The sequence below is a fragment of the Sphingobacterium puteale genome (assembly GCF_003627955.1).
Taxonomy (GTDB): domain Bacteria; phylum Bacteroidota; class Bacteroidia; order Sphingobacteriales; family Sphingobacteriaceae; genus Sphingobacterium; species Sphingobacterium puteale.
This window is the reverse complement of record NZ_RBWS01000010.1, coordinates 57,672-115,342: the sequence shown is the minus strand read 5'-3', so window position 1 is coordinate 115,342 and position 57,671 is coordinate 57,672. Positions and strand designations below refer to the sequence as shown.

At 42.6% G+C, this 57,671-nt stretch carries 42 protein-coding genes (2 of these 42 cut by a window edge); 11 read left to right on the top strand and 31 right to left on the bottom strand.

What is annotated here, in order from left to right; all coding sequences use genetic code 11:
• On the bottom strand, window positions 1-147 hold the 5' portion of the coding sequence (locus tag D7322_RS14475; protein WP_121124998.1) for an RNA polymerase sigma factor sigma-70 region 4 domain-containing protein. It extends 666 nt beyond the left edge of the window; 147 of the gene's 813 nt are visible here — the first part of the coding sequence; it begins with the start codon at window positions 145-147; the stop codon falls past the left edge of the window.
• A 2,232-nt stretch (window positions 148-2,379) separates the two neighbouring features.
• Here D7322_RS14475 and D7322_RS14470 point away from each other — a divergent pair.
• A complete protein-coding gene (locus tag D7322_RS14470; RefSeq protein WP_121124997.1) occupies window positions 2,380-2,883 on the top strand; it encodes a helix-turn-helix domain-containing protein in 504 nt (167 codons plus the stop codon).
• Between the two features lie 375 nt (window positions 2,884-3,258).
• Here the strand turns inward: D7322_RS14470 and D7322_RS14465 are convergent, their stop codons facing one another.
• The 13 genes from D7322_RS14465 to D7322_RS14405 form a co-directional block, all read right to left on the bottom strand.
• Window positions 3,259-4,722, bottom strand: a complete 1,464-nt coding sequence (locus tag D7322_RS14465; RefSeq protein WP_121124996.1) for a polysaccharide lyase 6 family protein — start codon at window positions 4,720-4,722, stop codon at window positions 3,259-3,261.
• Between the two features lie 27 nt (window positions 4,723-4,749).
• Window positions 4,750-5,517, bottom strand: a complete 768-nt coding sequence (locus D7322_RS14460) for a hypothetical protein (protein ID WP_121124995.1) — start codon at window positions 5,515-5,517, stop codon at window positions 4,750-4,752.
• 24 nt (window positions 5,518-5,541) lie between these two features.
• On the bottom strand, window positions 5,542-7,086 hold the full coding sequence (locus D7322_RS14455; protein ID WP_121124994.1) for a RagB/SusD family nutrient uptake outer membrane protein: 1,545 nt from the start codon (window positions 7,084-7,086) through the stop codon (window positions 5,542-5,544).
• Window positions 7,087-7,098: 12 nt separating this feature from the next.
• On the bottom strand, window positions 7,099-10,197 hold the full coding sequence (locus D7322_RS14450; RefSeq protein ID WP_121124993.1) for a SusC/RagA family TonB-linked outer membrane protein: 3,099 nt from the start codon (window positions 10,195-10,197) through the stop codon (window positions 7,099-7,101).
• Between the two features lie 273 nt (window positions 10,198-10,470).
• A complete protein-coding gene (locus tag D7322_RS14445) occupies window positions 10,471-12,606 on the bottom strand; it encodes a glycoside hydrolase family 31 protein (RefSeq protein WP_121124992.1) in 2,136 nt (711 codons plus the stop codon).
• A 5-nt stretch (window positions 12,607-12,611) separates the two neighbouring features.
• The gene (locus D7322_RS14440) at window positions 12,612-13,748 is read right to left on the bottom strand and encodes a glycoside hydrolase family 88/105 protein (protein WP_220700079.1); all 1,137 of its coding nucleotides are present in this window, start codon (window positions 13,746-13,748) and stop codon (window positions 12,612-12,614) included.
• 117 nt (window positions 13,749-13,865) lie between these two features.
• Complete coding sequence (locus D7322_RS14435; protein ID WP_121124991.1) at window positions 13,866-15,035, bottom strand: NRAMP family divalent metal transporter; 1,170 nt, start codon at window positions 15,033-15,035, stop codon at window positions 13,866-13,868.
• Entirely contained in the window at window positions 15,032-15,790 is a 759-nt protein-coding gene (locus D7322_RS14430; RefSeq protein WP_121124990.1) for a LamB/YcsF family protein, read from the bottom strand. The genes D7322_RS14435 and D7322_RS14430 overlap by 4 nt, the downstream gene beginning before the upstream one ends.
• Entirely contained in the window at window positions 15,756-16,739 is a 984-nt protein-coding gene (locus D7322_RS14425; protein WP_121124989.1) for a 5-oxoprolinase subunit C family protein, read from the bottom strand. The genes D7322_RS14430 and D7322_RS14425 overlap by 35 nt, the downstream gene beginning before the upstream one ends.
• A complete protein-coding gene (gene pxpB / locus D7322_RS14420) occupies window positions 16,729-17,454 on the bottom strand; it encodes a 5-oxoprolinase subunit PxpB (RefSeq protein ID WP_245971346.1) in 726 nt (241 codons plus the stop codon). The genes D7322_RS14425 and pxpB overlap by 11 nt, the downstream gene beginning before the upstream one ends.
• A gap of 89 nt (window positions 17,455-17,543) precedes the next feature.
• On the bottom strand, window positions 17,544-18,692 hold the full coding sequence (locus D7322_RS14415; protein WP_121124988.1) for a PD-(D/E)XK nuclease family transposase: 1,149 nt from the start codon (window positions 18,690-18,692) through the stop codon (window positions 17,544-17,546).
• Between the two features lie 459 nt (window positions 18,693-19,151).
• Window positions 19,152-22,367 carry a TonB-dependent receptor gene (locus D7322_RS14410; protein ID WP_121124987.1) on the bottom strand — a complete coding sequence of 1,072 codons (3,216 nt, stop codon included), beginning with the start codon at window positions 22,365-22,367 and terminating at the stop codon, window positions 19,152-19,154.
• Between the two features lie 360 nt (window positions 22,368-22,727).
• A complete protein-coding gene (locus D7322_RS14405) occupies window positions 22,728-24,257 on the bottom strand; it encodes a hypothetical protein (RefSeq protein ID WP_121124986.1) in 1,530 nt (509 codons plus the stop codon).
• Between the two features lie 397 nt (window positions 24,258-24,654).
• Here D7322_RS14405 and D7322_RS14400 point away from each other — a divergent pair, with 397 nt between their 5' ends.
• Entirely contained in the window at window positions 24,655-25,131 is a 477-nt protein-coding gene (locus D7322_RS14400; protein WP_121124985.1) for a hypothetical protein, read from the top strand.
• Window positions 25,132-25,208: 77 nt separating this feature from the next.
• Here the strand turns inward: D7322_RS14400 and D7322_RS14395 are convergent, their stop codons facing one another.
• The 4 genes from D7322_RS14395 to D7322_RS14380 all read right to left on the bottom strand — a co-directional run bounded on the left by D7322_RS14395 (window position 25,209) and on the right by D7322_RS14380 (window position 28,124).
• Window positions 25,209-26,021 (bottom strand): M48 family metallopeptidase, encoded by an 813-nt coding sequence (locus D7322_RS14395; protein WP_108637028.1) that lies wholly within the window; start codon window positions 26,019-26,021, stop codon window positions 25,209-25,211.
• 43 nt (window positions 26,022-26,064) lie between these two features.
• Window positions 26,065-26,715 (bottom strand): glycerol-3-phosphate 1-O-acyltransferase PlsY, encoded by a 651-nt coding sequence (gene plsY, locus D7322_RS14390; protein ID WP_108637029.1) that lies wholly within the window; start codon window positions 26,713-26,715, stop codon window positions 26,065-26,067.
• Window positions 26,716-26,731: 16 nt separating this feature from the next.
• Window positions 26,732-27,589, bottom strand: a complete 858-nt coding sequence (gene nadC / locus D7322_RS14385) for a carboxylating nicotinate-nucleotide diphosphorylase (RefSeq protein ID WP_121124984.1) — start codon at window positions 27,587-27,589, stop codon at window positions 26,732-26,734.
• A gap of 76 nt (window positions 27,590-27,665) precedes the next feature.
• Window positions 27,666-28,124 carry a DUF4783 domain-containing protein gene (locus D7322_RS14380; RefSeq protein ID WP_121124983.1) on the bottom strand — a complete coding sequence of 153 codons (459 nt, stop codon included), beginning with the start codon at window positions 28,122-28,124 and terminating at the stop codon, window positions 27,666-27,668.
• Between the two features lie 174 nt (window positions 28,125-28,298).
• Between D7322_RS14380 and gpmI the strand changes: the two genes are divergently transcribed.
• The 4 genes from gpmI to D7322_RS14360 all read left to right on the top strand — a co-directional run bounded on the left by gpmI (window position 28,299) and on the right by D7322_RS14360 (window position 33,368).
• On the top strand, window positions 28,299-29,831 hold the full coding sequence (gene gpmI, locus D7322_RS14375; protein WP_121124982.1) for a 2,3-bisphosphoglycerate-independent phosphoglycerate mutase: 1,533 nt from the start codon (window positions 28,299-28,301) through the stop codon (window positions 29,829-29,831).
• Window positions 29,812-30,402 carry a hypothetical protein gene (locus D7322_RS14370; protein ID WP_121124981.1) on the top strand — a complete coding sequence of 197 codons (591 nt, stop codon included), beginning with the start codon at window positions 29,812-29,814 and terminating at the stop codon, window positions 30,400-30,402. The genes gpmI and D7322_RS14370 overlap by 20 nt, the downstream gene beginning before the upstream one ends.
• 202 nt (window positions 30,403-30,604) lie before the next feature.
• Complete coding sequence (locus D7322_RS28465) at window positions 30,605-30,874, top strand: hypothetical protein (protein WP_183078709.1); 270 nt, start codon at window positions 30,605-30,607, stop codon at window positions 30,872-30,874.
• A gap of 196 nt (window positions 30,875-31,070) precedes the next feature.
• On the top strand, window positions 31,071-33,368 hold the full coding sequence (locus D7322_RS14360; protein ID WP_121124979.1) for a TonB-dependent receptor: 2,298 nt from the start codon (window positions 31,071-31,073) through the stop codon (window positions 33,366-33,368).
• 131 nt (window positions 33,369-33,499) lie between these two features.
• Here the strand turns inward: D7322_RS14360 and D7322_RS14355 are convergent, their stop codons facing one another.
• Both D7322_RS14355 and D7322_RS14350 read right to left on the bottom strand, forming a co-directional pair.
• On the bottom strand, window positions 33,500-34,054 hold the full coding sequence (locus D7322_RS14355) for a ferritin (RefSeq protein ID WP_121124978.1): 555 nt from the start codon (window positions 34,052-34,054) through the stop codon (window positions 33,500-33,502).
• Window positions 34,055-34,268: 214 nt separating this feature from the next.
• A complete protein-coding gene (locus D7322_RS14350) occupies window positions 34,269-34,919 on the bottom strand; it encodes a tetratricopeptide repeat protein (protein ID WP_121124977.1) in 651 nt (216 codons plus the stop codon).
• 346 nt (window positions 34,920-35,265) lie between these two features.
• On the opposite strand from D7322_RS14350, the gene lon reads away from it, so the two are divergent.
• Complete coding sequence (gene lon / locus D7322_RS14345) at window positions 35,266-37,743, top strand: endopeptidase La (RefSeq protein WP_121124976.1); 2,478 nt, start codon at window positions 35,266-35,268, stop codon at window positions 37,741-37,743.
• A 130-nt stretch (window positions 37,744-37,873) separates the two neighbouring features.
• Here the strand turns inward: lon and dctA are convergent, their stop codons facing one another.
• The 9 genes from dctA to D7322_RS14300 all read right to left on the bottom strand — a co-directional run bounded on the left by dctA (window position 37,874) and on the right by D7322_RS14300 (window position 51,846).
• Window positions 37,874-39,127, bottom strand: coding sequence for a C4-dicarboxylate transporter DctA (gene dctA / locus D7322_RS14340; protein WP_121124975.1), 1,254 nt, complete (start codon window positions 39,125-39,127; stop codon window positions 37,874-37,876).
• A 4-nt stretch (window positions 39,128-39,131) separates the two neighbouring features.
• Window positions 39,132-40,187, bottom strand: a complete 1,056-nt coding sequence (locus D7322_RS14335; RefSeq protein ID WP_121125105.1) for an alpha/beta hydrolase — start codon at window positions 40,185-40,187, stop codon at window positions 39,132-39,134.
• A 192-nt stretch (window positions 40,188-40,379) separates the two neighbouring features.
• Window positions 40,380-42,290 carry an amidophosphoribosyltransferase gene (locus D7322_RS14330; protein WP_121124974.1) on the bottom strand — a complete coding sequence of 637 codons (1,911 nt, stop codon included), beginning with the start codon at window positions 42,288-42,290 and terminating at the stop codon, window positions 40,380-40,382.
• Window positions 42,291-42,410: 120 nt separating this feature from the next.
• On the bottom strand, window positions 42,411-44,288 hold the full coding sequence (locus tag D7322_RS14325; RefSeq protein WP_121124973.1) for an Nramp family divalent metal transporter: 1,878 nt from the start codon (window positions 44,286-44,288) through the stop codon (window positions 42,411-42,413).
• 83 nt (window positions 44,289-44,371) lie between these two features.
• Window positions 44,372-44,974, bottom strand: a complete 603-nt coding sequence (locus D7322_RS14320; protein WP_121124972.1) for a 2'-5' RNA ligase family protein — start codon at window positions 44,972-44,974, stop codon at window positions 44,372-44,374.
• 122 nt (window positions 44,975-45,096) lie between these two features.
• On the bottom strand, window positions 45,097-47,049 hold the full coding sequence (locus tag D7322_RS14315) for a gamma-glutamyltransferase family protein (RefSeq protein WP_121125104.1): 1,953 nt from the start codon (window positions 47,047-47,049) through the stop codon (window positions 45,097-45,099).
• A 253-nt stretch (window positions 47,050-47,302) separates the two neighbouring features.
• Window positions 47,303-48,979, bottom strand: coding sequence for a sodium/sugar symporter (locus tag D7322_RS14310; protein ID WP_121124971.1), 1,677 nt, complete (start codon window positions 48,977-48,979; stop codon window positions 47,303-47,305).
• A 52-nt stretch (window positions 48,980-49,031) separates the two neighbouring features.
• A complete protein-coding gene (gene xylA / locus D7322_RS14305) occupies window positions 49,032-50,360 on the bottom strand; it encodes a xylose isomerase (RefSeq protein WP_121124970.1) in 1,329 nt (442 codons plus the stop codon).
• Between the two features lies 1 nt (window position 50,361).
• On the bottom strand, window positions 50,362-51,846 hold the full coding sequence (locus D7322_RS14300; protein ID WP_121124969.1) for a xylulokinase: 1,485 nt from the start codon (window positions 51,844-51,846) through the stop codon (window positions 50,362-50,364).
• Between the two features lie 123 nt (window positions 51,847-51,969).
• Between D7322_RS14300 and D7322_RS14295 the strand changes: the two genes are divergently transcribed.
• The 4 genes from D7322_RS14295 to D7322_RS14280 all read left to right on the top strand — a co-directional run bounded on the left by D7322_RS14295 (window position 51,970) and on the right by D7322_RS14280 (window position 55,218).
• Window positions 51,970-52,992 carry a LacI family DNA-binding transcriptional regulator gene (locus tag D7322_RS14295; protein WP_121124968.1) on the top strand — a complete coding sequence of 341 codons (1,023 nt, stop codon included), beginning with the start codon at window positions 51,970-51,972 and terminating at the stop codon, window positions 52,990-52,992.
• Window positions 52,993-53,020: 28 nt separating this feature from the next.
• Window positions 53,021-53,578 (top strand): hypothetical protein, encoded by a 558-nt coding sequence (locus tag D7322_RS14290; protein WP_121124967.1) that lies wholly within the window; start codon window positions 53,021-53,023, stop codon window positions 53,576-53,578.
• A gap of 1 nt (window position 53,579) precedes the next feature.
• Window positions 53,580-54,053 (top strand): hypothetical protein, encoded by a 474-nt coding sequence (locus tag D7322_RS14285; protein WP_121124966.1) that lies wholly within the window; start codon window positions 53,580-53,582, stop codon window positions 54,051-54,053.
• A gap of 142 nt (window positions 54,054-54,195) precedes the next feature.
• On the top strand, window positions 54,196-55,218 hold the full coding sequence (locus D7322_RS14280; RefSeq protein WP_121124965.1) for a WD40/YVTN/BNR-like repeat-containing protein: 1,023 nt from the start codon (window positions 54,196-54,198) through the stop codon (window positions 55,216-55,218).
• Window positions 55,219-55,302: 84 nt separating this feature from the next.
• Here D7322_RS14280 and D7322_RS14275 read toward each other — a convergent pair whose 3' ends face one another.
• On the bottom strand, window positions 55,303-57,378 hold the full coding sequence (locus D7322_RS14275; protein ID WP_121124964.1) for a Na+/H+ antiporter: 2,076 nt from the start codon (window positions 57,376-57,378) through the stop codon (window positions 55,303-55,305).
• An 86-nt stretch (window positions 57,379-57,464) separates the two neighbouring features.
• Window positions 57,465-57,671, bottom strand: partial view of a phosphoglucosamine mutase gene (glmM, locus tag D7322_RS14270; RefSeq protein ID WP_121124963.1) — the final stretch only. 1,176 nt of this gene lie beyond the right edge of the window; 207 of the gene's 1,383 nt are visible here — the last part of the coding sequence; its start codon lies off the right edge, out of view — the gene reads right to left on this strand; it ends in the stop codon at window positions 57,465-57,467.

The following is a 57,671-nucleotide window of genomic DNA, read 5'->3' as shown; positions in this document are numbered from 1 at the left end:
CGTACATTCATCATCGGTTGCACGGTGGGCACGAAAAAGGAAATGTTCATAGAATTTTTGGTAGAAAAATTTAAGTCCTTTTTCATGACCATTGTGCAAGTGTTCAATGGCAGTTTTAATGTCCTTGTTTAGTAAAAGTAGTTTCATAATTCGTTTTTATGGTTAGCAGACGAAAAATTACTTACCGCAGCTCCGGCGGAACTTGACGGATTTTATAGAAACCGAAGCCGGGTAAGTGCAAATTGTTATTCGGTTATAAAAACTTATTGGTATTGAGTTGGCGGTATTGGCGCGATGCGTTCCAGTTGTGTATCCCCCATATATCTTGAGATTATTAGCATAGGAAAAAGTGCTTGCATTTGTTTGGAACAAGTTGTGTACACTCTACTTTTTGGGGTCATTAACATCTCTTAGTGTCTGTAAACCAGAATTTTAAAGATTTTACACATCCTACATTTTGAGATCATTAGCATCGATCTCAACGAACAAAACAGGAGAAGAAAGTTGTGTATACCCCACATTTTGAGATCATTAACATCCTACCTCTCAATCTTGAAAAAGCAATTGACGCTGTGTATACCCTGCATTTTGAGATCGTTAACATCTAATTTTATTTATAAACATTAATTTTTTAGCTGTGTATACCCTGCATTTTGAGATCGTTAACATCACTAACTCCTAGTGCTTGAACGACCACCACGCTGTGTATACCCTGTATTTTGATACTATCAACATCTGACCGTTCACGAGGCACCGACTAAAGGCCGCTGTGTATGCCCTGCATTTTGAAATCGTTAACATCCCTACCTCCTAGTATCATAATAATAATCAATAACATAGCGTAGAATGTAACCCAACATTTTATTAAAAAGGGTATTCAGTGAGTCGCCATTGCGCTCACCCTACGGCATAACAAGATGCCTCAATATATAATTTTAAAAACTCTAATATCACCTAAATAAACAGTAGCCCATGTGCTAGTTGCATATATCCCCTACATTTTGAAATCATTAACATCAGCCCCTCAAAACAATTACAAAGCATTGATGTTGCTTATACCCTGCACCTATGAGGTCATCAACGACCGTGGTATCGCAAAACAAATATAATTGTCAATACCCCTACTTTTTGAGATCATCAACATCTTATACTCGCATTGGATCTATATTTTCAATGTTGTGTATACCCTACATTTCGAAATCATTAACATCACAAGCTGAAGAATTGTTGATTACTGTAAATTGTGTGTAGCCTTATTTTAAGATTATCAAAATCTAGGAATTTGACGGTTTCGTTCATGAGCGTGTGTATACCCTACATTTTGAGATCAACAACATCATATTGTTGACTACTACTCTGGCGGGCAGGTTGTGTATACCCTAAATTATGAGATCATTAACATCTCAAGAAGACTTACATAAAGTTCACCCTCATTGTGTATACCTACATTATGGGGTCATTAACATCCGGCCTAGTGAACATCATAAATCAAAATCATGTTATTTAACAGAAAGATCGGGAAAACCGTTGTTTATACCCTACTTTTTGAGGTCATCGACATCTCCTGTATACACCAGTAAAACAGCACAATAGTTGTGTATACCCTACATTTTGAGACAGTTAACATCGCATTTTAAAACGCCTGATATTCACTCGTGCTGTGTATACCCTGCATTTTGAGATCGTTAACATCTCTTTTCGCCAACTTTCAGTTCTTCCGCAGGCTGTGTATACCCAACATTGTGAGATTATAACATCCTCCCTCCTAGTATCGAAATAACAATCAAGAACATAGTGTAGCATGTAACCCAACATTTTTAAAAAAAGGGTATTTAGTGAGTCGCCATTGCGCTCACCCTACGGCATAACAAGATGCCTCCTATCATCATCAAACCGATCAGCTAAACAGTCGATCAGCCTATATTTTTATATTCTCCTTTTTCAATACCAATAAGTCAAAGAACACCCCTCACGCAAAATAATTACCTTATTTTTGCGCAAAAACAATTTTTCAATAAACTCAATAAAGAGTCTATTTCAACGATTCAAATAATTTTATTTTTTATTAATCCTATGCTTCGAATGGCAGTTACACGTCAATAATAGGGGTTATCAACATAGGATGCTAGATACGAGTCTATAAAATAGAAATCAATTTTATTCCGGTGACTTTGCGATATTTTTAATGCTTAATTTTCTCATTCATTAGATTTTAGTCGTACAACAATAGTTTAACACCTTACCTCCAAGGTTACCGCTGTCCTTCATATTTAGTTATCGGCTTTCGTTGAAACAAATATAAAAACAAATATTTATTTGCGCAAATAAAATACAAATATTATTATTTTAAAAATGCGCAAATAAGTTTTCCATTTGTATATGGGAGATATCAACGAGCATATACTGGAGGAAATTGGCGAGCAATTGCGCATTCGACGTGAAAAAATATACTACACCCTTAAAGATGTAGCCAATATGACGGGATTAACCACCAATACAATAGCAGCTGCTGAAAAAGGAAAAGGCGCCTCACTGAACAACTTTATCCTGATCTGTCGCGCTTTAAAAATTCAACCACATACCATATTCAAAAAAGAAATAGATTTAACACCACTCTACAATATTCCTCCTGAGTCAAAGCGTCGTATTGAACTGACGAAAGAACTGGATGATCTTGTTTACAATTCCAATTTTTTCGAAATCCCCCGTCGTGTTTCTGATATCATCCAACAGCTGAATGCCAACAAAGAGCAAAGCAATAAATTTTCTGTTTATCTCAGCAGCTACTGTCAGGAAGGTACACTGGAATACGAAAAACATGGAAATTATAAAGAATACCGAAAAAAGAATTCTCCAAAATCTGTCAAAAAGTATAGTAACTGATTGGTTTCGCACAGTAAGATTGCGATTCAGTCGCATGGAATATTCACTAAGCCCTATGACTGCTACAAACAAAGCAATGGAACTTTGATTTCCCCACGCGGAAAAATGAAACGAGCGGGTGTTTTTCTCATTTTCCCGGGTAACTGGACGAAAAACCCTCCCGACTAATTGGTGCAGTCGGGAGAGTTTTTCGTCCAGTCGACTGACTGTTTGATTTCCCCACGTGGAAAAACCAAACAGTCATCGGTTTGTTTCATACTTTTAGATGGGGAAAATGCAATGATGCAGCGCGGATTGACAAATCCATCCCGCAAAATCCACCAAGTTAAATTTCCTTGCACAAAGGAAAAAAGTGGGGAAAATGTCTAGGATCATTTAAGGATTAATGACCAAACTATTCCCTAATCCCGTCATAAATCCCGGACCGATATTCTGTGCTTTCAATAAATCCCGATGTTTGCTATCCAATTTCGGAGCTCCAGCATCTGCTGCGGCAGCAAAAGGATAATTACCAACAAAAGCACCCAACACCGGACTGGTACTGGTGGGCTCATAGATTCCGTCAGTTGTCAATGTATATTGTGGATTCTGACGTGTAAATCCAGCCGGAAGCTGCTGACTTGTCGGCACGTCAAATACAATGTTTCCCTGATAAACAAAATTGACCGGTTGATCGGTAAACGTTAAGATGATGGACTGCGCAGATTGAGACACCACATTATTGGCGATATGCCCATCTGTTGGTGGTAAGGTACGGCCATTTCCCCCCTTTCCCGAACCGATATCAAATGACTGTTTACAGTTAATCATGGTATTGGCAACAACTTTCACCCGTTTTACTTGATAGTAACCGCTTAATGGTGAATTAGGTACTCCGTCCATTAAAACCAAGGGTGCTTTTTGTCCTGTTCCCGCCATATTCTGGAAATAATTATTATAAACAATATGATCCTCGCCGATGACACGGATTCCCCCGGCGGCGCTATTACCATTACCGACAAAATAATTTCCATAGACGGCAGAACCGTTTCCATGTCTCAGGCACAACGTCCCCTGACTCTCGTGGAAGAAATTATTGCGAATGGTATCCGCTCCCATTTTGTTTGAGATAATTTCCATCTCACCATTGCAACGCTGAAAGATATTATCCTCGATCGTCGTATATGCATTGGTCATGGACCAGTCACTCGTTCCAATACGAATGGTTTCGCCACCGTTGTTGGGCAGTTCTGCTCGCTCCCCAAAAAAATTATGGTCAATCCGGTGCTTCATGATTTTGTTTGTTCCCCAGACCACCATCGTAGGGCCCTGATGGGATTTTCCTTTGAGATAGCAATGGTCAACACGATGATTAGATCCATTGATCGAAACCCAGCGGTAGTCCGTGGTTGCCGTAGGTGGATTGTAATCCACAATAACACTATTTGTAAACCGGCAATTTGATGAAGATGAGGTGAAATCAACGACATTTTTACCTGATGTATATCCGTTCTGAAAAACCAGCCCACTAACCACAAGCCAATTTCCCGTTATACTAACAGAAGACATACCTTTCAGAATAACTGTACCGGGTTGCTCGGCCATCAGCACGATAGGTTGCTCGCTTGTCCCCCGGGCGGCGAAGGTCAATTCCTGGTCTGTCCATTGCCCCGATTTCATAATCACCGTATCCCCCGGCTGCAGACTTAGGGCCTGCAGATCGGCCGCAGATTGAATGGTATGACATTGCACACAGGCGACACCATTTAATTGCATATTGACCATTGCCGGTTTCTCACAGCTGCTCCCGATCACCAATAGGAGTGAGAGCGAAGCAAATACCATTTTTTTTACGTTCATATTTAAGTTTTATCGAAGGTATTTAATTTACTGTAAGGAAATAAAAGGATAGACAGTGGTGTTTCCCTTTACACCGTAAACATGCACCACACCATTCGTAACCCCATATCCCCCCGATCTATTGGTTGTTTTATTATTAATCTGAATCGGAGCCAGATCACTATTGTTCACCAGCTTTAAATACATGGCTCCCTCCTGATCAAAACCTTTCCCCTCATTCATATAGCCGAGCAGCGATCCTTTACTGGCTACAGTGTTTGCCGGCAATAAAGTTTTTGCCTTCACATTGCTGATGCTCAGATCAGCAAAGTTATATTTGCCTTGCAGGATAAGGTAAAGAAAATAATTCCGTACGTCCTCTTTGTTATAATCTTCCCATTTAGCCGCTGGTTTGGTCAATGGCTTTCCAGTACCATCTATTCCTGTCACGATAGGAAAATCAAAAAAGAGTCCACCCGTTACCTTTTTTGCCTTCGCATCCCAGATCTTAATGGCATCATTGTGCAAAAAAATAAATGTTCGATCTGCTTTTTCCAGTTCATTCAGATCAATACCGGCATATTCCAAACCCATACGCATCCATTTGAAGGCTGTATCTGTTGGATTTTCGGGAGTTCCATAGGAACGGTTTTCTAAAAACTTCTTCGCACTAATGCCTATATTAGGATCCAGCGTTTTATGCTTGTAATCGTAATTTTCCTGCAATTCCATATCAAAAAGGGAACAGCCAGTTGTCAGTAAAGTCAGGAGCATCACTCCGACTTGTATCCACTTGATGTTAAAATTTCTTTTCATAATTTCCTTTTCTAAATTCGCGCATTAATCTGTGTACCCCGGATTTTGAACCAACAAACTATTAGAGTTTAAAACATTTCTATTCAATGGCCAGTAAGCCCGGTTTTGAGGATCCAAGAATCCAGGCATTTCCAGATTTCCCGCATCCTCTTGTCGACGTTTCAAAATAGGATCCATCACTTCTTTGACACGATTTGTTCTCACCAAATCGAACCAGCGCTTGCCTTCTCCAAAGAGTTCCATCTGTCGTTCATTCAAGATCGCAGTTTCCAATCCATAAGCAGTTGCTAATTCAGGTGCGCTCACATCATACACCGGAACTTGAGCACGTTTACGCACAAAATTCAAGTATTTAATGGCCTTTTCCTTATCGCCCCTTGCGTTCAGTGCTTCGGCATACAGTAGATAAATGTCGCTCAGTCGGTACATGGTCAGATAAACAGGAAGCAATTGATTCGTTGCTGGCCAAGGGTCTGCCTTAGTGGGATTGGCTTCTGTGGGATACCATTTAATAAATCGATCCCGTTTATTGCTGGGCATACCAAAATAGACATCCAATGTTTGTTTTGGCCGAATATCGGGACTAGGTGTAGCTGTCGTCTGCGGTAAAAACCAGTTTGTCCAAATTCCTTCATCCACAATTACTTGTTTGTTATTCGCCGTCCAGGAGGTTTGCATACATGCGCAGCCATTCTTTAGATAATCCCAGTGAATACTCCATATGGTCTCTTTACTGGACGATGGGTTTGTAAAGATGGTCTTCCATGTTGCCGCATCCTGTAAATTGGTTTCATTTAAACCAGCATAAGTGACATTGGTCGGCGACTTTGCCAAGAATAATTTCTCCATCCACTTTATCGCATTTTCATGATCTCCCTGCCACATATACACATCGGCCATAATCGCACATATTCCGGCTTCACCGATTGTCCACAAGGGGCTTCTTGCGTCTTTGGTAATCAACGAATAGGCTTTTTCCAGATCTGGAATAATGACGTCTTTTAGGAGTTTTTCTTTCGGTTCACGTGCTCTTTCAGCGGGTTTTTGAACATCCTCGTATGGCTCTAACCAGATCGGTGCGTCACCCCAGACACGAACAATATAAAAGTAAGACATGGCGCGGAGTGCATAACTCTGCGCTAAATAATCGTTTTGCATTGCCGTTGTTATCCGACTGTCCAATTGTGCTGCCTGCGGAATATATTTGATGTTATTATTCGCTCTTCCAATAGTAGTATATAAACCGCTCCAATCTGAAAAATCATTGGAAGGAGTAATACTGTTCAACACTATTTCATCGACATAGTCCTTGGTATAGCTAATAAAGCGATCGAAATTATCGGACCGATATTCTCCCCAATAAAGATATTTCTCGGTATACTGTTCTTTCCCGACCATTTCAAGCTGAAATGCACTATACATGCCGGCCATTGCAGCTTGTACATCGTACATATTTTTGTAATGCTGCTCCAATGTACCGTCGGCCAGTGGCTTTTCATCCAAGAATTTTTTACAGCTACCCAGGCTGCCTAAAAAAAGTAATGCTGCGAAAATTTTTATTTTATACATAATTGTGAGCTTCTAAAAGTTAACATTTACACCGAAACCAAACTCTCTCCTTCGGGGATAACGACCATCATCCTCACCCGGTGTCAACGGATTCGTTGTGCTGAATTCAGGGTCATAACCTCTGTAATTTGTCCAAGTCAATAAATTTGTTCCATAGATATAGGTTGTAATACCCTTCATTTTCAATTTATTGGCCACGGTTGGACTGAAGGTATAAGCTAGACGCGCACTAGCTAAGCGAATAAATGAGGCATCTTCAACGTATAAACTGTTTTGATTGGTCTTCATGTTCCCTCGATTGTTTCTTTCAGGATAGTAGGGATATTTCGCTTCGTCCCCGGGTTTTCTCCATACATTGTAAACCATATCCGGTGATCCAGCTCCGGTATTTGAAGGATAGTTTTGCCGTTGCAACAAAGCATTATACACTTCTCCACCGATTGCACCATTAAAAAGGACATTCAAAGAAAAACGGTTGTAGGTAAAGGTTTGCATAAAACCAAAGTAGAAATCAGGCGTAGGATTACCCAAAATCATACGATCGTCATCATTTATCAAACTATCGCGTTTGTTGTTGAGCCACTCGGCATCTCCCCCTTTCAGCTTTCCGTCCGGAGCATACAGATGATGCACCGTTCCTTCATAATTTTGTCCATCTGATGTATAAACAGGTTTACCGTCGCGGTACAATGGTTTTCCCTGATCGTCAAGTACAAGTGTCAGTTTATCCCAGTTATCGTTATAGGCATTGGATTCATCCCAAGCATATACGCCTAAATTTTTCCACCCATAAAAATTACCGATGCGCCCACCTTCTTCGAGGTACCATTTATTTCCCGGAAAGAAAGGAATACCATCGGCAAGTTTCACAACTTTTCCCCGTTCAAAAGAGATATTTCCGTTGATTTCCCAGCTAAAATTTGATCGAACGATCGGTCGGGCATTAATCACAAACTCCATTCCCCGGGTTCGGATCGATCCCACATTCACCTGTAGTTTGGTGTATCCGGTTTCTTTTGGCAACTCTCTGGGATACAACAAGTCCGTTGTTGTTTTCACATAGTAATCTGCGGTGAAGCCCAATCTTCCATTAAGCAAGGTAAGGTCTAGTCCCACATTATTCTGCGTGGTCATTTCCCATTTGATCAAATAATTACCTAAAGTCGGGGTCATTGAAGCTCCCCCCACACCATTATAATTTCCACCAAATGCGACTTTGGCATAAGATTCGTAATCCCCTATTTTGTCATTTCCGAGTTGACCAAAACTATATCTCAATTTTGCGTCCTGCAACGCTGGCTTGGCCCATTTCATAAAATTTTCGTCGGAAAAACGCCAGGCAGCTGATCCCGAGAAAAAATTTCCCCACTTGTTGCTCGGTCCAAATCTGGACGACCCATCCCTTCTATACGATGCTTGTAGAAGGTAACGACTCTTATAATTATAACCAATTCTGCTGAATAGGGAAGCTGTAGCATTTGCAGTCGCCGATGTATACGTCTTCGATGAGGTCAGATAATCCGGGAATGTGACCAAGACTTCTTCGTTTACACTATTCAAATACTCAGAATGGAAACGATCGAAACGTCTACGGTCGGCGCTGAATCCCAACAAGGCATATACGTTATGGTCCTGCGCGAATGTTTTGTTATAGTTGGCAAATGTCTGGAATTCCCAGGAGAAGGTCTTGGTAAATTCATTCGTCCCACTGTTCTGATCTTTATTGGGCGATAGAAAACGAGGTGAAAAGCCTGTATTTTGCAAGTTATCCAACCGCGCATTAAACAAAGCCGTCAGTTTTAGATCATTCGTCAACTGATAGTCCAATTGGTTATTAAACTGTCCCGAATAAGTTTCGTCAATATTTTGTTCATACAATGCATTGGCGACCGGATTTCGTTTCGATCCAACATAACTCGTCAAGGATCCGTCAGGATAATAGATCAGAGAATAGGCCGGCCTGTCCATGACGACACGTACCGTGTTGGCAATTGGAATGGTATTACCTTTTTGCCAGGCAAAGGAGATATTATTCGCGTATCTCAGTTTCGATGAGGCCTGATACTCCACATTGATCCGCGACTGCAAACGCTTTGCATAGCTATTCAGGATAATGGACTTATCATCCAGATAATTTAAACTGCTGTAATAACGAAGATTTTTTTGGCCACCACCGATACTCAACTTGATCTCTTTCTTTTGCGCAAGATTGCCGAGAAGCAATTTTTGAAGATCATTATCTGCATTAAAGCTTGGATTTAGCGAGTCTATGTTACTATTTTGTCCCTGTATATTTCTAAACTCGCGCACTTCAGCCGAATTGCTCACCGGAATATAATGCGCCAGACGGCCAAACAGGTGGTTATAATTGACATTAATCAGAGGTTTTCCTTCCGCACCACGCTTGGTTGTGATCAAAATAACACCATTTGCTGCGCGCGATCCATAGATTGAGGCAGATGCAGCATCTTTTAATACTTCGATGTTTTCGATATCCGTAGGATTAATATTTGCGCCATCCGGATTGATAACGCCGTCGACCAGATACAAAGGCCCGTTACCACCATTCAACGTTGAGGTTCCCCGCACCTGTATGGATCCTGTTGCCCCAGGAGCACCGCCCCCATCGTTGACGATCAGTACACCGGCAGCTTGTCCTTGAAGGGCATCAAATAGGTTTATGGGCTGTCTTTCTTGGATTTTTTTTGCGTTGACAGAAGATATTGCTCCGGTCAGATCCCGCTTTTTTGCGACGCTACCATAGCCTGTGACTACGATCTCATCCAGGGCATTATCGCTTTCGACCAGCTGTACATCTATCTGTCGCTGACCGCCGATGGCTCGTTCCTCCTCTTTCATACCAACCTGACTAAACACGAGCGTGTTAGTAGGAGCAGCTTCAAGCTGATACTTCCCGGCTGCATCTGTGCTCGTTCCCTGGCTCTTCCCTTTAATACGGACGCTCACCCCTTGAAGTGCATCGCCTTTACTGTTGCTCACTTTGCCTGAAATCCGGATATTCTGCTGGGCAAATAGCGGGAAGCCCATACTGCCCATTATTAAAAATAGGCAGAGTACAAAGCACCCCATTTTTGTGATACTTTTCATCATAAGTTAGATTTTTATTAATTGGTTATTTACTATACGATGGAATTCGGGCCATCATGCTCCCATTTCGTCCCGGCTTCGCTATTGACCGAAGCTAATGACAGACTGACCCTCATTTCCTTATTTGGTTATTGTTTATAATTCGTTATTCCCCAAATATCGGGCACTTCCTCTTGTAAAAGGGGGTAAATTTTGTTCTTTTTAGCAGTAAAAAATGGTCATTTTATCCCAAAAAGCACCCGTTTCCACCATCAGTGACAAGGGGTTTTAATATTCCTATTTTGTCATAAATTCAAATTGAACCCTTCCGATCGTATTTGGTTTTCCTTGCTGCGGTTTGGATATTTCTCCACGCAGACTCCCCTTTCCATTTTTTTTGACCAGAACCCTACGCCAGGCATAGCTTCCTTTTTCATAGTCAAAGCTCACACCGTCATCATCATATATCTGATAGTTTCCCTCCTTCTGCCCATAATGACGGATAGTCAAATCAACTTTTTCATTGGGGAGCGGCATGTGTAAACGACTACCCATCATGGGTATAATACCGCCATCTTTGACGTAGACCGGTATGCGGTCCGTGCCCGGATCGGCAACGATCTCTTCTCCATTGCCCACATATTTCCCTGTATAGAAATCATACCAATTCCCTTTTGGCAACAACACTTTTCGGGATGACTCTCCAGCGAATAAGGGCGCGACAAGTATGTATTCACCACACATATACTGATCCTTGACTTCTCTGTTGACGGCTTCGAGATATGGATTTGTTTCCAGGTCTGGGTTGCCCGGCGCCACCTTCACCTGCCCTTCGAAGCCTTCTTCCAGTACCATCGCCCTGAAAGGAGGTGTACCCTCATAGTGATACTTTGCAAATTCGGAATATAAATACGGCATTAGCTCCATCCGCAATTGTGCATAATATTTCACCTGATCAGCAACTTCGGGAAAAGACCAGGGTTTTGTCCCACTGGACCAAGCATTGATCATGGCCATTGGTGAAAAGATAACGGATTGAAAGCGGCGTAGCCACTCCTGCCCTGTTTTCGACCCTCGCACTTCCGGCGTCCATAGTACACCGCAAAATCCACTATTGACCAATGCCGTTATAAAATCCTGGTGACTGTAATAGTCATTGTAGATGACATAGGGCAAATTATTGGCTCCGGCATTCGATGCACGTACCAGTCCGAAGGTTCGCTTATTCAGACTTCTATACAGGCTATCGGTCAGTTTCTGTGCGAGTACCCCATAGGTCTGCCGCATCTGGATACCACTGATACCCGATGGAAATTTGGCCATATCAGGCCAAAGATAATAATCGTAGCCGTCTACTTCATCCATTTTATAACCGCTGACGCCAATATTGAGCTGGGCATCCATGAATTGTTTAGCGAGGATTTTCTTAGCTTGGGGATGATTCAAATCAGGCACTGTACCATTCCAGACGGTATGGGAACCTGTATAAGGTTCAATAGCCTTGCTGATACCCGCTTCTGGTGAGACATACGGGTTCGTCCAGAGATTTAGACGAATTCCCTTCGTAGCCAATTTCTTGATCAAAGCAGCTGGATCCGGAAAACGCCCTTTGTCCCATTCAAATGTACATGGATAAGCCCGCGACTGCCATCCGGGCTCAAGACCAATGAAATCAAGTGGGAAACCATGTTTTTCAAACTGGTCGGCTTCATTGAGCACCTCTTCGGACGTATAGAGTTTTTGTACCCGCTGTGTAAATCCCAGCCCCCATCGTGGCGGCAATGCACCGCCACCGCAGAATAGATTGTATCGTTTAATTGCGTCGAGGGGATTTATACCTGCAAAAACATAAATTTCCACACCTGCTGCCAGGATATAAATCTCTACCGCATCTGAATAAGGCCGTGAGTTCCAGCTTTTATCGGTATTGCGATCCTTGGCTTCTGCCGGCTCCTTCGCATCTTTACGCACACCTGTACCTATGTAATAGGTCAGATACTGCGCAGAATTAACAAGCACTCCATACCCTTTGGAGGATACATAAAAAGGAACGGGGGCATGCGTACGGCCATTGTCCTTGCCCCCATAGTGGTCCACATGCAGGTTAAGTATCTTGCCGCGTTGGTGAACAGTTTGGAAATTCAGGCCTAATCCATAGATCTGTTCATTTTTTGTCAAGGGCATCCGCACATAGGTTTTCCCGTCAATCAGTTCGGCATGAATTTCCATTTTCGGCAATGGAAAATCAGTTGATTGCAGCTGTTCAAGTGTAGCAGCGCGAGGTTTACTATCGGCAGCACCCAGCAAGGTATATTTCTCGGGCTGACCAAAAGTACCTTTCCATACACCTGGATACTGCTCTTTCCATTGAATAGGCTGCGTCTTTGCCTGCGTACAGATCAACAGCATAAAGATCATCAAGATTCTCTCCATAGCATCTATTTTTTTAACAGCGCATTTACACACCAGAGTATCGGCGCCTGCCCGTGCATGTCACCCGTCTTTTGTTTTCGGTCCAGATAATATTGATAATTATTTTTTCGGTTGGTACCCTCACAGACATTGGCTATATCTCCTTGTTCGTTGATATAGCCAACAAGAGCCAACCAAGCCTTACGTGCGATAGGCGTATACTCACTGGCATCAAGCCAGCCGTTCCGCACGCCGGTAATCAGCGCATAGGTAAACATGGCTGAGCCCGAAGTCTCGGCCCAGGATTCCGGTTTATCGATCAGTTGGCCCCACAGCCCATCCTCCCGTTGATACTTTTTGAGGCTGGCCATCATTTTTTTGTAAGCGGTTAATATCGCCGGTCTATTGGGGTTATCGGCCGGTAAGGAAGACAACAACTCACTCATCCCCGCCGCCATCCAGCCATTCCCCCTTCCCCAAAAGAAGGGCGCATCCGGGGCATGATAGAATAGTCCATTCTCCTTTTGGATGGTATCAAGATAGACGAGCATTTCATGGGCAGCCCGGTCAATGTATTTACGTTCCCCGGTCACCTGAAAAGCTTTTGACTGTACCATGGTGATCATATACATATCATCGATCCAATAGCGGGTCTGCCAGGTCAGTCCCTTGTCCAAGAACTTTTGGTAAGCATCTTTCACCGTTTGAGGTGAATCAATAGGAATACTCCATTGCGCATCGGCAAAACGCATCCCCATCCCGCGAAAAGTTTTGTTTTTTGTCTGCTGGTAAAGTTCAAGGGGAACCGTTCCGAATACCGCATAATCCACATGCCAGGGGCGGGGTACCAGGTGCTTCTCGGTATCAAAAAAAGGCATAAAGCGTTGTTTCAGCTTATCGAGCAGCGCTTTGTCCTGGGAGATTTCCGCAAACTTCAATGCCCCATACCAGGTACATACTTCCGGATAAGTAATAGATTTGGGCGGTGCAGGCGGTTTAAAGCTGTTATGTGGACTTTCGACAAAACGCTGTGCGACCAAACGGCCAATGGTCATGGGATTGGCCTCTTCGGGCCAGCTTTTTAAATTTATGTCCTGTGCCGGAGCATATAGTGCCAAAGACACAACAATACCCGAAAGTATCGACCTCATAAAAGATATCATCAGCTGGGTTTATATTTAGTTATTATACCAAATATCGTTATGCCGCTGCTTTTTCGAGGGGTAATTTTCGGTCATTTAGGTGGAAATATTGACATCTGTAGTTGCACAGCCAAAAAATTATAGATCCATCATCACACGCAGGCTCATAAAGGACATTAAGACAACGATTATCACGCCAATCAGCGTGAGGATCACCGGTTGTTTATATACACCGACAATTGCCGGTTTATAGGCAGCGATTAGCATCACCGTCAGCGAGACGGGCAATATAATCCCATTGACTGCACCAGCGATAATCAATAAATGAACAGGTTTACCTACAAAAACAAATATGATGGTAGAAATCAAGATAAAGGCAATAATAACCCAATTTTCATTTTTAGCGATCCGTGCACTGAATGTTTTTATAAAGGAAACGGAAGTATAAGCCGAACCAATAATGGAGGTAATCGAAGCAGCGAACATCACCAGGCCAAACAGGCGATAACCAAAATTGCCCGCTGCAAGCCGGAAGACCGAAGCTGTAGGATTGCCATCGTCGATCAGCAAGCCCTTGCTCAGCACACCCAGCGCAGCCAAAAATAGACATACCCTGACCAGCGAAGCAACCGATATCCCCATGACAGCACTTCTATTGACGGTAGGTAAAGCATCAAATCCCTTTACCCCCGCATCAATCAGACGATGACCACCCGCAAAAGTGATATAGCCACCGACAGTCCCTCCGACCAGTGTAATGATGGAGACAAAATCAATTTTTGCAGGAGCCACCGTACGCAGTACCGCCTCGCCCAATGGTGGCGAAGATATCAGCGTGATGTAAATAAAAGCCAATATCATAATTGCTCCCATAAGCTGCGTAAAACGGTCCATGGCTTTTCCGATCTGCTTATTAATAAATACAGCAATGGCGATCAATGCAGAAATGCAGGCTCCGGTCATGACATTAACACCAAAGAGCGCCTCCAGTCCCAGTCCAGCCCCAGCGACGTTACCAATATTAAATGCCAGTCCACCGAGGATAATAAGCAAGGAAATAAAGCCCCCCAGTCCGGGCAGCAATTTATTGGCGATATCCTGCGCCCTCATTTCCGAGACCGCTATCACACGCCATATATTCAGCTGAACCCCAATATCAATCAGGATCGAAACCAGAATTACGAATCCAAAGCTCGCGCCCAGTGATTTGGTAAAAACCGTGGTCTGGGTCAGGAATCCCGGACCGATAGCCGATGTCGCCATCAATAATGCCGCTCCAATAAGCGCTGAGGTGTTTTTTTGTTTCATCGGATAAGTATCTGATTGTCTTTTAAGGTCTGGTTGACTGTCCTTGCAAACTGGACAGCCTCTTCGCCGTCGCCATGCAGGCAGATGGTATCGGCCTGGATATCGACCGTAGTACCTTGCAGGGAAACAACTTTTCCTGTTTTAATCATACCAACCACCTGCTCGGCGGCCTGTTTAGGATCATGGATCAGGGCATGTTTATCCGACCTTGGGGTCAATGTGCCATCCTGTTGGTAAGTGCGGTCGGCAAAGACCTCACGATAAACATTCAATCCCTTTGCTCTGCCAGCTCTGATGAGTTCGCTTCCCGAGAGCCCATATAGTACGAGTCGGGGGTCTATATCATAGACGGCAGCTGCAATGGCGTCTGCCAGCTCAGGCTTTCTTGCCGCCATATTATAAAGCGCGCCATGCGGTTTTACATGTTGCAATGTTGTCTGTTGCACTTTGGCACAGGCAGCAAGTGCCCCCACCTGATAGACGACCAGCGCATACACTTCCCGCGCTGTAAGCTGCATCTCACGTCTGCCAAAACCTACCAGATCCTGAAAACCGGGATGGGCGCCTATTTTGACCTTGTATTTCAGGGCCAGCTGAATGGTTTTCATCATTGTCGAAGGATCTCCGGCATGAAAACCACAGGCAATATTTACGGCGGAAACATAAGGCAGGACCGCCTCGTCATCGCCCATTTTCCAAGGGCCAAAGCTCTCGCCCATGTCACAATTCAAATCTATGGTAAGCTGTTTTTTCATATTTCAATGCGATTGCACGTTTCAGTTTTTTAAATTGCGTATGCTGTTTCTTCAGCAGGTCATGCGCCTCATCCAGGCTAATCCGTTCAAAGCTGATACGATTATTTGGCCCTTTTTGAGCCAGAAGTGGCAGGTCTATTGTGGCCACCTGTGCAATCACCGGATAGCCGCCTGTGGTCGGATGGTCAGCCATTAAGACAATCGCATTGCCATCAGGCGGCACCTGAATGCTCCCGAAGGTCACCGCCGTTGACAACAGTTCCTTTTGTTCTGTTAGCCGAAGCCGTTTGGATGTTAGCCGATAGCCCATCCTGTCCGAGTTGTTGCTGATGGTGAATACATCCGAAAAGAAGCTCTTTTGAGCTGCACTTTCAAAGCAGGGCAATTGCGGTCCATCCATTACCCGGATGACGTTCGTACTGAGATCCGGGTATAGGCTTGGATCCATGCTCCAGCGAAACAAGCTATCTTTCCCCTTATAGCAATGTCGGAAAGCGATACGGTCCCCCTCTTGAAGCGGTCTTCCCTTCCAGCCACCTACTTGTCCTTTACTATAAGTCGACCTGCTGCCCAGCAATTTGGGGATATCAAGCCCACCCTGAAAACAGATATAAGCCCTGCAGCCCGAATTTGGTCGTCCGAAGGACAGCAGTGAGCCAGCCTCAATCAGGACCGGTTTCCACATCGGCAACGACTGACCGTCAACTTTGGGCGACAGGTTAGCCCCTGTCACTGTGATAAGTTGTGTCTGTTCGAAATAAATGATAGGACCAAGGACAGTACATTCTATGGCGGCTTCGTTGTCTGCATTTCCCAGGATACTGTTACCAAGAAGTAAAGCATAGCTATCCATCGCTCCGCTAACCGCCATACCGTAACGCTGTAGACCATAGCGTCCCAAGTCCTGTATGGTCGTCAACATGCCCGCTTTGATGATCTTAATGCCCATAGGATTCTGTTTTTAGTAGTACAAACTCATCATATGTGATGGGAACAAAGCGTACACAATCTCCCATTTCGAGGAGTGAGGGACTCTCCTTGCTAAGATCAAATAATTGTAGCGGTGTATGTCCGATAATTTGCCAACCACCTGGAGTTTCGATTGGGTAAACGCCAGTCTGTTCCCCCGCGATGCCCACTGCACCCGCTTCTATTTTCAAGCGGGGCACCTCCTTTCGTGGCGTCGCGATCCGACTGTCCATACCGCCCAAATAGGGAAATCCGGGAACAAATCCGATCATATATACCCGGTATTCGGGGGTACTGTGTAAACGGATAACTTCTTCCTCTGTCAACCCGTTATATTGGGCTACATAAGCTAGATCAGCCCCGTTGTAATAGACAGGGATTTCCTTTTTTTTGCCTATATATTCTGTATCCTCTGGTATATCTTGTACAATCATCTGGAGCACAGATAATAGCTCCTGATAGGTAATCTTCAGCGGATCATAGTATATCGTGATTGTTGTATAGGCCGGAACATACTCGATAACGCCTGGCTGCGACCAGTTGTCGATATGCGTAGCAACCTGACGAACACGCACATTGACCATCTCGGAAATTGTATCGCCAAAGGAGAGAACGAGCGCCTGATCTCCCATGGGAAAATACCGGATGGGATTTGGCAACGCTATACTTAGAGACTGCTCGTGGGAACTTCCCATAATTTATTTATTATAATCTATACAAAGATTATAAATACCGGACGATAATCAAAAAATAATCGGGTTGTTGTGAATAGTGGACTATATGATTAAAATTTTTCGATTTCTTCGGCAGAGAAGCCAGAATAGCGTATAATCTGTTCGATAGGAACACCATCTTTCTTCATTGCACGTGCAAATTCAATAGCCTTTTTATATTCTCCTTCTGCAAGTCCTTTAACTTTCCCTTCTGCAAGTCCTTTAGCTTTCCCTTCTGCAAGTCCTTTAACTTTCCCTTCTGCAAGTCCTTTAGCTTTCCCTTCTGCAAGCCCTTTAGCTTTCCCTTCTGCAAGCCCTTTAGCTTTCCCTTCTGCTAGTCCTTTAGCTTTCCCTTCTGCAAGTCCTTTAGCTTTCCCTTCTGCAAGTCCTTTAGCTTTCCCTTCTGCAAGTCCTAGTTTTAGACCTTCTTCAAGACCAACCTTTCGACCTTCCTCACGTCCGGTATTTATTGCCGAATTGAAAACGCTTTCGGCATCTCTTTTATGTTTTAAACTTGCTTCGTATGACATCAGATCTTCCTCCGTTAATTTACCTATCTCTCCTATTTCAAAGATAAGGCCAAATATTCGCTTATCCAAAAAAGCCGGCAATTTATCCATGGTACTCAGATGTTTAAGAAGATACAACCATTGATCCATGACCGAAACTAGCTCTTCGGGAGTTTTATTAAAAAGAGGTAAGGATACCATTTTATAGCCCAGCTTATCGTAAAATATTTCATGTGTATTTTTATCACATAGCGCTACATCATAGAAATAAGGATGACCTGTATCCGGATGTTCGAAACCCTTTCTTTCATCCATTCGAAATTCCAAAATGCCAATAAAATACACCTCAGGCAAGCAATAACTGTTACCTTTCTTGCCGCGGGTCAATTGTTTATTGATCAGTCTTGAGGTATAATAAATAGCCCGATCCTTAAAGAACTCTTGAAATAATTGCTGCATCTCAACGATAAAATGCTTGCCATCATCGCTAATACAGAGCAGATCAAAAACTACACGGCGTATGTCCTCATGATCTCCATCATGTTCCACAGTCTTATAGCGTAGATCCTTCACAACCTTTTCTCCTTCAAACAGGCTATTCAGAAATTCAATCAATAAAATTTTGTTCTCCTCTCTTCCAAAATAAAACTTCCAACCGAAATCAGTACGTGGATCAACATACTTCCCAAGATACTTTTTTAAACTGGTCATATAATTACAAACTGGTTATGAAGCAAAAATAATAAAAATTAGCTGAAAATACTAAAATAATTAGCAAAATAAATATTAATCAATGTAGGTATCCCAGAACTCAACTATACACTTTCCATCTATAATTACCTAGCTCCGTTTTAAGTTTCACCTACTATTGACCTACAGTTAGCTTACTATTGGCCTACTACAATAGGTAAACAGTAGGCTAACTGTAAACCAAAAGAGGGGCAAAGGGCGAACAAGGCCAGGAAAAATAGCAAAGAAAATAGGAAATTAGGCGAAGGATATTTTGTACTAGTTGTTGATCCTATCTTCGAAAGTCATTCGGAACTGCTTCGCCGCTTATTCGGCGACGACCTTATTTTTCTTCATTATCCCCAAAAAAAACAAAATTTAACATATAAAAAAAACCGCCCTATCATCTAGGACGGTTTTTCTTAAGATATGTTCTTCGGATTAGTTGAAGATATAACGGATACCTACTTGTGCAGACCATCTTGAATAGATATCTTGAACATAATAAGGTGTGTTGTTATTTAAATTGCCCAAACGATAAGTTGGTTTCTTGGTAGTTCCTTCATAACCAGCAAAGGTCACAGGGACGAAACTATTATCCCAGAAACTTCCTACACCAGTATATTGTTTTCCCCAGTTACCATTCAATAAGTTACCAACATTCATGATATCAACAGAAAGTTGAAGTTTGTTTTTTGTATTGCCAATATTTGTAAATAAATCTTGAACAATTTTTAAATCAAATTTATGTGAGAAGGGTGATCGAGCTCCATTTCTTTCGGCATATTGGCCCCTCCTTGACTTCAGATAATCATTAGATTCAATAAAGCCATTCAAAGCCTCCCATTGTTGTTGCGGAGTTTGATCCCCAGACTGGACAAATGTTATCTCAGATTGGTTTCTTGGAATATACATTAAATTATATTGATTACCTGCTGACGCATAACCAAGTAGATTTCCTCCAGCTAAGTAAGAAAATCTAGCGCCAGATTGTCCTGTATAAACAAGAGATATAGAAGTACCTAAATGTTTCAAGTATTCTTTAGAAAATGACAAAAATCCGATAACACGACTTCCTGTACTAAATGGATTGTGAGCAAGGGTTACATTATTTGAACCATTTACAGAAGCAACTCTATACCAATTGGATTGGTTTTGAGAAGATGTACCAGATATCAAGTCTTTCGCAGCTGTATAAGTATAGGCTACAGATGCATCTAAACCAAACAAGAAACTTTTCGATAACGATGCCGTTGTTGACCAAGAGTAACCTTTGTTAACATTATTTACATAAATAACTTCAGTATAATTATCCAATACGCGGCGGTTATTATTATTTGCATCATATACCACACGATTATCAGCTCCTTCCAAAGTACCTATTGGTCGTTCTAGATTTAAATCCCTAAAATTAAAAGCACTTAGATTTTTGGAGTAAATAAATTCTAATGTTCCTTTAATTCCATAAGGTAATACTTGATCGACTCCACCCGAGAAACGAGCAATCTGAGGCATTTTCAAATTTTTATCAAGTACTGTAATATTTCCGGACGGCGTAACCGCTCCATCATATTTAGGCAATTTGTTAACATCGCTGATAAAGGGAACATTTGCATCTGTACCATTCCCGAGTTTATTTCCACCCAAAAGAGCACCGCTTTGTGTAAAGGCACCTGCTGCCCAAACAAAAGGAACGCGTGAGGTAAAAATACCCATTCCTCCACGTACAATGGTTGAACGGTCTCTATTCACATCCCAGTTGAATCCAATCCGAGGAGAGAACATCAAAGGAGCGCTTGGCATCCGATTGGTTTGAACATTATATTGTTTCGCCAGAATAGAATTATTAAAATCAGTATTCTCCATTGGCTTATCCAAATAAATTGGAATATCTACACGAAGACCTGCAGTAATTTTTAGATTATCCTGCATTTGATATTCGTCTTGAACATAAAATCCTAATTGTACAGCATTAAATTTAGCACCTTGACGTGGATCGTCCGTGTTACTATAACCAAAATCCATATTAGTCGCCATCCCTCGTTCAAAATTTTCAATAGCAGTGTAAGGATTTCCGGTTACGGGGTTTATATCGCCGACCTTAGAATCGTTAAAAATAAATGATCCATTAGAATTCCCTGTATAAGCATTGTACATTTTATAGAACTCATTATGCGTCCCAAATGTCAAGGTGTGAAGCCCTTTATACCAGGTTAGGTTATTAGATAATGTATAAACATCTTGATCAAGCTGATTAATATTAGTATATGGATCTACTCCCAAGTAATAAGTTCCAGTTTTGGTTGTATTAATTCGAACATATGGAAATAATTGACCTTTATAACTTCTTGAATCTCTTACACGTGTATAACCAGCAATAAAACTATTCGCCAATGAATTATTAATCCGACTACTTAACTCCAAAGTAAGTGTATTTGACTTAAAATCTTTTAAGATTGCACCATTACCAAATGTTAATGAAGATGCTGTACGGGTATTGCCCACATCAATCCCGTCTACATAATTGTATCTCAATGAAAGTTTATTTTTTTCGTTGATATTCCAATCTAAACGCGTCATCACTTTATTAGATGTGTTTTCATCCGCAAGATCAGTATATGAACCCGCATCATAACTATATTTGCTCAACGCAATATCATAAATCCGTTTCGCATCTGCTTCTAATAAATTAGAGCCAGAAGAGCCTACTGGATAATTTTCGGGAGTGTTATTCTTGGTATGTTCGTAATTTACAAAGAAGAATAATTTATCCTTTATAATTGGACCGCCTAAACGTACTCCATATGTTTTCTCAGAAAAATTCGCTAGTTTAGTTCTTTCATCGCCATCTTTAACTAACGATTTTGGTGTTTTTCCCGTTAAATCCTGATTCCGGAAATAGTGATATACTGATCCTTGAAACTGGTTCGTACCGGACTTGGTTACAGCAGAAATACCACCACCAGCAAATCCACTTGTCCGAACGTCAAAAGGCGCAACCTGAACAGACATTTGTTCTATCGCATCTAAAGATATTGGACTTGTACCACTCCCCCCGCCATTTAATCCGTTTGCATTTAAACCAAAAACATCGTTGGTAACAGCTCCATCAATAGTAAATTGGTTGAATCTATTATTCATTCCACCAATAGAAACAGAACCTCCTTTAACATCAGCTTGCGGCGTTAGTCTCGTAAAATCTTCTATTGAACGGGAAACAGTTGGTAGATTTTCCATCTGTTTTCTAGAAATGGATGTTTCAGCGCCGGTTTTTAAATTCTTCGACCCCCCAGTTCTCGTGACAGCAACTTCATCCAAAACTGTTTCATTATTTCCAAATGTACTGTTCAATACGTAAGGTTGCCCCAATTGTATGTAAACATCATTATAAACAATTGGATTCTGCCCAACATAGGTTACCTCTATTCTATAAGGTCCACCAACACGCATCGCTGGTAAATTAAAACGACCTACTGAGTTTGAAGAACCCGAATAAACCGTTCCCGATGGCACGTGTGTTGCTTTGATAGTAGCGCCCGAAGTAACACTGCCGTTTGCCTCTTTTACAATACCTGTAACGCTACTTGTCGTGACCTGAGCTTGTACAGCACCATAACTGGCCATTACAAGAGCGAAAAAGAGTAAAGATCTTTTCATATAATGTGATTTGTTAAAAAATGTTAAGCAAAATTACTAAGAGATTTCAAATAACAAAGGACTTAATATAAACTTAACATACTACCACACATCTAGTTTCTATCTTTCGACCGCAAATCGCTGGCCTTTTACACAATTTTTACACAAAAAAAACGTTATAACATCTTTTAAACTAGCTTTTCATCGAACCCCTCTTGCTAAAAAATAGTTTCCCAAACCTAATCAACCTATTTCAATTGTAACAATAATTAAATCTCGCGGTCTATTCTATTTTATATAGGTTGTCACATATTTTGTCTGGAAAAAGAAAAGTCTCCAGAATTTCTAGAGACTTTCTTTATGAAATCTGAATACTCGTAGTTAATATGTTATTTTAGTTTTATACACCTTTAGAAACACTATATCTTTAGAACTATCAGATATTCCTATGGGCCTAAAAATTAATTCTAGGCCCATTTGCCTAGGGCTAGATATACTGTAAGTATAACCATCCCATATATCGTTTTTTGTATATCGCGCATCAAAAACAACATTTTGATTTAAATCAAAAAAGTTCTCATTTAAATATTCGCCATCACTATAAGGCGTATAATCAAAGTCTGCAATAACTCTGACTTTTTTTGATATTAGATTTAAACCTGTATTTGGATTTAACAATAAATCTGAATCTCCGTTTTTAAGCTTAAAATCTGTATACCTCGAATAGTCATGATCAGCCATCGACCAATTGGGATTAGCGCCAGGAACCAATTGCTCAACATCTCTAATAATAACTAATTCAGGATTGTTTTTCAAATTGAACACACCAAAGTTTGTCGTGTTTAACTTCTTAATTACCGTACCAGTGGGTATATCATTGCTTGTGGCCAAAGATAGAGTATACACTGGCACTGTCGAGGTAAATGTACCTTCTAACTTAAGAGTTCCATTAAATTTCAACATTTGCCATTGAAAAGGCTGGCTCTTCCCTCCAATAAAAGCGCTTACAATCCCTAAAGCTTGACCAAATAAAGGAATTGCGTTAAGATAAGATTTACTCGCTATCGAACCGATAGTTGTTAACAACGAGGGGCGATTAGATAAACCTCCTACCTCCTTTAAGAGCTTTTTAGTATCATCAAATGTTTTAATATACTTTTGTCCGGTTTGTAAAGTTGAGGAAAAAGACGATGATGAAGTTCCCAGTTGCGCTTTATTAGCCAATTCATGAGCCAAAGTAAACTCTGTCGAAGACAAATTGATATTTGATTCATTTATTGAATACATCTTGAAATCTAAGACATTATTTTTATTAATCCTGTCGTCGTAATTAGCCAACGTAAAATCAAAGTTTATCCATGATGAGTACGCATTTGCATAGGCAACAACAGTCTGTTTTTCAGAAGGATCATAAGTTGCATAACTAGATTTCGCTTCATCACCCACATAGGATAAAATAGAATTTGAAAAATTGCTTTCTCTAAAATATAATTCACCTCTAAAATAGTTTGCAGAAACACGTTGCGAATTGTATAAAAATAGACGCAAAATCCCTCTGTACTTATTATAGAGTGCAAAAAAAGGAAAATCAACACCCTTCGCCGCTGTCCCAAGATTATCATAGACCAATTCCCAACCATCAGCTGGTTGAATATCAGGATTGGCTACAGCCATTGGATTTCCAGCTGAGTACCACGGATAGGATACAGTTAGTGGCACGGTAATGAGGCTACTATTTCTTGTATAGATAGTAATATCGGTGGAACCAAGCCACGACGCGTTCAATACATTATTTGCATTAGCTAATTTATTTATTTCCGCAAGATTTATGTTATCATCTGGTTGTAACTCTTGCTTACTACAACTAAATAGGCATATCAAAGCAAATACTAACAAAATTTTTCTTTTCATAAGAATAAATTAAAAAATTAAAACCGGTTAAAATGTTTATTGACAATCTAAAATATAAAAAAAATCACAAAACAACATAAAATAGCTATTTTTAGTAAAAAATTAACATTAAGGGAATAAAAAATTAAACCAAAAACACTCAAATTGATTATTAAATTGCATATTTGTAACAACATTCTTCCAATCATAAAGAAAGCTTTTTAAAAAAAATTCACTAACTTTCTCTCAACCGAGCATTTTATTGATCAACTCGTTTTTTTGTAGCAATGGCGCTACTAACCTAGGATTTGTATTAAAACTGTAAACTATTGTCCCTGCGAATTGGTTTTCTCTAAAAATCTGTTTTTAAAAACGGATAACTTTTTAGAAATTCGCACACCTTTATAATTTTCTTTTCATGGAAGTCGGTATTCAAAATTCTTCTTTTCACGAACCCGCAGACATTAAACTGTCTCCAGCAGGGCTTTCTTTCTTAGCTTCAGCAGCTAAATGGGCCAATTTTTTGGCTATTGTCTGTTTTATTTTTATCGGAATATCGGCCATCACCATGATTAGCTTGATCTTTGGGGCCAGCGCCTTATCTTTGGGTCAGGGTGAATATGTCTCGGCCGGTACAATATCGACCTTCGGTGTACTTTACTTACTGCTGCTGGCTTTCTCCTGCCTCCCAATTTATTATTTGTATAATTTCGGATCTAAAGCAAGAAAAGCAATAGAAAACCGCGACAGCATTCAACTTGAACTCTGTCTCGATGCCCTAAAAAAGCATTATAAATTCATCGGGATCATCGTTATTATCACGATCGGATTTAATTTTCTGGGTCTTATACTTGGAGTTGTATTAGGTATCTCTGATGCAATTGCAGGTGTATAAACTAAAATAGCATAAACTGAAAACAAAAAAAGGGAGCATAACAGATGCTCCCTTTCTATTACAATCAAATTACGTTTTTACTTTTTGTAATACCGCATTGCATTTGGAATCTGTTTCTCAATATCCGCAATACGACGGGCATCACTCGGGTGGGTACTCAAAAACTCGGGTTGACCTTTTTGACTGCCCGATGCCATACGCTTCCAAAATCCAATGGCTTCATTCGGATCGTAACCGGCCAACGCCATAATAATTAACCCAGCCTGATCGGCAGAAGACTCATCGCTTCGGGAGAATTTCAACTGTGCCAAGCTTCCCCCCAAACCATATAGGTTGTTAAAAATACCTAGTGAGCTGCTACCCGTCATCCCCGCTGCTGACCCCAGGATCTGCCCACCCATTTGTAAAGCCATCTGGTTGGATGCCTGCGCCACGGAATGCTCTTCAATAGCATGGGCAATTTCATGCCCCATTACTGTCGCCATACCTGCTTCGGTGCGCGTTACCTGTAATATTCCTGTATATACAGCGACTTTACCGCCCGGCATACACCAAGCATTCACATCGTCGCTCTTCACCAAGTTAAATTCCCAGTTGAAATTATATTTATTGGCTATACCCTTGCTTTGCAGATATTGGTTTACCGCTGTTGCCAATCGGTTACCCACACGTTTCACCATTGCTGCATCCGCTGTACCGGTAATCACCTTTGCACTATTTTTCGATAAAAAATCTTTATAAGCTAATGCTGCCTGCTGATTCACTTGGTCAGCACTGACCAATTTCAAATATTTCTTTCCAGTAACCGCTGAAGTTGCACAACCTGACATCCCCGATGCTAGCGCAACACAGGCCAAAACCATAGCCGAATACTTAAATATGCCTTTCATAATATTCTATTAAAATCCGTTTTACAGGATACAATTATTGTGCCTATTCTTTTTCTTTCGATTTTTTCTTGAACAGATAAATCTTGGATTCATGTCCCTTTAGCAGACGCTCAATATTCTTTTGATGGGTAATCAATAAGAGTATACAGATCGCGATGCCATACAGTAATACCGAAGGAATCGTAGTCTTAAAAATAAATGCCAAACTAAACGGAAAGGCAAATCCAGCAGATATCGAACTTAAAGACACATAATGGGTGGTCAATAGGATAATGATAAATACGGACACACAGACCAAAGCTGCAGGTGTATGTATTGCAAGGATCATCCCGCACAATGTCGCGACCCCTTTTCCTCCCCGAAAGCCTGCAAACACCGGAAATAGGTGCCCGATCACAGCAATCACCCCCAGTGCCAACTGAAAATTAACGAACTGAACATCACTGGTATTCTGCCCCAGCTCAATCAGGTAAGCAAGATTTGTCGCCGTCCATCCCTTAAATATATCCACAAACATCACGATGGAACCGGCACGCGGCCCTAAAACGCGAAAGGTGTTAGTCGCTCCAGCATTACCACTCCCATACTCACGAACATCTACGCCATAAAATGCTTGACCCAACCAAACCGCTGTAGGTATAGAACCAAACAAATAAGCTAGTAATACTGCAATTACTAAATAAATCGATATCATTAAATTAAATCAGTTCTTATAATAATTTGGCCTTCAAACTAAGATCCAAACTCTTGACACTGTGTGTCAAAGCGCCCACCGAGATATAGTCTACTCCAGCCTCTGCATATGACCGAATGGTTTCAAATGTTATTCCTCCAGAGGCTTCTGTCTTAAAGCGATGACCGATAATTTTAACAGCTTCGGCCACATCCGCAGGTGAAAAATTATCCAACATGATTCGGTCCACTTCGCCAAAGTTAAGAACTTCGTCAAGTTCCGCAAAATTTCGGACCTCAATTTCTATTTCTATTGGTTTATTTAATTTCTTTCGATACTCGTTTGCACGTGTCAATGCAGGTACAATTCCACCACTATAATCCACATGATTGTCCTTGATCAGGATCATGTCGAATAAACCAAAACGGTGATTGGTTCCCCCACCGATTTTGACAGCTTCCTTTTCCAATACACGGAGTAAAGGTGTCGTCTTGCGGGTATCCAATACTTGAGTGCCTGTACCTTTTAACAGATCTACATATTTTCGGGTTGTCGTCGCAATGCCACTCATACGTTGCATTACATTCAACACCAAACGTTCTGCCAGCAAAATACTTCGGATATTCCCGCGCACAAAAAAGGCTATATCACCAACTTTTACCTCGCTCCCATCTTGAATAAACACTTCACAGGCTAAGGTCTCGTCGATATAGCTGATGATCGCCAGGGCAACTTCAACACCCGCCAAAACGCCATCGTCTTTCACAATCAGTTTCGCTTCACCCTGCGCTCCTGCCGCAATCGTGGATAATGAGGTATGATCACCATCCCCAACATCTTCAGCGACTGATTGTTTTACAAATTGCGCCAAATAGTCCTTGATTTCCTTCTCCATAAATACAATTTATTGGGCTAAGATGTGGAATAATTTTTTAATCGGAAAATAGAATGATAAAAAAATAGTGTCTGGCTTAACTTTTATCGACCCGAAGTTCCTCGATGGACTGATTATTGGATCCAGCTCCGATCTTAATAAATACGCGGTAGTTTGCCTGTTCGGTCGCCAGTGAAAAGGTGAAGTATTGATAACCATTATTCGCATTGCTGGCCTGGGTCAGTTTAACGGTCTTGGGTTTATGTTGATTAAAAAATGTACCTAACATAATCTCGGATTGGTACTTGGTATACACACCGTTTTCACCCAAAATAGACAAGGTCAGATTGGATCCAAAATATTTAGCTATATTCTTTGCATTTCCCTCCCTTAAATAGGTTTTAAGTTCTTCGGAAATACTTCCCAAAGACAATTCCCCGACCTGTAAAGCAGGCTGCGCTAAGTCATTAAAATCTTTTGAATTATGCCCTGAGGCGTCAGTGTGTATAAAAAGACTATAGACAAATATAAATACGCAATAGCTAAAAAGTTTCATATAGCTCAGAATAAAATAGAACAGTTTCCACAATAGATGTATCAATTATTAGGTAGCATAGTTTACACCAAACATAAACTATGCCACAAACGTATAAAATTATTAGATATAAACAAGGGAAGATTTTAAAGATGCATTGATAGATTCTAAAATTAAGGTTATCTTTGTTATACGATGAATAAGAAAAAAGTTGCACTCATGATCCTAGACGGACTAGGATACGGAAAACATGATAAATCAAATGCAGTTGAAGCTGCAAATACCCCATTTTTAGATCATTTATTGGACACATACCCAAATTCAAGTCTGGAAGCTTCCGGTGAAGCCGTAGGCCTTCCCGACGGACAGATGGGAAACTCGGAGGTCGGTCACATGAATCTTGGCGCCGGAAGAATTGTCTACCAGGAACTAGGACGTATCCACAAGGCCGTAAATGACGGCGTATTCAATACAGATATCGTTATCCAGGATGCATTTAAATACGCACTTGAAAACAATAAAAAAGTACACTTTATCGGTTTGCTTTCCGATGGTGGTGTGCATGCGCATACCAAACACCTGAAAGGTCTTTGTGACGCCGCAAAACATGCCGGACTAAACAGTGACCAGGTATTTATCCACGCATTTCTCGACGGTCGCGATACAGACCCCAATTCTGGGATCAGCTATGTCAAAGATCTACAGGAATATCTAAAAACAACCTCAGGCACCTTCGCTTCTGCCATCGGTAGATATTATGCGATGGACCGTGATAACAGATGGGAACGCGTTAAACTGGCTTACGACCTATTGGTGAAAGCCGAAGGCGAAAAATCCAATGACTTGATTGCCTCCATTCAAAAATCTTACGATGCCGGCGTTACTGACGAGTTCGTTAAGCCGATCTCATTGGTGAATGCTGATGGTACGGCAGTAGCAACAATCCAGGAAGGTGATGTCGTCTTCTGTTACAATTTCAGAACCGACCGGGGGCGTGAAATTACCATTGCACTGACGCAAAAAGCTTTCCCTGAGTATGATCTAGCTCCGTTAAACCTGTACTATGTCACCATGACGGCCTATGATGAAACTTTCCAAAACGTACGCGTTGTCTTCCAAAAAGACAACCTGACCAATACACTTGGTGAAGTTTTGGAAGCCAACAATAAAACACAGACCCGTATCGCTGAAACAGAAAAATATCCACACGTGACATTCTTCTTCTCCGGCGGCCGTGAACAACAGTTCGAAGGTGAAAACCGTCTTTTGGTGCCTTCACCGAAAGTAGCCACTTACGACCTCCAACCTGAAATGTCTGCCAGCGGAATCACCGAAGCCATCGTCAATGATATGGAAACTCTTCAGCCGGACTTTATCTGCCTGAATTTTGCCAATCCGGACATGGTAGGCCATACCGGTGTATTTGAGGCTGTTGTAAAAGCAGTAGAAACGGTAGATCAATGCACAAAAACAGTGGTGGAAACTGGATTGAAAAATGGCTATTCATTTATCATCCTGGCTGACCACGGCAATTCAGAATTTATGGTCAATGAAGATGGCTCACCAAATACAGCACATACAACGAATTTGGTTCCATGCATCTTGATAGATGATCATTACAAAAAAATCGCAGATGGTAAATTGGGAGATATCGCTCCAACCGTTCTTAAACTTTTGGGCGTAGATATTCCCGTTGAAATGACAGGAAATGTATTGGTATCAGAATAAGAATTTATATAAAAACTTAAGCAGCGCACTTCCACTACTGGTGGGAAGTGCGCTGCTTTTTGGGAGCTGCAGCTCCACCTCAGGACAAAAAGAAAGGAAAAAGACAACGGATATTTTTTCAGTAGACTCTTTTTTCAGCGCCGAAGCGCAACGCCTGCAGCAGCTTAACCCTTCGGTATTAAAATCTGTCAATAAAGACGGCGAAAAAGAACAACGTGAAATTAAAATCGCAAACTGGAAAAATGAACTTTCGGCATTCCAGTCCGCAGATATCAGCAAAAATTTTGATCCCACACTCTATGATCTCAAAACAGTAGATTGTGTTACGGAATTTACCGCTAAAAAGGAAGAACTGCAGATACAAAAACTCAGGATCGAATTTGATCGCAACAACCAAAAGGTCAAGCATATCCATATCGATAAAAAGATTGCAAACTCCCTGTACGATAGCAATGAAAAGCTGGATTATTATAGCGATTCGTTATATAGCATCATAAAATTACAGGATGTACAAGGTCTCGATGCAAATCAATATGAGATTATTGGAAAGTTTGTACAATCCAAAAAATAAAGTGCTAAAAAAATGTTTTTATGTGAATCCATAAAGACATTTTTTTTTATTTCCCTTCCAATCAAAACAAATAAATGCAACATCATTGCTTTATTTGTTTTTTTACTTATATTTGCCCATTATATGTCTACAAAGACGACAGTTTAGAAAAAACAAGGTGCGCGGTATTCCATTGAACAAATTAGCAGCTTTTACGCTTTTAATGACCTTTTTAATCGGTCAGTTCATTGTCTATACCCATTCCCATAAACCACCGGTATTAAGTATCGTGGACTGCAATTCGAAAAAACATCATGCAGACCATCCCAAATGCTCCATCTGTGACCAAAATTCACATCCGCAATTACTCTTTAGTTTCATCCAAAGCGAATTTTTGCTTCCCGAACGGGAAATAGTATTTGGTCTTTTTGTACCCGGCGACCAGATGGTCAGGGCATTGCTATCGGGCAATCGCGGCCCTCCCATGTGTTGATATTCATCCAATATGCAACAATGGCTGTTTTTATGGAAAGCAGCTGTATGCTATCTATGATAAACTGGCCTTCCCTTATCAAGTTTTAACGATGAGTGCTGCCGTTTTCATAATAGATTTTCCTCATATTCAACAATAAGGTGATCCGTATATCAGCCGGATACGCCCATCCACGATGGCACAAAAATATTTACAGATGAAACTCAACTTTAAAGACGGCATACTCATGCTTGTCTGTTATTTCCTGCTATTTTCTGCTACTGCTGCAACCATATCTGGTCGAGTGACAGATTCAAAGACAAATCAACCGATCGCCGGAGCGACGATCTCGCTGCTCCAGCTGCGCTCGAGCACCTCTTCTGACCAACAGGGACATTATGCTTTCAAATCGCTTCCTTCGAGTGGACGTTATCTCGTCGAAGTACGTTTTATTGGCTACCAATCGCTGATCAAAACGATAGAGCTGACATCAGAAGATGTGACTGTCGATTTTGCATTGAATGAAAGTATTATCGAAACAAATGAAGTCGTGGTCACAGGTACGCTTGTCACTTCACAAAGCCGCCGAAACAGCACCTCTGTCTCCGTTATCTCCAAAGACGAATTGCAGGGTGGTGCGACAAACTTGATCGACGCACTTGCACGTCAGGTACCCGGACTAAGCCAGATTACAACGGGACAGGGAATTTCCAAACCCGTCATCCGCGGTCTCGGTTATAACCGTGTTGTCACCGTCAATGATGGTGTCAAGCAAATGGGCCAACAATGGGGGGATGAGCATGGTATCGAGATCGACCAAAATCAGCCAGACCGGGTAGAGGTCCTTCGGGGGGCAGCTTCGCTGATGTACGGATCGGATGCCATCGGTGGTGTCATCAATATCCTTGAACCCAGTGTGCCCACTGCCGGTCAGATAAAAGGTGAACTGCTATCCAGTTACTCAACCAACAACGGACTGACCAACAACTCGCTCATGCTCACGGGCAATGAAAATGGATTTGTATGGCGCGGACGCGGCTCCTATCAAAATGCTCATGCCTACAATACACCAGCTGGGCGCTATATCAATAGTGGTTTTAATAATACCAGCTTTAGTGGAATGCTGGGGTTAAATAAACAATGGGGTTATTCACACCTTAATTTTTCCTACCTCAAAAATAACATTGGTTTTTACGATGCCGAACCTGGGGATCCCTTATATAATGAATCCAAAAGCCGGACATTGGATTTTCCGAAACAGGATATCCGCCATTATAAGCTCGCGCTCAATAATAATTTTGTGATCGGCTCAGGAAATCTAAAACTGGACCTGGGCTACCAAAAAAATCAACGTCGCGAACTGGAGGAAGCAACACCATCCTTATTTTTTGATCTGAATACCTATTCATTGGATGCCAAATACTACCTGGCGGAAAGAAACGGATGGCAGCATGTTGTTGGTCTCAGCGCCAGTCAGGAACATAGCATCAATAAAGGCGTTGAATTTTTGATCCCTGCTTATGACCAGATCGAACTGGGGGCATTTGGTTATGCCAAGAAAAGCTGGGGCGAGAACACCTTTAATATGGGATTACGTTACGATTTCGTCCGTACCAAAGGTAAACAGCTCTTTGTCGATGATGAGGAACAATTTCCAGGTTTTAAAAATAAGTTCAGCAACATTAGTGGTGCCTTAGGATATACGCATAGTTTCAGTGAAGATTTTAACTTCAAAGCCAATGCAGGATCAGCTTTCAGGGCACCTAACCCAGCTGAACTTGGTTCTAACGGTGTACACGAAGGTACATATCGCTATGAAATCGGAAATGAAAACCTGAAGGCAGAACGCAGTTTCCAGGCAGATGCAACCCTGGAATTTGGACATAGTATTGTCACGGGTAGCATCGGTATCTATGAAAATTATATCCATAATTTCATCTATGCTTCAGCAAAAAAGGGCGACACCAAAACTGTCGTTGACGAGGATAATAATGAGCAGACCTACGATGTCTACCGCTACGGACAGGTCAATGCCAATCTCTTTGGTTTCGAAGGGAGTTTAAACTTCCATCCGCTCAACTGGGTTCACCTGGACAACACGTTTACCTATACACATGCGCAAAACAAGACTTTTGACCGACCATTGGCATTGATCCCCGCAGGTGTTTTACATAACACGCTTCGTCTCGAACCTAAGATCAATGGCCTACATGCTTTCTATGTATCGGTAGGTTTAGACAATTATTTTAAACAGAATCGCATTGACGAAACTTTTGAAACAGCTGCGGATTCGTATTCATTGATCAACGCCGGAATAGGTGCTACCTTACACCTAGGAAAACAGCAGGTAAAAGTCTATGCGACGGCATCCAACCTGACCAATAAGCGCTACTACGATGCGTTGAGCAGGTTACGTCCAGGAAGGTTATCGCAGGAGGATCCTGCTTACGGGGTCTACAATATGGGAAGGAATATTACGTTCGGTGTCTACCTCCCCCTTACTATTAAAAAATAAGCACACATAAAAATGCCCCCAAAAATTGTCTAACTATTTGGGGGCATCGTATTTCGTCCCTACTTTATGCCTTATGCCAACCATTGATTGGGGCGGGAATCGCTTGCTGACACGATCTGGGAGTGATTCCATCATTTGGGATCATCGGCTGTCGCCTCCCGTGCCAAAGGCACATCGTCAGGCATGCCTTCCAATGAGGAATCTAATGCAAACAGTGATTCGTCCGAAGCCCGGTCTCCACCGGCGATCTTTAATTTATCAATCAATTCAAGTGCGAGTTTCTCTTCTTCGATCTGCTCTTTGACAAACCATTGCGCGAAGTTCCATGTAGCCCAGTCCTTCTGTTCCATGGCCAGATTGACAATACGATAAATTGCTTCGGTGTTGTCCACCTCATGTTTAAATACACGTTGGAAACATTCAGTTAGGGTGCTCGGATCTGATGGCGGAGCCGCTATCGCCTGAATTTGGGGACGGCCACCACGCTCGAGGATGTAACCCATAATTTTTGTCATATGGTTCCGTTCCTCCTGCGCATGCCGATATAGAAAATTGGCAATTCCACCGTAGCCCTGATCATCGGCCCAAACACCCAGAGCCAGATAAATTTGTGCAGCTTCGGCTTCTTTCGTCATCTGACTGATTAAAATGTCCTGCATTTCCGCTGACAATCGATTCGTTTCCATATATTAAATTCTTGTTGATTCAAGTATAGAACAGTATTTCGCAACATTTCGTTTGCAAATTTGTCAAAGACAGCGTAAAGAACCGATCTGTCGAAGTGCAGCTACCATGGAAAGGCATTGGTTCAGCAGAAAGAATAGAAAAGGTGAAGGACGGCCGGACACAAAAAAAGGGAAACCCGACCGAGTTTCCCTTTTTTATTATCTACCGTGCAGATTATTTCAGGTTATCTCTATACACTTTAGCTTTTTTGACTTCTGTTTGAATGTCTTTTTTAGAAGAATCAAAGCTCAATACTTTTTCATAATCCTTGATGGCATTATTATAAGCATCTGTAGCCATTGCTTTGTTGTAATTGGGTGTACCTGCCGTACCGATCAAAATTCCTAGATCGCGGTTCGCGATCGCTCTATTTTGGTAAAATTTGGAGTCTGTGGGTGTGATGGCAATTGCTTTTGAATAATCCTCAATCGCTACGCGCAACAACTGTTCTTTGTTTGCCGCAGACACTTTGTTTGTCTGAATGGCAAGTGTGTTGTTTGCTTTCGCTTTGAAGTAAAGTGCATTTGCATTTTTAGGATTTAAAGCAACAACTTTTCCGAATGTTTCAGCAGACTTTTTATAATCACCATTTTGAAATTGGGAGTAACCCAACATATACAAGACATCCGGATCTTTGCCTTCCTCAGGTAAAGCTTTTGTCAAGTATGACTCTGCATTTTTGAAGTCACCGTCCAAAAGAGCTTTTTGCCCCATTCTCACATTGGCATTGCTATGCTCAGCTTGTTTTTGTTGTGCATTGGCGCTAAGTGCGACCAAAGCAAAAACTCCTGTGAACAAACCTAATTTAAGTGATTTTAAGTTCATATCTAAATAGTTACGTTTTTTCAATATACCTTATTATTGACCAATATTGATCGTTTATTACCCTATGAAAAAATAGCCCCATTGCTTCACCTCTCGCAAGAATCTGCCACTGTTTATTCTTTCACATTCCAATATTACAATTATTATGCCTATTTATCCAATAAATGGCAGATAAATTTTATTTAACCTGCCTTTTTTTCCTATTCTAGAAAATAGATTTGTAATTTTGCTACCTTTTAGCAATTGGCACTTCCCTTGCACTATAGAGGAAACAATATTTGAAGCTTAAAATTTGAACGTCTACCGACAACATGTCAGCGACTGACAAATACACAAAATAAACACTATGAGCAAATTCGAAACTTTTGATTTCAGTCAGGCTATTCCAATCGTTGCGGAAGACACCGAGTTCTTCCCTTTATTGACACAGCAGGATGAAGACGATATGGCTAACGCTGAAATTCCAGAAGCACTATCTATTTTGCCTTTACGCAATACCGTATTATTTCCCGGTGTTGTCATTCCGATCACTGTAGGAAGAGATAAATCCATCAAATTGGTTAAAGAAGCCTATAAAGGCAACAAAACAATCGGTGTGGTCTCCCAGAAGGATATGACAGTAGAGGATCCCGGATTTGAAGAACTGAATAAAGTGGGTACCGTTGCCCACATTATTAAAGTACTTCAGATGCCCGACGGAAACACCACGGTGATCATTCAGGGAAAGCAACGTTTCAACCTGGTGGAAATCATCGAGACCGAACCTTATCTGAAAGCTCGTGTCGAGAAATTCAACGAGGCGAAACCTAAGATGACCAAACATTTCAAAGCGACAATCTCGACCTTGAAAGAAATGGCATTGCAGATTATTCAGCTTTCACCAAACCTGCCTAGCGAAGCTGGTATTGCAATAAAAAATATTGAAAGCCCCTCTTTTCTGATCAACTTCATTTCGTCTAATATCAATGTCGAAATGATCAAAAAACAAGAGTTGCTACAAATTCCAAAGGTTGAAAACCGCGCGAAACTCCTTTTAGAACTGTTGACCACAGAAATCCAGATGCTGGAACTGAAACATCAGATCCAGAACAAAGTACGCGTCGACCTGGACAAGCAACAACGGGATTATTTCCTCAACCAACAGCTGAAAACTATCCAGGAAGAGCTTGGCGGAAATACCCCTGACCTGGAACTTGAAGAACTCAAAAAACGTGGTAAAACAAAAAAATGGGCGCTCGATATTGAAAAACATTTCAACAAGGAACTTGAAAAACTATCACGTATCAATCCAGCGGCGGCAGATTACTCCGTTCAGTTGAATTATCTGGAGCTCCTGCTTGATCTTCCATGGAATGAAACGACCAAAGATAACTTTGACTTAAATAAAGCGCAAAAAGTCCTGGATAAGGACCACTATGGTTTGGAAAAAGTCAAAAAACGTATCATTGAATACCTCGCGGTACTGAAACTAAAAAATGACATGAAAGCCCCTATCCTTTGTTTGGTAGGTCCTCCGGGAGTGGGTAAAACCTCCTTGGGAAGATCTATCGCCAAAGCATTGGGACGCAAATATACCCGCATGGCCCTGGGGGGGGTGCGTGACGAAGCTGAAATCAGGGGGCACCGCAAAACCTATATCGGCGCCATGCCAGGCCGCATCATCCAATCACTGAAAAAAGCGGGCGCCGCAAATCCGGTCTTTATCCTGGATGAGATTGATAAAATGAGCGCCGATTTTAAAGGCGACCCTTCTTCGGCCTTGTTGGAGGTATTGGATCCAGAACAAAACACACATTTCTACGACCATTATGTGGAAATGGAGTTTGACCTCTCAAAAGTGATGTTTATTGCAACCGCCAATTCGCTAAGCGCCATCCAACCCGCTTTATTGGACCGTATGGAGATCATCGAAGTCAATGGATACACCATCGAAGAGAAGATTGAAATAGCGAAAAAACACCTGCTTCCAAAACAGCGTGAAATGCACGGTATGGCTGCCAAGGATGTTGCCCTAAAAGGTAAGATCATCGAGAAAATCATCGAAGACTATACCCGCGAATCCGGTGTGCGCGGACTGGAAAAGAAAATTGGTTCGATCGTCCGTGGTATTGCCACACGCATCGTCATGGAAAAAGATTACAACCCAAGCATCAATGATCAGGATGTCGTGGATATCCTGGGGGCACCGATCTTTGATAAAGATATCTACGAAAACAATAATGTCGCCGGTGTCGTAACCGGGCTTGCCTGGACTTCCGTAGGTGGTGATATTTTATTTATCGAATCTTCTTTAAGTCCCGGAAAAGGACGCTTGAGCCTGACAGGTAATCTGGGCGATGTCATGAAAGAATCCGCTTCTATTGCTTTAGCCTATTTAAAAGCACATGCTTCGGACTTTGGCATTGACTACCACGTATTCGACCATTGGGATATCCATATCCACGTTCCAGCAGGTGCCATTCCTAAGGATGGTCCATCCGCTGGCGTAACGATGCTCACTGCGCTGACATCTTTATTTACACAACGTAAAGTGAAAGAGAAACTGGCGATGACCGGGGAAATTACGTTGCGCGGAAAAGTGTTACCGGTAGGTGGTATAAAAGAAAAAATCCTTGCCGCAAAACGGGCGAATATCAAAGATATCATACTGTGCAGATCCAACGAAAAAGATATCCTTGAAATCAAGGAAGATTATATCAAAGATATGCAGTTCCACTACGTGACCGAAATGGCACAGGTAATCAAGCTCGCCCTTCTGGAAGAGAAAGTAGACGCTGCCTTAGATCTATCTCAGGGAATTGAAAACACAAAAAAAGTGGGATAATCACCGCTCAGAAATTTAGAATAATAAATAAAAAACAGGGTGTCTGATCTCTATCGGACACCCTGTTTTTCTTTTATGCTGCCCATACCCTTTGCGGTTGCAGGTCAACTATTTGCTACAGCATACGCTATCAGCCTAGTTTCTCATGCAGCAGTTCCTCATCTAGGCTATTTTCATATTTTGAGATCACCAGCGTTGCCGCTGAATTGCCGATCAGATTGGTGATGGCTCTAGCCTCACTCATAAACCGGTCTACGCCAAAGACCAATGCTACGGACTCGACAGGCACGTGTCCGACAACAGGGAGCGTTGCCGCCAAAGTCACAAAGCCGCTTCCCGTCACACCTGCTGCTCCTTTTGAGGTCAGCAACAGCACCAGCAGCAAGGTAATTTCCTGCTCCAGACTCAGGTGCATATTCAGCGCCTGTGAAATAAATACCGCAGCCATGGTCAGATAAATACTCGTCCCATCGAGATTAAAGGAATAGCCCGTCGGAATCACCAATCCGACCACAGACTTCGCACAGCCCGCATCCTCCATTTTCTGCATAATACCCGGTAATGCAGATTCCGAAGAGGAGGTACCCAATACAATCAAAATTTCACCTTTGATATACTTCAGAAATTTGAAAATATTAACTTTGACATAGAAGTGCAATACGGCCCCGATCACAATCACGATAAAGATAATGCAAGTCAGGTAAAAACTTACCATTAACATCCCCAGCTTGGTCAGGGCCTGAATACCAAATGCGCCAATGGTAAACCCCATTGCTCCCATCGCCCCTATAGGCGCCAGGTACATCACCATCTTAATAATGGCAAAAAGTACCTTTAGAAACGATTGCAGCACATTGATCACCGGCTCCGAGGCCTTTTTACCGATCTTGGTCATGCCCACTCCAAAAAGTACCGCAAAAACCAGTACCTGCAGCATATTATCTGAAGCCACTGAAGCAACAACATTCTCCGGGATAATATCCATGATAAAATCCATGAAACTATGTGATTTCTTAGATTCCGAAATATAGTGTGACACGGAGGATATATCCAGGGTCGACGGATCGGCATTCATACCTGTACCGGGCTGAATCACGTTGACAAAGATCAAGCCGATGATCAATGCGACCGTCGTCATGACTTCGAAATAAATAATGGAGCTCAGTCCGATCTTGCCTACTTTTTTCACATCCTGCATTCCGGCAATTCCGATGACGATCGAACTGAAGATCAGGGGGGCAATCACCATCTTGATCAGTTTGATAAAGGCATCCCCCAACGGCTTCAGCTTTACGGCAAAATCCGGAAAAAAGGCGCCGCAGAAAATACCGACCAATATACCGACGATAACCTGAAAATAGAGACTCTTAAAAATATGCTTCATGGTGCTAACGATTAACGGCAATTCCCTCGGCCTTCAACATTGTTTTAAATTTGGGGTTGCGGATATATTTATTAAAGTCATGGCTTTTCATACCGGTAAAATCCGTATACTTCATGATCGGATAATGTTTTACCAACTCATTGCAGACATCAGCTTTATACCCTAAATCCGTCGCTTTCAGCTTATTGGACAAAAAACCAACAAATTTCTTCAGCATCACATCGGTATTATTGATGGTGATATGGATTTTCTTAACCTGTTTGCTCAAACTACAGAATGAATCCGTTCCCGATGTCACATCCCTGACCTTAAAGTCATCGAGGCCTATCGCCGGTGCGAGCATAATGCAGGTAATGTCATTGCCATTTTCCGCAAGCTTTTTCGCCGCATCAACATCTACGTTGTGATTCTCTAGTGTACCTTTGGCAAAACTCTCGCTGAATGTTGCACTGCTTAAAGCACTCAGCACGACTGATGCTCCCCGACTATGGGAAATTAAAATGATCTTTTTGTTATGGATGCTATTTAACAAATTCCGCAGTCCAAATTCACCCGCCATCTGACTGAATGAAGTAGCAGAAAACCAAACTTTGGCGCCACCAAAGGGATTCGTGGTATGTAAACCATCCCAATAAAATTTTACGACCTCATCTTTATTGGGATTAAGCTTTAGCAGCTTGCGCATATATTCATAGCTCTCATTGACTTCATCAGAGGGCGCATTGAAACCATGCACAAAGATAAACACACGGTCTTTTGCTTTCACTTTACTCCTCACCGCCAACATGCGGGTCTTTTCAAAACCTTTCAGTTGGTTTTCAAGTCCTTTTTCGGTTGCGATCTTCATCAGCGAGTAGGCATTGATATCACCGCTTTTAGGTGGTTCACCATACGTCTTACGCCAATTATCCGGATAGAAATTGCCGTTTTGGTCTACAAATGAATTGACGATATTCGGTTTATCGAATGAATTGGGATATGGGTCCTTGGGTACATTATGAGTTATTCCGCAGGAAACCATTAAAAAAAGAAGAAAAAGATAGAAAAGTTGTCCTCTCATGAAGCTATTTTTTAAGCTGTTAAAAACCATAATTTCATTATGGGAAAGATTGATCGAGTCATAAATGTATATATTGGCGAAATACAGTGAACACTTTACGAAGTGTGCGGCACCATTTTAATCAATCCGTCCTACGAATATATAAAAAAAGGGATGCATAAATGCATCCCTTCCTCTGATATTTTTTAGCCTTTAATTACTAAAGTACGCACGTACATTTTTACCTTCAATCCAGTTCATAAAGGCTTTGTTCACGACCTTATTACCACCCGGAGTAGGATAATCACCGGAGAAGTACCAGTCACCGGTATGTGCCGGACATGCTTTGTGCAGGTTATCCAATGTCTGATACACCACCTCAAGTTCGGCTTTCAAATGGTGCGGTCTGACGATACGACCAATTTCTTCAGAAATCTCCTGATCTGTAAATGGCGCATAAATAGCCTTGACATAGTTCTCAATTTCATTGACATCCTGGGTCATCGACAACAGGCATTTTTGATATACGTCATCAATAATATGTGCCATACCACGTTGTTTCAACAGGTTGATTGCGGCTTCAAACGCAACGAATTCACCCATACGTGACATGTCTATACCATAACAGTCCGGATAACGGATTTGAGGAGCCGACGAAACAATCACAATTTTCTTTGGATTCAAACGATCCAGGATCGTCAGGATACTTTGTTTCAACGTAGTACCACGTACAATGGAATCGTCAATCGCAACGATGGTATCCTCATGATCTTTAACGATACCGTAAGTCGTATCATACACATGTTGTACCATATCCGTACGATCGGCATCCTGTGTAATGAAAGTACGCAATTTGGCATCCTTCACATTCAGTTTTTCAAAACGGGGTTTGATACTTAATATATCATCCAGCTCCTCGTCTGAAATTTTCTCCGAACGTTTTAACAAGGTTTCTTTTTGGAAATCCCTAACGTAGGTATTGATACCATCCATCAAACCATAGTAAGACACTTCGGCAGTATTAGGAATAAATGAGAATACGGTATTCTTAATATTGTTTTTGACAGACTCCAATACCTGAGGTACCAATAATCTACCTAATTCTTTACGCTCTTTATAGATATCAGCATCCGATCCGCGTGAGAAGTAAATACGCTCAAAAGAACAAGAGCGTTGTTCAACAGGTTGTCTAAACATTTCCTGTGATACTGTACCGTCTTTTTTAGCGATCAGCGCATGCCCCGGTTTAATTTCCTTCACAGCACCGATAGGTACATTGAAAGCAGTTTGAATGACAGGTCTTTCCGAAGCAACCACCAAAATTTCTTCATCCTGATAGTAAAATGCCGGACGGATACCCGCAGGATCACGCATCACGAAAGCATCCCCGTGACCAAAGATGCCGGCAATGGTATACCCACCGTCCCAAGTCTTCGCTGAACGCTTTAAGATTTTGGAAACATCGATGTTTTTAGCAATCAATGAACTGATTTCCACATTGGAATACCCTTCTTTTTTGAATTGATCAAAAAGCTCCTGATTTTCATCATCTAAGAAATGCCCAATTTTTTCCAAAACGGTTACGGTATCCGCCTTTTCTTTTGGATGTTGTCCCAACTCGTACAGCTGTTGCAAAAGTTCGTCCACATTGGTCATGTTGAAATTACCCGCAACAACAAGATTGCGTGACATCCAGTTGTTTTGTCTTAAAAATGGGTGACAGCTTTCGATACTGTTCTTTCCATGCGTTCCATAACGCAAATGTCCTAAAAGTACTTCTCCAGTAAAACTGACATTATCTTTTAACCATTGGGTATCCTTTGACTCATCCGGAAATGCCTTCTGAACAGAAGCAAATTTTTTCTGTACATATTCGAATATATCTGCCACGGCAGTTGAGCCCATAGCTCTGTAACGCGAAATGTAACGATTTCCAGGTTTAACATCAAATTTAATGGTTGCAATTCCAGCCCCGTCTTGTCCACGGTTATGCTGTTTTTCCATTAATAGGTACAATTTGTTGATGCCATAGAATGGCGTACCATATTTTTCCTGATAATAAGATAAGGGTTTTAACAGGCGAATTAGTGCGATTCCGCACTCGTGTTTAATAGCGTCGCTCATATCTTGATTTGATGTCGCAAAAATAAGAATTATTTAGAACTTACTACCCCCTACCCGCACTTTTTCCGCAATAAAATTACAGTGAATCGACAGTGTCTCTTTGGGATAGGTTTCTAAGCCCTATTGCGCAATAAAAACCGGAACTTTCACAGCATGGCGTAGCTTGTTGACGGTCTCTCCAAAAACAAAGTCTTTGACTCCGGTATGACCGTGGCTTCCCACCACCAAGAGATCAGCATGGTATTTTTCACAAACTTCGGCAATACTTTTGATCCGATTGTTGTAGCCAAGTTCATATTCCGTCTGATGTCCTTTGGACAACAAAAAGTCTGCATATAGTTTCAGCCGTTCCAAATCTTGTCGCGACTCAAAATCATCGGTAGACTCCCCTGTATATTTAACAGAGGCACTTTCGACAATATGGACAACGACAAAGCTGGTATCCGCATGTGACAGTCGCAGGGCATACTGGATCACTTTCTGATCCGAACTTGAAAAATCCAGCGCGATCACCACCCGCTTGAACGAACCTTTGTCCTCAAAATGTAGGGTCTCAAATGGTGGATGTACTTCCAATTCGATCGGTTTTGATTTACGTAAAATGGGAATCAATACGGTCATGATCAACAAAAAGAGCAAACCAACGGCCCCCAGAATAAGTAACACCGTGACCAAAGGATTGTTTGCTTCGGCAATCCAGCCCCTGACCTCGTCATAAACCAGTTTAAAATTCAACACCGCGATCACAGTGGCAATTAGCCAGGCAAATGCTTTCGTCAGCGGTTTAATCGCAAAGATACCCATCTTGGCCTTGTCACTGACGAAGTGAATCAGCGGGATCACTGCAAAGGCCAGTTGCATGCTCAGGATGACCTGACTAAAGATCAACAGCTGCCCTACCCGGCCTTCGCCAGAAATCAGGATCACCAGGACCGCAGGTATAATCGCCAAAAGCCGTGTAATAATGCGACGAAGTGTTGGACTGATACGCAGTCTTAAATAGCCTTCCATTACAATCTGACCAGCCAAGGTACCGGTTACCGTGGAACTCTGTCCCGCCAGAATCAATGCCACTGCAAATAGTTTCGATGCCCATTCAGTGCCAAGTAAATTCCCCAGTAGGTGGTAGGCATCTTCCAGTTCGGCGACATCATGCATGCCGTTCTTATGGAAGACCGATGCTGCCAGAATCAGAATGGCGGCATTGACCAAAAATGCCAGATTTAACGCAATGGCACTGTCCCAGAAATTATATTTTAAGGATTTCCGTATGGAGACTTCATTGCGGTCAATCTTTCGGGTCTGCACCAAAGCTGAATGGAGGTAGAGGTTGTGCGGCATGACCGTGGCACCGATGATGCCGATGGCAATATAAAGTGCGGCACTATTGGGAATGCTCGGAATAAAACCTGTGGCTACCTCCGCAAAATCAGGTTTGGCCAAAAACATCTCCACCAGAAAGCACATTCCGATCAGGGAAATCAAACCGATGATAAAGAGTTCCATCTTGCGCATCCCCAGCTTCTGTAAGTAGAGCAACAGGAAAGTATCGGCAAAACTGATCAGCACTCCCCAGAGCAGATCAATACCAAACAGCAAGTTAAGCCCAATGGCCATCCCCAGCACTTCGGCCAGATCGCAGGCGGCTATAGCAATCTCCGCCAGGATATACAGCACAAAATTCATGCGCTTGGGATAGGTCTCCCGATTACACTGTGCTAAGTCCTTACCCCGCACAATTCCCAAACGGGCACAGAGATTCTGCAGCAATAAGGCCATAATATTGCTCATCAGCAACACCCAGATCAAGGCATAGCCAAACTGGCTCCCCCCGGCGAGATCCGTCGCCCAGTTGCCCGGATCCATATAGCCTACACTGATCAGATAGGCAGGACCAAAGAAACTGAGTATCTTTTTAAATTTGGATTTTCCTTGATTGACATCCACACTTTCGTGGATATCGGATAATGATTTATGATGGGAGTCGTCGTGATGCATAGTTTACATGAGGACAATATCTTTTATTGCTAGGGCTAAAGATAAAAAGCTTTACAGTATTAGGCAATTAAACAGCCATATAATTAGAATTTAAATGTAAGTTGGCCAGAGTTTTCTTTCGACTGGTTGCCGAATTTAACAAAATCAACCGGTTCATACTGCCCCATATCGGGATTAAAGCGGCGGATATACACACCGTTACACATAAAACTCAGATCGACCGAACGTAGCATTTTCTTTGCGAATTCAAGTCGTTCGGGCTCCAGCCTGCGTCCGATGGAGATATGGGGTTCATCACTGATCTCGATCAGGTCAAAGGGACTCAATGTGTGCACAACCTTTCGCGCTCTATCCTTCAGGTAACTACGGGCATGTACCGTCGGACCGATATAGAAAGCACCACCAGCAAAGGAAGCAAAGTGATCAAAATACACATATTGGCTGCGCTCATAACGCAGGGACTGGTGCAATACAGCGATAGCCTGTGCCAGCGTATCGTCATTTCCTGTAAAAGCACAAATAGTTACATGGGCTTTGGAATTGCAGCTATGGTACCAGCCCTTGTCCTTATCCGGAAATTCCTCCGCCAATGCAGCCCGCAAGCGCTGCTTTATCCCATCTACCAAAACTATACCAGCTTCATCAGGCTGAAAAACAAACGAATATTTATTAACGCTACCCTCCATAACAAAAAATCAGCTTTTGATCAGTAGGTAAGATACCAAATCCGATGGAGATAACAAAACGGTGTGGCTCTTCTGCTCAGACATTGCCTGACTCATGGCGTTAGCTGCGGCATGTGCAGATGCTACCAGCCGATTCCGTAATCCTCCCCATTATTGCTGCTACCGCCCCAGAGTGTACCATGCTGCTGGTCAAAATAAATGGCGTTGATCGGACCGCTGTTGCGCTCACCAAACTGTATACTGTACCCCATTTTCTGAAGCTTTTCGACGACTTCGGGCGACGTGCGTTTATCCAGTAGCAAACTTCCCGCCCGTGGTTTTCGGTCATCCAATTTGGTACCGCCCAAAGACAGCCACAGCTGATTGCTGTTGATATTTGGCGCTTCACTGGCCTGTTGTGGGGTCATGCCGAACTCTACTGTATTCAAAAAGAATTGAAGCAGGTTTTGATCCTGTGTATCCCCGCCCTGCACCGCGAAAGAAAGGTAAGGCTTTCCCCCTTTTAAGGCTAAAGAAGGTGTGAGCGTGACCCGCGGGCGTTTGCCCGGTGTCACCACATTGAAAGGATTAATGAGGGAGTCGAGGACAAAGCTTTGCAAACGCTGGCTCATGCCTACCCCTGTATTTCCGGCAATACAGGCCGGTAACCAGCCCCCACTTGGTGTAATGGAAACAACCCAACCTTCGGCATCCGCAGCCTCCACACTTGTGGTTCCGCGCAATAAACGGTCCATATACACACTATCCCGGATTCCGGAGGCCCAACGTGCAGTATCCGACAGGGATAGCAAAGATGAGGTGGAACTCACATCGTGCTTGGGCACAAAATCCTTATGTGATTCGGTATTCGGCGTGAATTTCTTGCTGCGCTCCCCGAGCAGGCCGGTAAAAGGGTTCTGCTTCCCTTCATAAGGGTAGGGATCCCCCGGAAGTACCTGTGGATTGTTATGTGCCGGGTCAATAGTGGCAGCCCGTGCCTTGGCGTAGGAATCACTTAAGAGCCCCCGGATAGGGGCTATAGGTTTGAAATAGGGATCACCATAATAGAAATCCCGGTCGGCAAAGGCCAGATTCATCACTTGATAAAGCGTATGGATATAGGGGGCTGAATTATATCCCATGGCTTTTAAATCAAAATTTTTCAGTAGCTGCAAGCTCTGTAGCATGGCAGGTCCCTGTGTCCATTCCTGCAATTTATAAACGTCAATACCTTTATAGTTGACATGTAAAGGCTCTTCCTCAATGGGCTTCCAATTAGCCAGATCCGCTTTGGTGATCAAGCCTCCCTGTTCTTTGCTGCCGCGGACAAATTCATCGGCGATATCGCCCTTATAAAAGCGGTCATATGCCGCCATAATCGCTGTTTTTCGATCCTTGCCGGCTGCAAGGGCTTTCTTTTCAGCTTCAACAAGTTTGGTTAATGTCCGATGCAGATCTTGCTGTACAAAGATTTCCCCTGCTTCGGGTGCTTCCCTTTCCCTGCCTTCATGCACGAGGAAAACTTTTTTGCTATAAGGCCATTCTTTGATACGTGCTTTACCACGTTCAATGCTATTGGCTGTCTGGGCATCGATGGGATAGCCCGCCGCCATCCCGATGGCCGGCGCCAGGATTTCAGCCAGGCTTTTGGTGCCGTACTGTGCCAACATATAACATAAGCCCCCAGGTGTACCGGGCGTAACCGCAGCAAGCGGACCGTATTCCGGCGGGAATTCATAACCCTTCGACCGAAAAAAATCGACCGTTGCTCCTGTCGGTGCCACGCCCAAAGCATTGATGGCAATTACCTTTTTCAATTTTGGATGATAGATCAAAGCCTGGGTTTCCCCACCCCAGCTCAGGACATCCCACATGGTACAGGTTGCAGCAAGCATTGCACAGGCCGCATCGACCGCATTACCGCCTTGCTGGAACAACTGTGCACCGGCTGTCGCCGCCAAAGGTTTTCCGGTAATGGCCATCCAATGCTTGCCGTGCAAAGGCGGTTTCTCCGTCCGTTGTGCCCGGGACTGTACCGGCAGCAATGCAGTCATTATCCCTGCAAGAACAGTAAATAGCATATATCTTCTTTTCATCCCTGTTATTATTTTTTGTCCAAAGTCCGCCACTCTGGTCCCTCCCGTTGTTGAAATAAGGATACCAGACCGGATTTGCGCATAGCAGCGCATGTATATCGTTATTGAAGACAAGATAGGAATTATTTAAAAAACCATCAGACCATTGCTGCAAATCCGGTTATAAAAGACCGGAAAAATCGTTCTGAAAACCAAAAGCCCATACCAACCGAAGTTGATATGGGCTCTCTATACTGACTTTTTGGTTATCGGCTTACCAATAAATGGAGTACAAGGCTGTTACCAATAGGGCAACAATCAATGTTCCGATCAAAAATGCTTTATGCGGTTTAAACATTGTGGTATCTACTTCAAGTCCTGCAGGCACTACACCACGCTTGTTGTCCATCAGACTGATAATGATCATACCGACAATACAAATGACAAAGACAAAGCCCATCCGATCCAAAAACGGAATTTCGTAAACACCGGTTGTCGGATTTGGAATAGAAAAACCGGTAGAGGCCAAGAACGAAAGATCTGCCCAGTCCGGTAATTTTTTGAAAATAATAGACAGGATAAATCCACCGATCGTCGCAAATAACGCAGCATTGGAAGTCGTCTTTTTCCAAAAGAATCCTAAGATAAACATGGCAAAAATACCCGGCGACACAAATCCGGTGTACTCCTGAATGTACTGGAATCCACCTTTTTTGTCGATACCCAAATGTGGCGCGATGATCACGGCCAGAATCATGGCAACAACAACAGTCAATTTACCAATATTGACCAATTTCTTGTCAGTAGCCTCTGTATTGAATACTTTCTTATAAATATCCAGCGAAAAGATTGTCGCGATGCTATTTGCCTTACCCGCCAACGAAGCAACTACCGCAGCAGTCAAGGCTGCAAAAGAAAGTCCTTTCAGTCCTGACGGCAACAGATTCAATAAAACAGGGTAAGCATGATCTGGGTTTACCTCACCATGTTGCATCATTTCATTTTGGAATAAACCATCTTTCCACATCACGTAGGCTGCAATACCGGGCAATACCACAATAATCGGCATTAACAATTTTAAGAAGGCTGCAAACAAGATTCCGTTGCGTGCAGTCTTTAGATCAGCACCCAATGCACGCTGTGTAATATATTGATTACATCCCCAATAGTTTAGATTTACAATCCACATACCACCGATCAAAACGGTTAATCCGGGTAAATCGAGGTAGTTTTCATTCTTGCGATCCAGGATCATATGGAAGTGATCAGAGGCTTTCTCGGTCATCAGGTGATAGCCCTGCAATATGCCTGAACCACCATAATGTTCTGACACGAGATTCAATGCCAAATAGGTTGTTGCCAAACCACCCAACACCAAAAAGAACACTTGAATAATATCCGTATAGCCAATCACCTTCATACCACCCAAGGTGATAATAACGGCAAAAATAGCAATGGCATACATACATGCTTCCAGACTGATACCCGAAATACTGCTGACGGCAATGGCTCCCAAATAAAGAATAGAAGTCAGGTTGACCACAACGTATAACAGTAACCAAAAAACGGCCATAATCATGGCAACGGTACCATTATATCGCTTGTGCAGAAATTGTGGCATGGTAAAAATCTTGTTTTTGAGGTAGACAGGTATAAAAAATACCGCAACCACAATCAAGGTAATCGCTGCCATCCATTCGTAAGTCGCAATCGCCAGGCCCATCTTAAAGCCCGAACCACTCATACCAATAAATTGCTCCGCAGAAATATTGGACGCAATCAGCGAGGCTCCGATCGCCCACCAAGTCAGGGACCCTTCGGCAAGGAAATAATCCTTTGAGCCTACAGACTCAGACTTTTTGCGATAATACACCCATAATCCATAGCCTGCAACAATGACAAAGTATATCAGGAAAACGATGTAATCTTTTGTACTTAAATAATTATTCATGTGTTGGTAATTGGTTTAATTTGATCGCCTAATATAGAAATATTTTGAATAACTATATATATCTATTGATCAAATTTTCTAAATACTCCTGTCTGCCGCTGATCGTTTGTGGCTCACCGAATTCTACTGCCAGATCTCTTAAACGTTCCAAACTCAAGGTTCCTTGCTCAAAAGAAGCCCCATTGCCGCTATCGAAAGAGGCATAGCGGTCGGCCCGTATTTTACGGTATTCAGAATCTTCCAAGATACGTTCGGCAGTAAGCAAAGCCCTTGCAAAAAGATCCATTCCTCCGATATGCGCATAGAATAGATCTTGCGGATCGGTTGAGTTCCTGCGAATTTTGGCATCAAAATTAACTCCACCACCCTGGAAGCCGCCGCCTTCCAAAATGATTAACATAGATTCGGTTAGTTCATTGATATCATTTGGAAATTGATCGGTATCCCAGCCATTTTGATAATCACCCCGGTTGGCGTCAATGGAACCTAATTTCCCAGCATCAATAGCAACCTGCAATTCGTGCTGGAAAGTGTGCCCCGCTAAGGTAGCATGGTTTACTTCAAGATTAAGTTTGAAATCGTCCAATAGGTCATATTGTCTCAAAAAGCCCAATACGGTTGCTGCATCGTAATCGTATTGGTGTTTGGTCGGCTCACATGGTTTGGGCTCGATAAAGAATGTGCCTTTAAAACCATTTTTACGGGCATAATCCTTCGCTAAGTGTAAAAACTTGGCAAGATGCTCCTGTTCACGTTTCATATTGGTATTGAGTAGGCTCATATAACCTTCCCTTCCACCCCAGAACACATAGTTTTCACCACCAAGGGCAATTGTTGCATCCAATGCAGCTTTTACCTGGGCAGCACCATGTGTCAATACCTGAAAATCCGGGTTGGTCGCTGCCCCATTCATGTAGCGCTTATGGCTAAAAAGATTGGCAGTACCCCAAAGCAGCTTGATGCCACTCGCCTGCTGTTTCTCTTTGGCGTAATCCACGATCGTTGCCAATCTTTTTTCATTTTCCAGTACGTTGTCGGTATAATCAACCAAGTCCACATCATGAAAACAGTAGTATGGAATATTCATTTTGCTGATAAATTCAAAAGCGGCATCCATCTTGTCCTTTGCACGTGTGATCGCATCTGTGCTCTCATCCCAAGGGAAATTGTGCGTAGCACCGCCGAATGGATCCGAGCCATCGCCATTGAACGAATGCCAATAGGAACAGGCAAACTTAAAATACGCTTCCATGGTTTTACCCGCAACGACTTGCTTCGGATTGTAATAACGAAAAGCAAATGGATTTTTACTTTCTTTTCCTTCAAATTCGATCTGTCCGATCCCTTTAAAAAACTCTTTTTGTCCTTTGATAATATTCATCTTATTTAATATTGATTTTTGTTTCTAAAATTTTCTTCCATTGTTGATAATTTTCTTCATACTGATCAACAACCTTGGGCTCCACCGTATAAACAGGTTTTAAACTTCTGAAAGCTTCGGTGAGATCGCTGTAATAGCCGCTGCCGATTCCTGCCCCCAAGGCCGCGCCAACACTACCGTCATGATCATAAACTTCCACGGGAACATTGGTCGCCCCCACGAATGAGTCGCGGAATACCGGGCTCATAAATAAATTAGCGTGTCCCGCACGGATCATCTGTGGATAAAGGCCATTTTCACGCATAATATCCAAGCCATAGCGAAAAGCAAAGGCAATTCCTTCCTGGATAGCCCGTAGGATATCAGATGTTTCATGTCTATTCAGGTCAATGGATGAGATCGAGGCACCTACCAGCTGATTATTTAACATACGCTCGGCACCATTGCCAAAGGGAATAACCTGCAAGCCCTTACTTCCGATCGGCGAGCTCGCAGCCATGGCATTGATCCGATCGTAGGATAAATCTCTTCCCAAAAGTTTCCTGCCCCAGCTGTTCATAATCCCCGTACCATTGATACAGAGCAATATGCCTGTCCGGATCGCATCTTTCCGATAGTTGACATGGGCAAAGGTATTGACACGGGACTCGCGGTCAGCGATCAGCTGATCACTCACCCCATAGATCACGCCGGAAGTTCCCGCCGTGGCTGCCACTTCCCCCGGCTGTAATACATTCAATGACAATGCATTATTTGGCTGATCTCCAGCCTTGTAGTTAATCGTTACTTCGGGTGACAGTCCCAGTTCTTCGGCCACAGTGCGTTTAATCTGACCGTGTTCAGCAAAAACAGGGCGTATCGCCGGAATCAGACCGGAATCAAAACCATAATAATCCATCAAGGTAGCGGACAGTTCATTCTGTTGAAAATCCCAGAATACCCCTTCCGATAAAGCAGAAATGGAAGTACTGACAGTCCCTGAAAGTTTCATGGCAATAAAATCACCGGGAAGCATGATCTTGTCAATTCGCTGATAGATTTCGGGCTCGTTTGCCTTAACCCAAGCAAGCTTGGAAGCCGTGAAATTACCGGGAGAGTTGAGATGGTGTTTTAAATTGAATTCCTTTCCGATCTCCTCAAAAGCTTCATTTCCCAAGGCAACAGCCCGGCTGTCACACCAGATAATCGCATTGCGCAATACCTGTTGGTCTTTATCGACAATAACAAGTCCATGCATCTGATAGGCGATGCCGACGGCCGTGATTTGCTTCGGATCGTATAAGCCCGTGGCATTCGCCTTGGATAAGGCCTGCTTAAAATAGCTCCACCAATCGAGCGGATCCTGCTCTGCCCAATTGGGCTGCGGTGAATAAATGGGTGCTTCAACAGCGGGATACTGCGCTGAACAGATCTTTTGTTGTGTGGACGCTTCGACAATGGAAACCTTGACCGAAGATGTACCGATATCTATACCTAAAAAATACATCTGATTTTTTTAAAACTGGTTATTTAAAACAATAAGCGGAAACAACATTGCAACCGGTTGCATAAAAGTAGGATATGTTTCTGAATTTTCCAAAATATTCAATAAAATTATTTACTTTGGGGCGTGAATAAAAAAACAACGATTTATGATATTGCCCGGGCGCTTGGAATCACAGTTTCAACGGTTTCCCGTGCCTTGAATAACGTACCCACCATCAGTGAGGCTACACGGCAGCTGGTCTTGGCAAAGGCCAAAGAGCTGAATTACAGTGTCAATAAAATTGCGTCTTCGCTCTCTTCGGGCAAGTCCAATACCATTGGTGTTATCGTGCCGACGATGCAAATCCACTTTTTTGCAGAGGCTGTTCACAGTATCGAAAAAGAATTAAAGAAACACAACTATAGCCTATTGCTCTATCAGTCAAACGAATCCTATACGGATGAAGTAAACGGTGTAAAAACCTTGCTGGAAGCACAGGTAGACGGAATCATTGCTTCCCTCTCCCTGGAGACACAGGATATTGCACATTTTCAGGAAGTCATCAAACAAGGCAAATGCCTGATCATCTTTGACCGTACACATCAGGACATTGCCGCACCTGTCGTCAAGCTAAACGACTTTGAGGCGGGTTATCTTGCGACTAAACATCTGATCGAACAGGGCTATAAAAAAATCGGTTTTATCACCACAAACAAAGAAATCGCTATTTTCAAGGATCGTTTCAACGGTTTTGAAGCAGCTTTGAAGGAAGCGGATCTTCCCCAACTCGATGAACTTATTGTGCATGGCGAACTATCTATCGAAGCCGGGATAAAAGGCACAGAGCAGATTTTGAAATCTTCCATTAAACCGGATGCCATCATTGGCGGGGATGACTTTACTGCTGTCGGGATTATTCAGGCGCTTAAAACTGCACATATAGATATCCCCGAAACGGGTGTGATCGGTTTCGCAAATCAGACCTTCTCTTCGTTTATCACACCGACCCTGTCCAGTATCGATCAACAGGCCAACAAAATGGGGGAAGAATGTGCCAAACTCTTTTTACAAATGGTCAAACAAAAGGATCCTTATGAAGACATCCAGCAGGTTGTCCTTGATCCGATCCTGATAAAAAGAAAATCTACCTGCAGAATAGACAAATAATTAATAACTTTGCCGAAATTTGAAATAAATGCAAGCCCGGCAGAAGTTTAGAATTCTAAGTATTTGCTTATTATTTGTTATCCAGGCACTCTTTCTAGTGGCCATCTTTGTTGAAAACACCAGTTCATATATTGTACTGTCTTTCATCGGATTACTCTCTTTATTCATGTTATATAGCTACTTTAAGTCGCCTATACATCATCATATACATGAATATGAGTCGATCAAAATAGCGGCATGGGTGCCCGTAGGCGCTATTGTCTCCTATTATTTTAATCAGATTTTTGGTCTTGGCCCAGTGATGGGTGCTGCACTGACAGGAACATTGGCATCATTTATCCCCAATATCAATAAAGAGTCCGGTTATCTTCCCCACCTCCCTGCCGCCGTCTATTGTGGTGCCTTCGTCGGCATGTCCAGCGCGCAGGTTGCCCACGGTTTTTCTTTTATCCTGACCGCGAGCGTTTTTACCGCCATCTTTCTGATCATTTCAAAAAGCCTGCTGAATGGGATCGGTGGCAAATTGGGGACGTTGGCTTTTCTTGGTGTTTCGATGACCTATTTACTGCTTTATCTTTTCAAATAACATGGAAACATTCATCCTCTATCTTGTCGGAATTATCGGAAGCACAGCAACATATTTTGTCAATACCCGATACAAACAGGGGGCTGTCCGTTCCTCTGCCTTATTGACTTTGATCGTGTCCGGTTTTCTCTATTTTTTTCCACAGCTATTGTCCAGCTATCTTACACAGTATATTCCAGCCGTATTTATCGGTGCATCTTTTATCGGAATGGTGTCCAAAACGCAGTTGTCCACCTATTTCGGTCTCTCTTTGGCAGGCATAATCTTCACCACCATCCTGCTCAATACCAGCAAGTTTTTTAATGGATATGGCGGCGCATTGGGGACATCGGCCTGTATATCGCTGCTCGTGGTATTGAGTATCCCTTATTTTAAATCACCTAGAAAAATGACGGTCGGTTTTCTACAGTTGCGCAAAACAATCCTAAAAAAAGGGCGTAGGAGAAAAAGAAGAGGTACAGATTTATCGAAATAATATAGGTAGATTTACGGTAACAACGCGAGCGGAATTATGCAATAATACCATCGAATTTAACGCAAATAAACCGCATGCAATTAGATAACTGAATTTAATGTAATTATAGCGCTGAATTTACCGCAACAACTAGTATAACCACATGAAACCATTCTTCTATTTCTTCCTCATTCAGGTCTTTCTGACCGAAACGCTATCCGCACAAAAAAACACGATTCAGTTGTTGAACCAAGAACGCAACAGTAGCTACCGTGGACTAAGCGTAGTTGACGATCAGACGCTCTGGGTCAGCGGAAACAATGGAACAGTCGGGTTAAGTACGGATGCAGGAAAAAACTGGCAATGGATTAACCCCATTGGCTACGAAAAAATCGACTTTAGGGATATTGAGGCTTTTGATGAAAATGAGGCACTGATTATCTCCGCCGGTTCTCCAGCCTTGATCCTTCGCACCACTGATGCCGGCAGAAGCTGGAAAGAGGTTTTGAAAGATACTCGTCCTGAAATATTCTACGACGGATTTGCTTTTACCCCCAAGGGTGTCGGCATTGCATTTGGTGACGCCATCAACGGGAAGATGCCCTTATTGAAAACAACAGATTTCGGACAGACATGGCAGGATATATCCAGCAACTTAAGGTATACCATCACAGCAGGTGAAGCAGGCTTTGCCGCCAGTGGTACGGCTATCTTTAGTCTTCCAACGGGGGATTTTTGGATCGCAACCGGTGGTACTGTTTCAAATATTTACAGCAGTAGCGACCGGGGAGAAACCTGGCAACGCTACAGCTGTCCGATTGCTCAGGGACAAAATAGCAGTGGCCCATTTTCCATCGCATTTCGTTCGCAAAAAAAAGGCATCGTTGTCGGTGGAGATTACCGGAATGACAAGCATACGGAAAAGGCCTGTTTTCTAAGCCATGATGGTGGAAAAACCTGGCATCCGTCCAGTCAGCCCATATCAGGCTTTAAGTCAGCGGTGATTTATCTTTCAAAAAAACGGCTTATTTGCACCGGAACATCAGGTACAGACCTATCGGATGATCAGGGAAAGACATGGCATACCATCTCCCGGGAAAGCTACAATGCGGTACAAAAAGCAAAAAAAGGAAAAGCTGTTTTTTTGACCGGGGATAAAGGAAAAATAGCAAGGCTGGTCCAATAGGCCAACCTTGCTATTTTCTGGGCTTCCAGCTTTTGGTGCCGGATGCCACAAAAAGAATTGGAGTCTTTTTTCCGGGTAATCGTCTTATCGGCGTGACAGCCGCGACTCTTCCAGATCCAGCGAATACTCCAGTTCTTTAATCACATCGCTGTCGTATTCTTTGCTCTCTTTCATCTTCGCTAATCCATCGCGACGCAAAGCCAGAATTTCCAGCATAATTTTGTTATATAATCCCCGGACAGCTGAGAGCTGCGCACGGGTATCTTCTTCTTTGGCACGTTCAGATGCATTTATGCTTCTGATAAGCTGTTCTTTTACCCTTGCGATTGTTTCGTATTCCATCATCTCTTTGGCATAATGCTTATCCAGATAAGCAATCGAGTCCTTACCGAGCTTAACGCGGATCTCATCAATCTGTTCTTCCACGGATACCTGTTCGTCGACCTCATCAATTTTTATTAACTTAATCAACAGGGGCAGTGTAAGGCCCTGAAACACCAAGGTCACCAGAATAACGACAAAAGTGATAAACAAAATTAGATTGCGGTGCGGAAAAGCTGTTCCGTCATATAATGTCATGGGAATGGCCAAGGCCGAGGCAAGTGAAACAACACCCCTCATACCGGCCCAACCGACTACCAAAGGCAGTTTCCACCCCGGACCTTTTTCTCTGACGCGCACCCGCTTGAACAATAGACGCGGCACATAGGCAGAGAGATAAACCGCTACCAGACGCAGGACGATGACAATAACACAGATCGCCAAGGCATAATCTATGGCCTCTTCCATCGAGTACTCACCCAATCCGTTGATGATCACGGGAAGTTCAAGTCCGATCAGGATAAAAACAAAGCCATTCAATAGAAAACCTATTGTCGCCCAAACCTCCTTGGTCTGGATACGGGTATGATAGTTCAGATAATCACCTGCACGGAAGGAAAGGAATAATCCGCCACTGACCACTGCCAAGACGCCCGACCATTCAAAATGCTCCGCAACGATATACATCAGGTATGGAGCAATCAAGGTGATCGGGGTTGATATGCTCGAGGATTTGGCCACGTAACGCAAAAAGAAATACAAGATATGGCCGATCACCAAACCGACGACAACCCCCATAACCGACAGAACAAGAAATTGTGTTGTTGCCGTACCCATGGCAAATTGACCTGTTAGAATAGCGATGGACGCAAACCGAAACACCGTCAGAGAGGCAGCGTCGTTGACCAGGCTCTCCCCTTCCAGAATGGCAATCCCCCGTTTGGGTATACTGATACCCTTTAACACCGAACTCGCAGCAACGGCATCTGGTGGTGATATAATTCCACCCAACAGAAAACCCAAGGCTAAGGTGAAGCCCGGGATAATGCTGACCGAAAAATAAGCGATTGCCAAGGATGTAAAAAAGACAAGGCCAAAGCCCATGATAAAAATAGATCGGCGCCATTTCAAAAAGTTTCCCCAATTCGTATACCAGGCAGCCTCAAATAGCAAGGGCGGCAAAAATACCAAAAAGACAATATCCGGATCTATACTAATGACCGGAGCTCCGGGAATAAGGGAAATACCTAAGCCGCCAATAACCAACAGGATGGGATAGGATATCTTTAGGCGCTGACTGAGGACAAACAGCATCGCCATAAAGAAAAATAACACCATCACCAGCAGCAGATTGTTGTGTATAGTATGTCCCTGCTTCCCTCCTACGGCAGATTTGACATCTTCATAGGGCGCCAGCATCGCGATATTATACTGCCTGATCTTCCAATCGTTGTCTATTTTGCTCACGACACCGGTACCACGAAAGTATTTTGTATTTATCTTAAAGGTTTCGTCAAACCATGCTGTCGTACTATCGGTATTAAAATGGACAGATCGGTTTTGGTAGGTATAATTCCAGGCATATTTGGGGTTAAAATACTGTTCAGAGAATCTATCGCTATGGTTTTTATCCCAACGTTCCTCCCTGTCGGCACCCAATATTACCGCATCTTCCGCAAGTGAATTGATAAAAGGGCCAAACTTCGCTTCGCCCGAAGATTTATGCCAGGTATCCAGGATAGCATTGATCGCATTTACAGGATCCTGAGCCTTTGAGGAAACGGCAAGTAAAAACAGGCTTAAAAAACAATAAATAGTAATAAAGGTCTTTTTAATCATAAACTATGATAACATGTTTTTAGTTTGTGGAAAGATATTTCCATTTAGGTCATAAAACAAAAAGCTGCGGATGCAGCTTTTTGTTTTTATTTAATTATTTCTTCGATCTCACGAATGATCTTTTGAGCAATCTGCTCGGCAGCTTCCGGGCTCGGACCTTCAGAGTAGATCCGAATGATTGGCTCGGTATTGGATTTACGTAAATGCACCCATTCATTTTCAAAATCTATTTTCAGACCATCAATAGTGCTGTGCTCTTCATTTTTATACTTTTCTTCCATTTTCGCCAATAG

Coding starts and splice junctions, on each gene's coding strand:
- D7322_RS14310 (WP_121124971.1), bottom strand. CDS start 48,979: ATGAATAATTATTTAAGTACAAAAGATTACATCGTTTTCCTGATATAC.
- D7322_RS14315 (WP_121125104.1), bottom strand. CDS start 47,049: ATGAAAAGAAGATATATGCTATTTACTGTTCTTGCAGGGATAATGACT.
- D7322_RS14395 (WP_108637028.1), bottom strand. CDS start 26,021: ATGAAAGGCATATTTAAGTATTCGGCTATGGTTTTGGCCTGTGTTGCG.
- D7322_RS14400 (WP_121124985.1), top strand. CDS start 24,655: ATGGAAGTCGGTATTCAAAATTCTTCTTTTCACGAACCCGCAGACATT.
- D7322_RS14440 (WP_220700079.1), bottom strand. CDS start 13,748: ATGATATCTTTTATGAGGTCGATACTTTCGGGTATTGTTGTGTCTTTG.
- plsY (WP_108637029.1), bottom strand. CDS start 26,715: ATGATATCGATTTATTTAGTAATTGCAGTATTACTAGCTTATTTGTTT.
- D7322_RS14275 (WP_121124964.1), bottom strand. CDS start 57,378: ATGATTAAAAAGACCTTTATTACTATTTATTGTTTTTTAAGCCTGTTT.
- D7322_RS14430 (WP_121124990.1), bottom strand. CDS start 15,790: ATGAAAAAACAGCTTACCATAGATTTGAATTGTGACATGGGCGAGAGC.
- D7322_RS14285 (WP_121124966.1), top strand. CDS start 53,580: ATGGAAACATTCATCCTCTATCTTGTCGGAATTATCGGAAGCACAGCA.
- D7322_RS14370 (WP_121124981.1), top strand. CDS start 29,812: ATGTATTGGTATCAGAATAAGAATTTATATAAAAACTTAAGCAGCGCA.
- D7322_RS14450 (WP_121124993.1), bottom strand. CDS start 10,197: ATGATGAAAAGTATCACAAAAATGGGGTGCTTTGTACTCTGCCTATTT.
- D7322_RS14300 (WP_121124969.1), bottom strand. CDS start 51,846: ATGTATTTTTTAGGTATAGATATCGGTACATCTTCGGTCAAGGTTTCC.
- D7322_RS14460 (WP_121124995.1), bottom strand. CDS start 5,517: ATGAAAAGAAATTTTAACATCAAGTGGATACAAGTCGGAGTGATGCTC.
- D7322_RS14410 (WP_121124987.1), bottom strand. CDS start 22,367: ATGAAAAGATCTTTACTCTTTTTCGCTCTTGTAATGGCCAGTTATGGT.
- D7322_RS14355 (WP_121124978.1), bottom strand. CDS start 34,054: ATGGAAACGAATCGATTGTCAGCGGAAATGCAGGACATTTTAATCAGT.
- D7322_RS14465 (WP_121124996.1), bottom strand. CDS start 4,722: ATGAACGTAAAAAAAATGGTATTTGCTTCGCTCTCACTCCTATTGGTG.
- D7322_RS14350 (WP_121124977.1), bottom strand. CDS start 34,919: ATGAACTTAAAATCACTTAAATTAGGTTTGTTCACAGGAGTTTTTGCT.
- gpmI (WP_121124982.1), top strand. CDS start 28,299: ATGAATAAGAAAAAAGTTGCACTCATGATCCTAGACGGACTAGGATAC.
- D7322_RS14415 (WP_121124988.1), bottom strand. CDS start 18,692: ATGACCAGTTTAAAAAAGTATCTTGGGAAGTATGTTGATCCACGTACT.
- D7322_RS14320 (WP_121124972.1), bottom strand. CDS start 44,974: ATGGAGGGTAGCGTTAATAAATATTCGTTTGTTTTTCAGCCTGATGAA.
- nadC (WP_121124984.1), bottom strand. CDS start 27,589: ATGGAGAAGGAAATCAAGGACTATTTGGCGCAATTTGTAAAACAATCA.
- D7322_RS14330 (WP_121124974.1), bottom strand. CDS start 42,290: ATGAGCGACGCTATTAAACACGAGTGCGGAATCGCACTAATTCGCCTG.
- D7322_RS14280 (WP_121124965.1), top strand. CDS start 54,196: ATGAAACCATTCTTCTATTTCTTCCTCATTCAGGTCTTTCTGACCGAA.
- D7322_RS14335 (WP_121125105.1), bottom strand. CDS start 40,187: ATGAGAGGACAACTTTTCTATCTTTTTCTTCTTTTTTTAATGGTTTCC.
- D7322_RS14290 (WP_121124967.1), top strand. CDS start 53,021: ATGCAAGCCCGGCAGAAGTTTAGAATTCTAAGTATTTGCTTATTATTT.
- D7322_RS14445 (WP_121124992.1), bottom strand. CDS start 12,606: ATGGAGAGAATCTTGATGATCTTTATGCTGTTGATCTGTACGCAGGCA.
- D7322_RS14325 (WP_121124973.1), bottom strand. CDS start 44,288: ATGCATCACGACGACTCCCATCATAAATCATTATCCGATATCCACGAA.
- D7322_RS28465 (WP_183078709.1), top strand. CDS start 30,605: ATGACCTTTTTAATCGGTCAGTTCATTGTCTATACCCATTCCCATAAA.
- lon (WP_121124976.1), top strand. CDS start 35,266: ATGAGCAAATTCGAAACTTTTGATTTCAGTCAGGCTATTCCAATCGTT.
- D7322_RS14380 (WP_121124983.1), bottom strand. CDS start 28,124: ATGAAACTTTTTAGCTATTGCGTATTTATATTTGTCTATAGTCTTTTT.
- D7322_RS14405 (WP_121124986.1), bottom strand. CDS start 24,257: ATGAAAAGAAAAATTTTGTTAGTATTTGCTTTGATATGCCTATTTAGT.
- D7322_RS14425 (WP_121124989.1), bottom strand. CDS start 16,739: ATGGGCATTAAGATCATCAAAGCGGGCATGTTGACGACCATACAGGAC.
- dctA (WP_121124975.1), bottom strand. CDS start 39,127: ATGAAGCATATTTTTAAGAGTCTCTATTTTCAGGTTATCGTCGGTATA.
- D7322_RS14470 (WP_121124997.1), top strand. CDS start 2,380: ATGGGAGATATCAACGAGCATATACTGGAGGAAATTGGCGAGCAATTG.
- D7322_RS14360 (WP_121124979.1), top strand. CDS start 31,071: ATGAAACTCAACTTTAAAGACGGCATACTCATGCTTGTCTGTTATTTC.
- xylA (WP_121124970.1), bottom strand. CDS start 50,360: ATGAATATTATCAAAGGACAAAAAGAGTTTTTTAAAGGGATCGGACAG.
- D7322_RS14455 (WP_121124994.1), bottom strand. CDS start 7,086: ATGTATAAAATAAAAATTTTCGCAGCATTACTTTTTTTAGGCAGCCTG.
- D7322_RS14435 (WP_121124991.1), bottom strand. CDS start 15,035: ATGAAACAAAAAAACACCTCAGCGCTTATTGGAGCGGCATTATTGATG.
- pxpB (WP_245971346.1), bottom strand. CDS start 17,454: ATGGGAAGTTCCCACGAGCAGTCTCTAAGTATAGCGTTGCCAAATCCC.